At 60.0% G+C, this 57,671-nt stretch carries 37 protein-coding genes and 1 tRNA gene (2 of these 38 running past the window's edge); 12 read left to right on the top strand and 26 right to left on the bottom strand.

All coding sequences use genetic code 11. The annotated features are described in order from the left end of the window. The 4 genes from JS541_RS06480 to JS541_RS06465 form a co-directional block, all read right to left on the bottom strand. Positions 1-3,424: the 5' portion of a glycosyltransferase gene (locus tag JS541_RS06480; protein ID WP_214373633.1), read on the bottom strand. It extends 677 nt beyond the left edge of the window; the window shows 3,424 of its 4,101 coding nt (coding positions 1-3,424); the start codon lies at positions 3,422-3,424; its stop codon lies off the left edge, out of view. A gap of 39 nt (positions 3,425-3,463) precedes the next feature. Next, on the bottom strand, positions 3,464-4,684 hold the full coding sequence (locus JS541_RS06475; protein WP_214373651.1) for an ABC transporter ATP-binding protein: 1,221 nt from the start codon (positions 4,682-4,684) through the stop codon (positions 3,464-3,466). Positions 4,685-4,704: 20 nt separating this feature from the next. Next, on the bottom strand, positions 4,705-5,535 hold the full coding sequence (locus JS541_RS06470; protein ID WP_346428293.1) for an ABC transporter permease: 831 nt from the start codon (positions 5,533-5,535) through the stop codon (positions 4,705-4,707). A 92-nt stretch (positions 5,536-5,627) separates the two neighbouring features. Further along, entirely contained in the window at positions 5,628-7,805 is a 2,178-nt protein-coding gene (locus JS541_RS06465; protein ID WP_240539270.1) for a hypothetical protein, read from the bottom strand. 164 nt (positions 7,806-7,969) lie between these two features. Between JS541_RS06465 and JS541_RS06460 the strand changes: the two genes are divergently transcribed. Then, the gene (locus JS541_RS06460) at positions 7,970-8,920 is read left to right on the top strand and encodes a glycosyltransferase family 2 protein (protein ID WP_214373632.1); all 951 of its coding nucleotides are present in this window, start codon (positions 7,970-7,972) and stop codon (positions 8,918-8,920) included. Here JS541_RS06460 and JS541_RS06455 read toward each other — a convergent pair. The 3 genes from JS541_RS06455 to JS541_RS06445 form a co-directional block, all read right to left on the bottom strand. Beyond that, on the bottom strand, positions 8,879-10,321 hold the full coding sequence (locus JS541_RS06455) for a DUF6020 family protein (protein WP_214373631.1): 1,443 nt from the start codon (positions 10,319-10,321) through the stop codon (positions 8,879-8,881). The genes JS541_RS06460 and JS541_RS06455 overlap by 42 nt on opposite strands. Positions 10,322-10,393: 72 nt before the next feature. Then, positions 10,394-11,110, bottom strand: a complete 717-nt coding sequence (locus JS541_RS06450) for a hypothetical protein (RefSeq protein WP_214373630.1) — start codon at positions 11,108-11,110, stop codon at positions 10,394-10,396. A 70-nt stretch (positions 11,111-11,180) separates the two neighbouring features. Further along, complete coding sequence (locus JS541_RS06445; RefSeq protein ID WP_240539269.1) at positions 11,181-12,152, bottom strand: L,D-transpeptidase family protein; 972 nt, start codon at positions 12,150-12,152, stop codon at positions 11,181-11,183. A gap of 167 nt (positions 12,153-12,319) precedes the next feature. On the opposite strand from JS541_RS06445, the gene JS541_RS14765 reads away from it, so the two are divergent. Further along, on the top strand, positions 12,320-14,005 hold the full coding sequence (locus JS541_RS14765; RefSeq protein WP_240539264.1) for a hypothetical protein: 1,686 nt from the start codon (positions 12,320-12,322) through the stop codon (positions 14,003-14,005). A gap of 74 nt (positions 14,006-14,079) precedes the next feature. Next, a complete protein-coding gene (locus tag JS541_RS06435) occupies positions 14,080-15,444 on the top strand; it encodes a hypothetical protein (RefSeq protein WP_214373629.1) in 1,365 nt (454 codons plus the stop codon). 34 nt (positions 15,445-15,478) lie between these two features. Here the strand turns inward: JS541_RS06435 and JS541_RS06430 are convergent, their stop codons facing one another. Next, a complete protein-coding gene (locus JS541_RS06430; protein WP_346428292.1) occupies positions 15,479-17,152 on the bottom strand; it encodes a glycoside hydrolase family 25 protein in 1,674 nt (557 codons plus the stop codon). A gap of 450 nt (positions 17,153-17,602) precedes the next feature. Here JS541_RS06430 and JS541_RS06425 point away from each other — a divergent pair. Next, a tRNA-Asn gene (locus JS541_RS06425) sits at positions 17,603-17,678 on the top strand. 297 nt (positions 17,679-17,975) lie between these two features. On the opposite strand, the gene JS541_RS06420 is transcribed toward JS541_RS06425, so the two are convergent. The 3 genes from JS541_RS06420 to JS541_RS06410 all read right to left on the bottom strand — a co-directional run bounded on the left by JS541_RS06420 (position 17,976) and on the right by JS541_RS06410 (position 22,608). Further along, positions 17,976-19,286 (bottom strand): DUF4143 domain-containing protein, encoded by a 1,311-nt coding sequence (locus JS541_RS06420; RefSeq protein WP_214373628.1) that lies wholly within the window; start codon positions 19,284-19,286, stop codon positions 17,976-17,978. Positions 19,287-19,807: 521 nt separating this feature from the next. Further along, a complete protein-coding gene (locus JS541_RS06415; protein WP_240539263.1) occupies positions 19,808-21,127 on the bottom strand; it encodes an ATP-binding cassette domain-containing protein in 1,320 nt (439 codons plus the stop codon). Further along, a complete protein-coding gene (locus JS541_RS06410; protein WP_214373627.1) occupies positions 21,124-22,608 on the bottom strand; it encodes an ABC transporter permease in 1,485 nt (494 codons plus the stop codon). The genes JS541_RS06415 and JS541_RS06410 overlap by 4 nt, the downstream gene beginning before the upstream one ends. Positions 22,609-23,007: 399 nt before the next feature. Between JS541_RS06410 and JS541_RS06405 the strand changes: the two genes are divergently transcribed. Next, complete coding sequence (locus tag JS541_RS06405) at positions 23,008-24,402, top strand: LCP family protein (RefSeq protein ID WP_214373626.1); 1,395 nt, start codon at positions 23,008-23,010, stop codon at positions 24,400-24,402. 100 nt (positions 24,403-24,502) lie between these two features. Here JS541_RS06405 and JS541_RS06400 read toward each other — a convergent pair whose 3' ends face one another. Beyond that, positions 24,503-25,438 carry a class C sortase gene (locus tag JS541_RS06400; protein ID WP_346428296.1) on the bottom strand — a complete coding sequence of 312 codons (936 nt, stop codon included), beginning with the start codon at positions 25,436-25,438 and terminating at the stop codon, positions 24,503-24,505. Between the two features lie 482 nt (positions 25,439-25,920). On the opposite strand from JS541_RS06400, the gene JS541_RS06395 reads away from it, so the two are divergent. From JS541_RS06395 to JS541_RS06385, 3 genes are all read left to right on the top strand, one after another. Continuing rightward, positions 25,921-26,481 (top strand): XRE family transcriptional regulator, encoded by a 561-nt coding sequence (locus JS541_RS06395; protein WP_214373624.1) that lies wholly within the window; start codon positions 25,921-25,923, stop codon positions 26,479-26,481. Next, complete coding sequence (locus tag JS541_RS06390) at positions 26,478-26,870, top strand: HepT-like ribonuclease domain-containing protein (protein WP_240539262.1); 393 nt, start codon at positions 26,478-26,480, stop codon at positions 26,868-26,870. Before JS541_RS06395 ends, JS541_RS06390 begins: the two co-directional genes overlap by 4 nt. Positions 26,871-27,011: 141 nt before the next feature. Next, positions 27,012-28,094: a Fic family protein gene (locus JS541_RS06385; protein WP_214373623.1), complete on the top strand. Its 1,083-nt coding sequence runs from the start codon at positions 27,012-27,014 to the stop codon at positions 28,092-28,094. A 172-nt stretch (positions 28,095-28,266) separates the two neighbouring features. Here JS541_RS06385 and JS541_RS06380 read toward each other — a convergent pair whose 3' ends face one another. From JS541_RS06380 to JS541_RS06360, 5 genes are all read right to left on the bottom strand, one after another. Then, entirely contained in the window at positions 28,267-28,941 is a 675-nt protein-coding gene (locus JS541_RS06380) for a DUF3800 domain-containing protein (RefSeq protein WP_214373622.1), read from the bottom strand. Positions 28,942-29,197: 256 nt separating this feature from the next. Further along, positions 29,198-29,881: a hypothetical protein gene (locus JS541_RS06375; protein WP_214373621.1), complete on the bottom strand. Its 684-nt coding sequence runs from the start codon at positions 29,879-29,881 to the stop codon at positions 29,198-29,200. Between the two features lie 79 nt (positions 29,882-29,960). Beyond that, positions 29,961-30,992 carry a hypothetical protein gene (locus JS541_RS06370; protein ID WP_214373620.1) on the bottom strand — a complete coding sequence of 344 codons (1,032 nt, stop codon included), beginning with the start codon at positions 30,990-30,992 and terminating at the stop codon, positions 29,961-29,963. A 489-nt stretch (positions 30,993-31,481) separates the two neighbouring features. After that, the gene (locus tag JS541_RS06365) at positions 31,482-33,512 is read right to left on the bottom strand and encodes an isopeptide-forming domain-containing fimbrial protein (protein WP_214373619.1); all 2,031 of its coding nucleotides are present in this window, start codon (positions 33,510-33,512) and stop codon (positions 31,482-31,484) included. A 211-nt stretch (positions 33,513-33,723) separates the two neighbouring features. Then, the gene (locus JS541_RS06360) at positions 33,724-38,406 is read right to left on the bottom strand and encodes a SpaA isopeptide-forming pilin-related protein (protein WP_240539261.1); all 4,683 of its coding nucleotides are present in this window, start codon (positions 38,404-38,406) and stop codon (positions 33,724-33,726) included. Between the two features lie 1,305 nt (positions 38,407-39,711). Between JS541_RS06360 and malQ the strand changes: the two genes are divergently transcribed. Continuing rightward, positions 39,712-41,958, top strand: coding sequence for a 4-alpha-glucanotransferase (gene malQ / locus JS541_RS06355; protein ID WP_346428291.1), 2,247 nt, complete (start codon positions 39,712-39,714; stop codon positions 41,956-41,958). 94 nt (positions 41,959-42,052) lie between these two features. On the opposite strand, the gene JS541_RS06350 is transcribed toward malQ, so the two are convergent. The 3 genes from JS541_RS06350 to JS541_RS06340 all read right to left on the bottom strand — a co-directional run bounded on the left by JS541_RS06350 (position 42,053) and on the right by JS541_RS06340 (position 43,601). Then, positions 42,053-42,319: a type II toxin-antitoxin system RelE/ParE family toxin gene (locus tag JS541_RS06350; protein ID WP_240539260.1), complete on the bottom strand. Its 267-nt coding sequence runs from the start codon at positions 42,317-42,319 to the stop codon at positions 42,053-42,055. 50 nt (positions 42,320-42,369) lie between these two features. Further along, positions 42,370-42,720 (bottom strand): type II toxin-antitoxin system prevent-host-death family antitoxin, encoded by a 351-nt coding sequence (locus JS541_RS06345; protein ID WP_240539259.1) that lies wholly within the window; start codon positions 42,718-42,720, stop codon positions 42,370-42,372. A gap of 284 nt (positions 42,721-43,004) precedes the next feature. After that, complete coding sequence (locus tag JS541_RS06340; RefSeq protein ID WP_214373616.1) at positions 43,005-43,601, bottom strand: DUF624 domain-containing protein; 597 nt, start codon at positions 43,599-43,601, stop codon at positions 43,005-43,007. A gap of 234 nt (positions 43,602-43,835) precedes the next feature. Here JS541_RS06340 and JS541_RS06335 point away from each other — a divergent pair, with 234 nt between their 5' ends. Then, positions 43,836-45,635, top strand: coding sequence for a glycoside hydrolase family 13 protein (locus JS541_RS06335; protein WP_214373615.1), 1,800 nt, complete (start codon positions 43,836-43,838; stop codon positions 45,633-45,635). Positions 45,636-45,941: 306 nt separating this feature from the next. Here JS541_RS06335 and galE read toward each other — a convergent pair whose 3' ends face one another. Then, positions 45,942-46,964, bottom strand: a complete 1,023-nt coding sequence (galE, locus tag JS541_RS06330; RefSeq protein WP_214373614.1) for a UDP-glucose 4-epimerase GalE — start codon at positions 46,962-46,964, stop codon at positions 45,942-45,944. A gap of 363 nt (positions 46,965-47,327) precedes the next feature. On the opposite strand from galE, the gene JS541_RS06325 reads away from it, so the two are divergent. Then, complete coding sequence (locus tag JS541_RS06325; RefSeq protein ID WP_214373642.1) at positions 47,328-48,938, top strand: U32 family peptidase; 1,611 nt, start codon at positions 47,328-47,330, stop codon at positions 48,936-48,938. A gap of 224 nt (positions 48,939-49,162) precedes the next feature. Here JS541_RS06325 and JS541_RS06320 read toward each other — a convergent pair whose 3' ends face one another. Then, complete coding sequence (locus JS541_RS06320) at positions 49,163-49,843, bottom strand: LysE family transporter (RefSeq protein ID WP_214373613.1); 681 nt, start codon at positions 49,841-49,843, stop codon at positions 49,163-49,165. 318 nt (positions 49,844-50,161) lie between these two features. On the opposite strand from JS541_RS06320, the gene JS541_RS06315 reads away from it, so the two are divergent. Further along, the gene (locus JS541_RS06315) at positions 50,162-51,736 is read left to right on the top strand and encodes a PLP-dependent aminotransferase family protein (protein ID WP_214373612.1); all 1,575 of its coding nucleotides are present in this window, start codon (positions 50,162-50,164) and stop codon (positions 51,734-51,736) included. A 193-nt stretch (positions 51,737-51,929) separates the two neighbouring features. Here JS541_RS06315 and JS541_RS06310 read toward each other — a convergent pair whose 3' ends face one another. The 4 genes from JS541_RS06310 to JS541_RS06295 form a co-directional block, all read right to left on the bottom strand. Further along, the gene (locus tag JS541_RS06310; RefSeq protein WP_214373611.1) at positions 51,930-52,790 is read right to left on the bottom strand and encodes an aldo/keto reductase; all 861 of its coding nucleotides are present in this window, start codon (positions 52,788-52,790) and stop codon (positions 51,930-51,932) included. Positions 52,791-52,912: 122 nt separating this feature from the next. Then, positions 52,913-55,171 carry a DUF2207 domain-containing protein gene (locus JS541_RS06305; protein ID WP_214373610.1) on the bottom strand — a complete coding sequence of 753 codons (2,259 nt, stop codon included), beginning with the start codon at positions 55,169-55,171 and terminating at the stop codon, positions 52,913-52,915. Positions 55,172-55,291: 120 nt separating this feature from the next. Then, on the bottom strand, positions 55,292-55,855 hold the full coding sequence (locus JS541_RS06300) for a LemA family protein (protein WP_214373609.1): 564 nt from the start codon (positions 55,853-55,855) through the stop codon (positions 55,292-55,294). Between the two features lie 140 nt (positions 55,856-55,995). Next, positions 55,996-57,671, bottom strand: partial view of a DUF2264 domain-containing protein gene (locus JS541_RS06295; protein ID WP_214373608.1) — the 3' portion only. 187 nt of this gene lie beyond the right edge of the window; only the last 1,676 of its 1,863 coding nucleotides appear in the window; its start codon lies off the right edge, out of view; it ends in the stop codon at positions 55,996-55,998.

Below are 57,671 nucleotides of genomic sequence, written 5' to 3'. Positions count from 1 at the left end.
GGTACCGCTTGTACAGATTCCACATGTTCGGATTGCTGCTGCCGTTGTCCGCAATGATGATCTCATAGTTACCGTAGTCGGTTTTGTCGATGATCGAGCTGACGCATCGCTCGATATTGTCATACCCGTTCTTGGTGGGAATGATCACCGACACCAGATCACGACTGGCGATGTCGTAATGCACATGGTAGATGCCACCGGCCAACGAAGGAACCACTTGCGCGGCGATGCCACGTCGTTTCACAGCGGAGCGCAGCGCGCGCAGGCCGGCATCGGAAGCGTAGCTCTTCGCCCCACCACTGGAGGCCGTAGACGTCGCCAACGTGCGCCAGTAGTACAGGACCTTGGCGATGTGCCGGATGCGAGACGGATCGGTCTTCTCCACGAAACGAAGCACCAGATCGTAGTCCTGAGAGCCCTCATACCCGGCACGGAAGCCGCCGATCTCGTCGACAATGGATTTCCGATAGACGCCGAAATGGCTGATGTAGTTCGTGCTCAGCAGCAGATCCGGCGAATAGTCGGGCTTGAAATGCGGGTCGGAACGGTGTCCCTCCTCGTCTTCCTTGTCTTCGTCGCTATAGATCAAATCCGTGTCGGGATGCCGGTTCAGCAGTTTGACGACCTCATAGAGGGCCTGAGGTGCAAGCTCGTCGTCATTGTCCAGCAGACCGACGAATTCGCCGGTCGCGATCTCCAGCGCCGAATTCGTCGCCTTGGAGATGTGGCCGTTCTCCTCACGGAACACCACCTTGATGCGCGGATCACGCTTGACATACTGTTCCAGTAACGGGCGAACGTGCGGCTCCGTCGAATGATCGTCGGCCAGACACAACTCCCAGTTCGAATAGTACTGGCCAAGGACGGAATCAACGCACTTCTCCAGCCACCGCGGTTCAACGTTGTAGACGGGCACCAGCAAGGAGATGCAGGGCTTATACGAGAATGCAGCAATGTCACGTTCCACCTGCGCGAGATCATACCGTTCGGTACGCACGATCAGTTTCTGATACATTTGCCGCTGCCGGCGCGGAGCCCAATACTTGTCGATCAGACGCCTGACGGTGCTGCGCGGGTGGCGCATCAGCGCGGCCTTGCGACCAAACGAAGCAAGTGCGGCGAGCACGGGGGAAGCCTGGACCTTGATATCCACCTTTTTGGTATCGGTCGGCGTAGATAACACAAGAGCCGGCTTGGCGTCGACAAGATGCTTTCGTCCCCCGCTGACGGCGATTTCGGCGTGGAAACCGAGAATGGCGTTGGCCGGCACCGGCAAAGCGGAATTCACGTCCGGACGCCCGTATCGTTCAACGTCGGACAACATGGCCCATCGGGAATCGGCCAGCGCGATGCTCACTTCCTCGCCTTCATGCAGATCGGCAGCCCATCCGGTGACCCGGATAATCGAACCGTCCGAAGACACATCAACGCTGTCAATCGAGGACGCGATGCCATTCTGTTCGTGATCACTAGGAGGGAAGCATACGGAGGCGAACGGATCGGCCAGGTTACGGTGCATCTTCAGATATTCGATGCACGATGTCTTGTCAATGGTCAGATGGCTCTTCTTGGCATCGATGAACACCGAGTACGGCTGCCACAACACGGTATGACCGGTCTGCTGGTACATACGCGCGCAATAGTCGATGCCGCGCAGTCCAGGCTTCAGTCGGGTGTCGAGTCCGCCGAGCTCGATGAACTCCTTACGTCGAGCCAGCATGCAGTCCTCGGTGACGGCGAACATGTCACGCGGCAGCAGGTCGCGGAAGTAATATCCGATGCCCTCATCCCATTCACCACGCATCTCGAACGGTTCGCATTGACGCAGTGCCCGCAACGTCACCCCCACGTTCACCACACGCTTTTTGGTATCAAAGATCTTGCCACCGATGACACCGATCAAACCATCAAGAGAATAGTTGACCATGTCATGCAACCAGCTGGAACCATCGGGTTTGAGCCCGTTCAGCAGGACGATCAGGTCTTCCGTGCGGCTTTCCGCGGTCGCGTTGACGGTGTCCGGCGTGACAGGAATCACGGAGAAGGCCGGGTAGTCCGTCATTGCTCTGAGCCGCTTGAGCTGATCCTCCGAATATGACGACGCCAACACGGCCACGGACGGGGCGCCGACGGCATAGTCGATCTTATAGGTGCCGAGATTGTCGAGCATACGAACCGTACCAGTGATGCCTCGGCGCCGGAGAGCGGACTCAAGCGCCTTACGCCCGGCCTCATACGCATACATCTTGCTGCGAGGATCGCCGGCCACGGAGCTCGCGAGCGTTCGCCAATGGTACAGCATCTGCGGGATATGATGCACCCTATGCGCCTGTTCCGTCGCGCGAAGCACAAAATCGTAGTCCTGGCTGCCGTCGTATTCACTGCGCAACGGACCGACCTTGTTCAACAGTTCACGGCCAACCACGACGAAATGGGTGATGTAGTTGTGACCGAGCAACAGGTTCGGAGAATAGTCTGGCTTGAAGAACGGATCGAATCGAGTGCCTTTTTCGTCGATCTTGTCCTCATCGGTGTAGACGAAATCAGTATCGGGATGCTCGTTCAGTGCCCGCACGACTTCGAACAGGGCCTGCGGAGCGAGTTCATCGTCGTTGTCCATGAAGCCGATGTAATCGCCGGTCGCCAGTTCAATGGCCGAGTTCGTGGCCTTCGCGATGCGACCGTTTTCTTCACGGAACACGATCTTGATTCTGTGGTCGCTTTCCGCAAGCTGCTTGAGCAGAGGCCGAACATGCGGTGACGGGGAATGGTCGTCGGCCAAACACAGTTCCCAGTTGTCGTACCACTGGTCGCGCATGGAATCGACGCACTTGCGCAGCCACACCTCATCGACGTTGTACACAGGAGTCACCACAGAGATCAGCGGTTTGTGGGTGAACGACGCCATGATCTTCTCGGCATCCTGTCGGCTCATGGTCTCATGCCGCTTGATCCAGGATTCGTAGAAAGTCTGCTCCTTGACGAATCGGCGTTTCACTGCTCCCATAAATGCCTTCATGCCCTTGGGAGTCCACAAGTGCGTGATGTAATAGAGCATCTGATCCATTCTTCTGAACACGTATTCCTTGCGGAACTGTCCGAAGATCTTCGAGACACTGATGCTTTTTGCGATTGCCCCTCCCGGAGTATTGCACAACAGCTTGAACGTATCGATGCCGTCAGGGACGATGATCTTGAAACCCGCCTGTTCTCCGGCGTCCAGATCGTATATCTTGTCGATGTCGATGCGCGGCTGCCTCGACACGGTGATGCGCCGGTCCTCCACCGCCAATGGCAGCGCGGTCTTGCGCATCTTGTCCACAGACCATCCCGAGATGACCGTCTTGGACTGGTCACCGATCTTCGCGTGCTCGATTGCGTCGATGGTCACCTGGTACGTGCGGTTGTTCAATGGAGTCAGCATGTTCTCTCCCGTTTCTCACTGATGCTTGGCACGTTACGTTTATTCATGTCGGGGCGGATCGATATGCACACGGACGGAGGTATCCGGATTCACCACGGACATCACGGGCGTGGCCGTACCCTTGATGTGGAAGCGGCAGGCGTTCTCCGCCAACAGGATGCGCTCGTTGTCGTTCTGCAACGCCGCATTGATCCGGAAATCCCCGAAGGCCAGAACGTTGTCAACCTCGAACACGGCGGTATGATGTCCGGCCTGCAGCTGCGTGTCATCGTTGCCGAACGACACCGACAGAACCGGCACATTGCGTCCGTCATACACGTCTATGAACAACTGGGACAGCGGAACCGCACGGTCACTGTCGAAATCGACGACGATCGAAAAATCCTCCTGCTCCGAGAGGAATTTCTGCGGCTCGTCGCCAACCAGCGTCTCCACCGTGTTCACGGTTACTGCATTGCGTATTTTCGCCTGCTCCTGCTGTGCCTCAACGACTTCGCGCGGAGGCAGGAACGAATCGGAATACGCGTCGGCGATTTCGTCGGGATCGCCGATCTTGGCAATCCTGCCGTCCTGAATCAGCATGGCCCGGTCACAGTAGCGGCGAACATCCGGCATGGAATGGGTGACGAGAATGACGGTCTTCTTGTTACGCTTCGCTTCGAAGAAATAATTCTGGCATTTCTTCTGGAATGCCTCGTCTCCGACGGCAAGCACTTCGTCAAGCACGAGGATATCACCCTTCGACTTGATAGCTACCGAGAACGCGAGACGCACCTGCATGCCGGATGAATAGTTCTTGAGCTTCTGCTCCATGAAGTCGCCGAGCTCGGCGAAGTCGACGATATCGTCGTACAGTGCGTCGATCTCCTCATTGGAGAAACCCAGCATGGCTCCGTTGAGGTACACGTTCTCGCGACCGGTGAGCTCGGGATTGAAGCCGACTCCCAATTCGATGAACGGCACCAGTTTGCCGTTCACAGTGATGGTGCCCGCATTGGGCTTGTAGATCTGGGAGATCAGCTTCAGCAAGGTCGATTTGCCGGAACCGTTCTTACCGACGATGCCAAAGAATTCGCCTTGCCTGATTTCAAAGGAGATGTCGTTCAGGACTTCCTGGATGCGGTATCCACGAATGCCACGTATCCAGTTGAAGAGCATGTTCTTCAAACTGCCCGCACGTTCGGTCGGCAGTTTGAACCTCTTGGAAACATGCTCCACACGAAGTGCCACGGGACGAGTGTCAATACGCTTATCGATCATGTTCTTTTCCTCAGCCACCATCACACCAATTCCGCGAAGTAATCGGACTTTACAGTGAAATACCACAATCCGCCAATGAAAATGAGCCCCGAAAACACGACCGGCCACGCGGCGATGAACGGATTACTCACCCATTCCCATATGGTCGGGTTCTCGGGAGCGATCATGACGTGCCTGGCATCCTGAACGATCTGTGCCATCGGGTTAAGGATCAGGTCGAGTTTTGCGATGAGAGGGCCATAAGCGCCGGCTTTTGACGCGATCAGGGAAATCGGGTAGATGATCGGCGTCGCGTAGAAGCCCGCCTGCATCAACACCTCCCAGATCGGATTCAAATCACGCAGATTGACGTACACTGCGCTCAGGAAGAAGGCGATGCCCAAAGCGAGCAGATACAGTTCGAGTACAATGGGCAGAATCAGGATCCACGACCACGTCGGATGAACGCCGTTGATCACGGCGAAGATGATCACGACAACGAAATTGATACCGAAATTGATCATGGCGCTCATGGATGAAGCGATGACCACGACATATTTGGAGAAATGTATCTTGCGCAGCAGATCGCCGTGACCGACGATGGACATCATGCCGCCGGTGGTGGTCTCGTTGAAGAAGTTCCACAGGATGATGCCAAGCAGTAGGCCGACGGAGAAATGGGGCACATCAGCGCCGAACTTGAGGAACCGCACGAACACCATGTACATGATGGTGAACAACAGCAACGGTTTCAGGATGGACCAGATATATCCGAGGAAGGACTGCTGGTAGCGAAGTTTGAAATCCGTGCTGACCATGGCCTTGAGCAACAGACGATTCTTCCTCGTGAAAATCTCCAGAATGTTATTCACAGACACAACTCCTCAAACACAGCGAAACCGTATGTTCTATCAGCCAAATATCAACATTACCTGCCGGATTGGAGAATCACCGGCGGCATAGCTTACCGCTTCACGATCCGATAAGGCGTACGTCCATCGATCATCTGACCGACCTGCTCGAACGTATAGCCGTCGAACTGCTGTGCGGTCAAATCCTTGTCTGTCAGAATGTAGGAGACTCCCAGCGATTTCAGCTGAGCGGGGGAAATACGCAGCAGATACATGTCCGGAGAGATCAGCTGGAACGTCTGCTGCGCGTCTTGTTCGAGGTTGACGGAGATATAGGCGTATCGGTTGTACGTCTTTTCTTGGGCACCATCGGGATCGAGCTTACGCCAGGTATCCATATCGGGAGTTACCTCCAGTGCATTCAATGTGCGGATGCCGTTAGCGACCAGCAGATTGGCCAGTATCGCGCTGTCCGTGCCGTCAGTCACCCACATGCCGGGATCATTCTGCTGCACGGAACGTATCTGCGTGATCATCGGCTGTTCGGTGAGCGGCGCAGTTCCATGCTGCACCGGGTTGACCGACATGCCAGATACGAAAAGCACCGCCACGGACACGATCGTCGCCACGAATCGCACGATAGCACCCCTCAGCAACACCGACATCACAAACACAACACAGAACGCGACGCACACCAGGCAAGCCGGCAGATTCATATACGTCGAATACACCCGGCGGGCACCCCATAGGTCGACGGCGGCATAGGCAATGCCGATCAGGACGATCCACGCCACGGGCAAATGCTGTTGCCGCTGCGCCACCGCTCGCACCAGCAGGATGATGTTGGCCACACCGAAGGCGACCATCGCCCGGCCAGATGGCACGGCGGTCAGCATCAGTGCCGAGGAAAGCCACAACGGAAATCCGACGCACATGAACACGGCAAGCACCGCTACAACCACGATCAGCAGAACGCCCAGCACATCCGCCTTGCGGGCCTTCACCATATTGATCACGGACAGCACGATGCCGACCGGGAACAAGTCTACGAATAACGAGATCTCGACCGTGTTCAGGGCCACACCCGGCTTCACCACGAATTCCTTGAACGGCAGCATCAGCGTCGCCGTCGAGGAGAACAGCTGCGGCCATTGGTATCCACCGCCGACCGACTTCCTCGACCCCGGATAGACCGTGTTCATCGTCGACTGAATCGTATCGAACGACAGCATGACGACCGTGGTCATGATCCCGGCAAACACCAGCAGTTCGACCGCGATGACCGCGACGTCAACGGCATGGATACGAATGCGTGACCAGCGACGCACGATTGTGAACAAGATGAGCACCACCAACACATATCCCAGCGTGATCTGCCAGGCTGGATACAGCGACAAAGCGTACATGCCGGCGCATCCGAGGATCACCGCCAGATACGCCGCCCGTCTGCCGGAGCGCGTGTCAAGCAGATACCGATCGAAGCATACGATGGCAGTAAACATGGCAATCAGCATCTCCGGCAGTGAATTGACCGCGAACCACCACTGCGTCAGAGGAGCAAACGTGATCAAGGCCGCGCCGAAACATGCGACTCCCTTGTGCTTTATCTGCTCCGACGGCACACCGTCGATCCTCTCGTTCGTGACGCACAGGAAGAATTCGTACGCCGCCAAGAACAGCACGACCAGGCGGGCCGACCAATAGAACGCCAGCCCCCGGGCGCTGCCGAACACGAGGTATCCCCAGTGGAACGGACGGAAGATCTCCGCCCAAGTGATGACGGGAGCGTCTTTGATGATGAACATGTCGGCGGCCTTGTTACCGAACAGGTCGTTGAAATACCCGTAGCCGTTGTACGCTTGGGAGAACGCAAGCGGCGTGCCGACGATGTATTCATCCGAACGGATGCTACGCGGAGTGCCCCACACGACGCCCTGCGACATGTCATGGCCAAGCCAGTCGTTCCACATGCCCAACGACGATCCACTGACGTTCAGCAACACCGCGGCCGCAATGAACACGACTCCGATGGCCCATCGGTACCGGTGTAGCCATTCGCCGGTGCGACGAGACCCACAGAACAACAGGAAGCACAGCAGCGACACCGGCATCGCAAACCAGAGAAAACGAATGATGACGACCGACCGAGTCATATCGACGCTGTCCAAGTGAAACAGCGAACTCAGGAACCGGGGCGAAATCACGGTCAGACAGGCGGACGCCGCCATCGCCACCAATGTCGCGAGCGCTTCCCTTCCATATATATCAATGGCTTTCCGGAGTCTGCGCATACCCAAGCGACGCCTTTCCTTCAACGACATAACCCTGTGACCTATCCCTGCATCATAGCAAAGCGGCGTTCCCCGCCCACGATGACTTTATGAGGCAAGACAGGAAATGCCGCGTCGCGCGGTATACTGAGCTGCGCAGGTTCGCCGAGAGAAAGATACACGACATGGTTTTCGAACAGTCCCCTGAAGTCGCGGTGCTACTGCCCTGCTATAACGAGGAACAGACCATCGGCAAGGTTGTACGAGACTTCCGTAAGAGCCTGCCTGATGCGACCATTTATGTGTACGACAACAATTCTTCCGACCGGACCGCGCAGATCGCCGCCGCTGAAGGCGCGATTGTGCGCAGGGAGCCTCGTCAGGGCAAGGGCAATGTCATCCGCGCGATGTTCGAGGACATCGACGCCGACGTGTATGTCATGGCCGACGGCGACGACACGTATCCGGCCGATGCCGCCCCGGCCATGATCGCCAAACTGCTCGAAGGCTACGATATGGTCATCGGCGACCGTCTGAGCTCCACGTATTTCAAGGAGAACAAGCGTCCGTTCCACAATTTCGGCAACCGTCTGGTGCGAGGCTCGATCAACAGCCTGTTTCACGCGGATGTGACCGACATTATGACCGGCTATCGCGCGTTCACCTTCACCTTTGCAAAGACATATCCGATACTGTCTCGAGGTTTCGAGCTCGAGACCGAAATGACCATCCATTCGCTGAACAATAACCTGCGTCTATACGAGATGCCCATCCAGTACCGTGATCGTCCCGCCGGCTCCGTCAGCAAACTCGACACAGTCGGCGACGGTATCAAGGTGATCAACACCATCTTCCGTCTGATCCGCGAGTACAAGCCATTACCGTTCTTCGCGGGGAGCGGTTTCATAGTGGGACTGATCGGGTTCGTCCTGTGCTGTTCTGTACTGATCGAATTCTGGCAGACCGGTCTGGTCACTCATTTCCCGACGCTGATCGGCGCGGTCATGCTGGTGATCGCCGGGCTGCTACTCATCGTAACGGGCATCATTCTTGACGTCATAGCCAAGAACAACCGCAAAACGTTCATTCTTGAATCAAACAGATTCGCCTTGCTGCAACGTCTGCGCAACCGGTGACGGTTCGGCCCTACCGACTGCCACACGACGAAGATACAGCAGTATCACCGGCAGCAGATAGTACATCTGCAGCGAATATCGGAACATCGGCACCGGCGCGAAGCACAGCAGCGACAGCAATGTCGCGTACAGGGGTATCGTCACCGTCAGGTAATCATTGGTCGCGCGTCTGCGCGCCGCGATGCACAAACCGACGATCATCGTCCACAATGGTAACGCACGGTTGAAGAACACGAAATTCATCACGTCCGCCACCAGAGGAAGACGCATGCCGGCGATGCGATAGTAGATGCCGGAGAAGAAGCTTTGCGCCCTGGTTTGTCTCGGCGAAAACTGACTCACATACCCGCCACGGCACGCATTCCTGCACGTGCCGATGGTCAGTTCATCATGATTGGAAAAATCGATGCCGATCATGATGTTCCCCGCGTCAGGAGTGAGCTGCCAGAACGGATACATCATGTCAAGATATGCATGGACATAGGATCGGGGGTTGCGGATGCCGATCTCGAACCATGCCTTCGCAAAATCAGGAGTCAATGCCGTGCCGGTTTTGACCGGATCCGCGGTGATGGGATCATAGAGGTTCTTCCAATCCTCACGACTGCGAACCGTGTCGATGATTCCAGCGGCTGACGGCGGAATATCGCCGTCGTCTCGCACGGCCCGAGCTATCTGCTGCGCGGGAACCGACAACATCTCCTGTGAAGGGGACGGCTGGGCATGCAACGCCACGCCGAACAGCAGACTCAGGGTGATGACCGCAGCGGCAATGGCGGCGAACAGGACCACGACCCGAACGCGCACCGCCGTATAACGGATCATGAGTGCAATGAACACAAACACGATGATCAACGCGGCATTCTTACGCAGTTCGAATGCGAGCAACAACAGCAATCCGAACGTCACGATGAACCAGCGGCGTTCCAGCGCCTCGCCGTGCGTCACGGACAATTCGATCAGCATCACCGTAAGTGACAGCAATACATAGGCGAAGATCAGATCGGAACTGTACAGCAGGTTGTACATCAGAAACGTAGGGCACAGCGCGAACAACACCGCCGCGATCACGCACGCTTTTGCAGACAACAGTCCGATCCATTCCAGCCGATACAGAGAGAACGTAACGGCCGCCACGAAACATGCGATCTGCACGAATCCGTAGAAGCCGTACGACGGTGTGAGATACATGAACGGCACGGCAAGATAACCCCACACCAGCGAGTGCCACTGCGAAGGCTCACCCGTGACAATGCCGGTGATGGTGGCCTGATGATCGGCTTGGATGAATCCCGGCCATGCCGCGTAGAGACAGCATAGGTTGGGGATCAACAGGATCGCCGCGATGATGACGTATCGTTCCCAGACACTGTGCACGGCATGAGCCATCTTCGTGATCATCTGAGTCCTTTCATGGCAATAGGGCGGAATCTCACGATTACCGCCCTATTGCTCTGATAATTCAAATCGTCGTCAGTTCGCCGGGTACCAGTGCGGTATCTTGTTACCGTCATGGTAGGCGCAGACATACTGCTCGCCAGTCTTGCTCACACCCTTCTCGCCGGCTTCGGATTTCTTGCACCACGCGCCCGGGGTGATGACTCGGCCCGTCACCGACGGCTTGGACGGTTCCGTGGGCTGGCTGGGCTGGGAGGGGGCAGGAGCCGCGGATCCACCGCCGACGCCGTACCATGCCAGGCCTTCATCGCTCCATCCCGCGTGCACGAGCATGTCGCGCTCGTTAGTGTTCAACGTGTAGTTGTGCGAGCCGACCTTGGCGTTCGGATTGTACTGACGGTACAGCGGGTATGCACGATTCGTATCCGACGAATACCAGCCGATGCCCTCGTACTTCCAGCCCACGCGGACCAGCATGTCGCGCTCGTTGGCGTTCATCGTGTAATGATGGTCGCCGACGTTCGGATTGTACATGCGGTAGACAGGCACACTCGACTTGACCGGGGCCTTCCAGCCGATGCCCTCGTACTTCCAGCCGAGACCGGTCAGATGATCGCGCTCGTTGCTGTCTGCCGTGTAGAAGTGCTCGCCAGAGTTCGGGTTGTACACACGGTACATATCGCGCACGCCTCCGGTATCGGCCATCGCGCTCGACGGCAATGCCACGAACGACACGCACATCATCAGCATCGCGACCATTGCCGCGAACGCACGACGCATGACATTCTTCATGTTCTCTCCTTTCTGTTCTGATCTCTCCGGAGAATCCACGACGATTGCTCCAAAGTCCCATTATAGGCGGTCAGTGAATGTTGACCACCGTGCCACGCGGAACCTGGCCGTAGAACCACTGCGCGTCGGGAATGCTCAGGCGTACGCAACCGTGGGATGCGGGATGTCCGAGCTTGTTGCCTTCGGAAACGATGTAACGGCCAGCGGCATCGGTCGGCACCGAGTGGAACAGGTACATATTCGTTGGTTCGAACGCGACCCAGTAATTGGCTCCCATGCCTTCCGACGGATTATAGAAAGATCCTCCGCGATCACCGATGCGGAACGTGCCGCGCGGCGTCGCGTCGTTCATGCCGGTGGATGCGATCAACGTGTAAACCACGGTCGATCCGCTCTTCACATACACTCGCTGGTCGGCGATGGACACATCAATGCTGAGGTTCGCGATGGTGCCAAGATTCGGGTAGGTTCCACCGGATGGACGTCGGTACTGCGGCTGAGGCGCTGCGACATCTCCCCCGACGCCGTACCAGGCTAGTCCTTCGTCCTTCCATCCGGCCTTGACCAGCATAGTGACCTCGTTGCGGTTCAACGTGTAATTGTGTGCGCCCGATCTGGCGTTCGGATTGTACTGTCGGTACAGCGGATATGCACGGTTCGTATCCGACGAATACCAGCCGACGCCCTCGTACCGCCATCCGGACCGCACGAGCGAATCACGTTCGTAACTGTTCATCGTATAGTGGTGGTCACCGGCATTCGGATTGTACAGACGGTAGACCGGCACGCTCGACTTCATCGGCGCACGCCAGCCGATGCCCTCATACGTCCACCCAACATTCACCAGACTGTTGCGTTCATTGCCGTCGGCGGTATAGAAGTGCTCCCCCGAGTTCGGATTGTACAGACGGTACATGTCGCGCACGCCGCCGGAATCCGCCATCGCGTCGCTTCCGGGCATAACCAGCATGAGTATCGATACCGCGGCGACGACCATTAATCCCAACACACGTATCGCGTGCAACTTCGTCATTTGAAACATCGCCACTGGCTCCCTTCCTTCTTGCCCGTTCACCAGCATAGCCATTATCCGAGCGGATCGCATCGTCCACTTATCCGCGACACCAAACGTTCAATCAGACCCCCTTAACTGCTATAACGGAAGGGTTATACCTGACATGTTCGATGTGCAGTAGGGAGAGAAGTATCATGCGATCGTCACGACGCACGGACCGAGTTCATCGCAGCATTTTGACCACTACCGCCGTACTGTGCGCAACGGCGTTGTTCGCCTGCGCGCCGGCGGCCTGGGCGCAGGAATCCACTCCGACGGATGAGCCCGCCACCAATTCCGGCACGACGTCCGCTCCAGTTCAGCAGTCCGAGACGGACGGCGACAATCAGGCCGAGACCCAAACCGAAGCGCAATCCGACGAGACGGCGACGACCGACGATCAGCAGGATGCCTCCGCAGCCGACGACAACGGCACCACGACGGATCAGACCGCCAATGGCGAGGCCTCGGATGAGTCTGAAACAAGCGATACGGATCAGGAACAGCAAGACGGCCAGTCCGGTACTACCGACGAGCCCGATAAGTCCGATTCCGAATCCGCAACGACCGAAACCGGCGAGCAGTCAGGTGACGCGAACGCCACGGACAAGAAAGATTCCGCCACAACCGGCACGCAATCCGGGAACGTCAACGGCGAAGACAAACAGCAGGCAGACAAACCGCAGGCGTCCACCGACGAGAAGAGCGAGCAGAAGAACGCCGCCACTGACGACAAGCAGTCCGACGAAGCGTCATCGGACGAGAACAAGTCAACCGATGACGAATCTGACGATGAGACCCAGATGAGGATCGGCGGTAACGGCAAAGTCACCGGTAAGGACGCCAACAAGACCGCGAACGAGGCGAAGAAAACCAAGTCCGAAGGCTCTGTCGACATGTACCGCATGTACAACCCGAACTCGGGCGAGCATTTCTACACGATGAACACCAACGAACGGAAGATGCTGCTGGAGAAGGGCTGGAGCTACGAGGGCATCGGCTGGCGTGCACCGGTCAAGTCCACGACCCCCGTCTACCGCATGTACAATCCGAACGCGGGCGACCACCACTACACGATCAACAGCCATGAGAGAGATATGCTGGTTCGCAAGGGCTGGAAGTACGAAGGCATCGGCTGGTACTCCTCCGACGTAGTCCGCGCGTATCCGCTGTACCGCCAGTACAACAAGAACGCCAAGGCTGGCGCGCACAACTACACGTTGAACCGCAACGAGGTCACCATGCTGGTCAAGGCCGGCTGGAAGGACGAAGGACTGGCCTGGTACGGCGTCGGCCCGGCAGGAAAGTCCGAGCAGACCGTGTTTAGCCACAACATCTCCTGGCTGGCCCAAGGCTATAACACCTGCGCCCCCACCTCCGGATACATGATCTTCCGCGCGGCCAACTTCACCCGTTCCGCAAGCGGCACCGCGTTGTCCGTCGATGCACTGGCACGGTACATGAATATGCAGTGGAACGGCGTCATGTTCTACGACATCGCCAAGGGCATGAACAGCTGGGTCGGCAGCGACTCCTTCACCTCATACCCCAGCCCGTCCTACGATACGATCCGCAACGCCGTGCGTCGCTCCTATGACACACGTTACGCCCCCATGCTGGTCGAAGGCGAGCGCCGCGGCGGCCCGCACCTCAACGGTCACCCGAATTCCACGTTCGACCATGCGATCGTGGTGGACGGTTACAACCAGTACACGGGCAACGTCACCATCGTGGATCCGCTGACCCCGATCAGGTCCACGTACAATCTGCGCTGGCTCAACGACACCTTCCTGCAGGTGTCCATGACCGCGGATCATACCGGCATCGTCACCCCGCGCTGAGTAAAGGTCTCGGCACCGATCACCCACCATCCAGACAGGCACCGCTTCGGCCATTTCATGAAAGAAGACGCGACATGGCGAGCAACATTTCAGATAACCATAATGAATCCAAGGCGTCCGCTCGCCGCCGTATCGCGGTCATCGCGAGCGCTGTGGCATGCATCATCGTCATAGCCGCAGCGCTCGGCCTGTATCTGACCCATCGCGGCAACGGATCGGACCAGGCATCCGGCCAACCCGGCAACCAGAGCGCAACCACTCAGAATAACGGCTCCGCGACACCGTCCAACGGCGATTCCGACAATCCAAGCAATGATGTCTCGGCAGAACAGGACAATTCGTCATTGCCGTTCTCATTCAAGGGCGCCGATGCGCCGACCACGGTCATTGACGCCTCCCAACAGGCGACGGACGCCACGCTGTCCGGGGCATGGACGTTCGGAGGAGACTACTCGGTCATCGGTTCCATTCCGATCGACGCAAACACGGCATTCGGTTCGTCCACCAACACCCCCGACGATATCACCTCCTATGTGGCGGCCATGATCTCTGCGGATGGCACGAAACCGCTGGAACAGAAGCAGGCCAGAACATCCGGCGCATACGAACCGCAGGACGGCACCGGCAACGCGCAACGGGTCGTCTGGCGATCCTCCACCATCAACGGAAGCGCACAGACGCTCTATGACAACTGGCGGATCCAGACATGGTCAGCCGATGGCGGAACCGTCACGCTTGCCACCGCAAAGGATCTGAACCAGCGAGAGGACACCCCTACCGTCGACAGCGATATTGTGCCGACGTTCAACGAGGACAACGCCTTCTTCGCATCCAATATCATCAAGGATGGCTCATGGAAGACAAAGATCGTGCAAATGAGGCTCGATGGCAAAAACACCGAAGCTATCGCCGACGGCAGCTATCCTGCAGCTGTGCCGGACGGCGTGCTGTACGCCTCCGACGCGAGAAGCCTTGGCGACGACAAGGTCGCATATCAGTCGTTGAATCAGTACTCGTCTAAAACAGGAAAATCGAACACTGTATTCTCGATCTCGGGTAAAGACCATTCTTGGGGCATCACCGGGGTCTGGGCCAGCTCATCCTATCGCGCGATCGCGATGACCGATCTCCAGACGAACACGGAAAGCTACATCGGCGTGTGGAACTCAGACTTCTCGAAGCCCGTGGCCTGGCTGCATGTGGCCACACCCACCGTTGTCGCCTCTCTCAATGACGACTGGCTGGTATGGGGAGCCGGTTCGCAGGCGGACAATGCCGACATATACGCATTCCGGTTCGATCAGCAGACGGTGAAGAAACTCGGTTCCGCGCCTGGATATTCCCGCCCCGCGATCGCGATGGACAACGATACCGTGATGCTGCCGGTAGTGAAAGACCAGAGCAGTCCTGTATCGTATACGATCGCGCAGTTGCAATAGATTTTTCTGGGCTCTTCGGGAGTCCAGAAGTCCGTTAACGGGACTTCCAGGCCACACCTTCCTGCTTCCAACCGGCCTTGCCTACCGCCTTGTACTCGCCGTATGACGTCGTGTATACGTGCTCGCCGCTGTTCGGATTGTACAGACGGTAGACATTGACGGTGTCGGACGAGGACACGTACCAAGCGATGCCCTCGTCATGCCATCCGAGGCTGACCAAGTGTTTGTGCTCGTTGCTGTTCATCGTCCAGTTGTGGTTGCCGTCGTTGGGATTGTATTCGCGGTATACGGGGATGCCGGAAGTTCCCACCTTGAATGAGGCACCTTCATCGTTCCATCCCAGCGACACCAGCATGCGGGCCTCGTTGCGGTTCATCGTGTAATGGTGCAGCCCGCTGTTGCGGTTGTAGACGCGATATACGGTGATCGCCGGACGTTCCGGAGCGGCCGGCTTGTGGGTGGTCACCGTCTTCACGCCGAAAGCGTTGAGATCGACCGAGCCTTTGATGCCGTTGATCTTGCCCTGCGAGGTGTATTGCCATCCGCGGTCGTTGGTGGAGAACGGGAAGTTCGTCTTCTCGCCGTAGCTGGCGACCCAGCGCGCCTTGGAGCGGATGTTGGTGGTGTTGAGCGCCGTATTCAGATAGTTGGTGTAGGAGTACACGCCGAGGTTCTCGTAACCGGCGGTGTTGAGCTGGCGGTACCAGTTGTTGACTGCCCCGTTCCACGCCTTCGGATCGGTAGGGGCCTTATGGCCGACCCATGTGCCGGTCCAGTTCTCGAGATCGTAGAACATCGGATAGCTCAGGTCGCTCGGGCTGACGCCGATCTGCTTGAGTTTCGCGACGACGTCCTTGCCTTCCTCGGTGCCGTCCGACGCCGATTCGGCGTAGGAATAAATGTACATGCCGAAGGGGATGCCGAGCCGCTTGCATTCGTTCACGTTGCGCTTGGCCTGCGCGTCCAGACGACCGCCGTAGCCGAAGCTCAGACGGATGATCGCGCCCTGCACGCCGGCGGCCTTGACCTTGGACCAGTCGATGGTGCCCTGCCATTCGGAAACGTCGATCACGCCCTTGGCCTGCTGGACGAACAGGGTGCCGTCCGCCTCGAAGAACGCGGCGGATCCGTTGTAGGTGCCCCAGTGGGCGCCGTACTGATTGTTGCCGAGGGATGCGGCGTAGACGCGAGCGGTCTGGTTCGTCTTTCCCGAGATGGCTCCGGAAGCGCCGGATACCGCCGCGTTGTCGCCCTCCGCCGTTGCCGCAGGCGCGTTCGCGTCGCCGCCGTTGGCCGCGACCGCGGCCTTGACATCGCTCGCATCGACCGGGATGAACGATTTACCGTCCGTTTTCGCCAGCGGATCGGCCGGCGCGTCTTGTGTGCCGACGATCGTCTCGTCGGTCACGGTCTGACCGGTCTCCAGATCCTTGACTTCACCTTCGGACGTCACCGCCAGTTCTTCCGAGACGACCGTCGCGTCATCCGGTATGGTCTCGCTGACCTGCTGGGGCAGTTCAGCATCCGGATTATCGGGCATGGCGCCGGATGCGCCGTCTGAGCTCGTCGACTGTTGATCGGCCAGTTTCAGGACCGGCACATCACCGATTGAGGTGTCCTCGACCGCGGTATCCGTCAGCGCCATAGCTGGCATCGTCGTCAACGTTCCGGCCAATACCAATGAGGCGACTGCCATGCTTGCAGCCACCGTTCCACGACCTTTTCCGGATTTCCACCGCATCATCCATGCTCCTCACGAAAACTTCACAACCGGCGATCCGTCATCACATCTTCTTCAACCGCCGCACGCCCTCTCCACCATACCCATATCTCTCGTCCGATAGACTCCGATAGACGATGGACGGTCACATCATCACCACATGCGAACATCACCATCCGCTGTCATGGTCGTCAACGACCAATTCCAAATATGACGGCAGCCCCTCCGCCGACCGGCGACCGGCTTCTTCAGGTGACGGCAACAGCGTACTTGACCGTATCTGCGTCCGGCCTCACGCGGACCGGCTTCTTCAGGTGTGCGCGAAACAGCCTGAGGCCCCACTGCTCGCGACACGCCGAGTTGCACAGGGAGGGGAGCCCGAGTATTCTCTTCTTTCGTTGCACTGAACGGCGCAATTCGTTCAGGGTGAGCAAGCATTCCTGCGTAGCTCAGTTGGCAGAGCATCCGACTGTTAATCGGACGGTCGCTGGTTCAAGCCCAGCCGCAGGAGCCATCGGATGAAGACCCCGGAACCCACGTTCCGGGGTCTTCATCGTTTTGCCGCCCCCTCCGACGCAGTGGTGGTTTCGGGGTTAGTGGTCTTATCCGGGCGTGTCATGGGGCCGTATTCAATCAGTAGCCGGCGTCTTCTAGCGGTAAGCGGACGCTGTTCTGCCTACTGGCGTCCGCTTACCGTTAGCATTTCCCAAATTCTAGCGGAATTCGGACGCAGATGGCCCGTTCAGCGTCCGTTTACTGCTAGAACAACCGCACAGGTAGTCAAAGACCGCCGCTGCCCAGCATCACCATCTCATACACCCAATACGCCCACAGGTATCACGTAAATTCCGTTATCCTGCCGATACGCGAACTCTCCCACACCGACGAGCACAGCGAGAAACTCCGGTTCCTTGACCCTCGCCCCAGGGTTCTTCAGCAGCTTCTCCTTCAATCGCAATAGGCTCGCATTCGCTTCCGGCACCTTATCTTCGCTGGTCTTGATCTCGATGCCACCCCATCGGCCATCAACCAGTTCGACGATCGCATCGCATTCCAGACCGGAATCATCATGGTAGTATCGCACCGGTTCCATGCCGATATCCGGCAGGGCTCGCGCATATACCAGCAGATCACGAACGCACAGGTTCTCGAACAGGAAGCCGAAGGTCTGCCAATCATCGATCAACGCACTCGGATTCATACCCAATGCAGCCGCCGCAATGGAGGGATCGGCGAAATACCGGCGAGGCTTGGTCTGCAATCGTTTCGGATCACGCGCCGGAGGCACCCATCCTCTGACCTGATCGATGACGAACATGTCCTCGAACATCTTCGTATATTCGGAAACGGTACGTTCGGAAACGAAATCATCGAGATTTTCCTCGGCACCATACATGTCCTTCCTCAACGTGCGGAAGGTGACCGGCTGACTGATGTTGCGGGCCAATGATCCCATCAGCCGCTGAGCAATGTCCGGGCTCTTGCCCAGCCGAGCCACGCTCTCGGTCAGCGTCAGACGAAGGTACTCGCGAATCAATATCTGCGCGTCGGCCACTGGCATATCATGCGCTTCCGGCCAGCCGCCGCGACAGACCGCTTCCAACAGTCCACGCGTGTCGACACTGCTACGCGCCGCCTCGAAGCGATGCTCGAACAATCCCCTCAGACTGACCACGCCGGAGGATATTCCCGATTCGACCAAGCTCATCGGGCTCATTCTGATACGCCCGATCCGTCCCGCACCGCTATGCTGCGGCCCCTGCGCGCCTTGAGGTGTGGACGAGCCGGTCAACAACCATTGCCCCTTTGCCCCATGGTCGTCATCGACCCGATGCCGCACCTCGTCCCAGATCGCGGGGACCAACTGCCATTCATCAATGACATGGGGGCGTTCACCGAGCAGCATCAGCGATGGATCAGCTTTGGCCGCAGATAGATTGTTGTTCCGGTCCACATAGGTGATGCTGGCCGCGTGGGCGCGGGCCGACCACGTTTTGCCGCACCACTTTGTTCCGGCGATTTCGATCGCGCCGAAGATCCGCTGATATCGGGCTATCTGTTCGTCGACAATACGTGGACGGTAACCGTCCGGCGTCATATCGCTCGTGATTCTCCCGCTCATGCCGCATATCCTTTCCACAGACCACCATCATCGACTGCACGAATCCGAATATCCCAACGACGAAAATCCGAATATCCCAACAGCATTAATCCGAGTATATCAACTACCAAAATCCGAATATCCCGACGACGAAAATCCGAATACGAGACCGATGAGCGGTATAAAGCCATGAAAATAGCGGGAAGCGGTCGCTGAGACAGTGCTCAGAGACCGCTTCCGGGCATACGGCCGGTTCGGGGCACAGAAACGGGCGTAAGCCCGGGAAGGAATCCGCAAACCAACAACCCTCCCGGGCATACGGCCGGATACCGCATCCAAAACGGCCGTATGCCCGGATGGGCATACCGAAGCGGACCGCACTCCCCGGGCATACGGCCGGTTCGGGACGCGGAAACGGCCGTAAGCCCGGGAGGGATACCCAGCGGACCCGGGAGGGGATGTCCAGCGGACCTGGAAGGGATACCCGGCGGACCCGGGAAGGGATGTCCAGAGAACCCGGACGGCACGCCCGGTAGAACCGTTCAGTCGCTTAGGTAGGTGACGCGTTCGGCGACCTCGGCCACCTCGTCGTCGCCGGTGACCACGATCACGCAGCGCTTCGGATCGCCGTGGGTCAGGCCGATCAGGGTCTTGAGTACGGCGACGCTCTCGTCCGCGTCGAGTCCGCCGGTCGGCTCGTCGGCGATGATCACCTCCGCATCGCACGAAATCGCACGCGCGATCGCCACCAGACGCTGCTGCACGAGCGGCAGTTTGCCGACGGCCGTGTTCGGTGTCTCGCTGTCGAACCCGACGCGCTGCAGCAGTTCGCGCGCGATCACCGGCTTGGGCTTCAGGAACGTGCGACCGGACGCGTTCATCGCGTACAGCACGTTCTGCTCGGCGTTCAGGTCGGCGCGCACCGCGTACCGCTGCGGGATGATGCCGAGACGATGGCCGCGCAGTTCGCCCGGCTCGATCTCGAGCACGTTGAGGCTCTTGTTCATGACCGCGCCGTCGTTCGGACGCGTCATGCCGGTCATCACGCTCAGCAGCGCGACGCGCTCGTCGTCGGATTCGACCTTGACCGCGTAGATGTGGCCGGCGTAGAAGTCGGCGCTCACCCTATCGAGGGTGTTGTGGCCGGTCTTGCCGTCGGTGACGGTCACCTTGTTGAGCGCGAGCGACGGGTACGACTTGAGCAGCACCTTGTCGGCCGCGTTGCCGCCGAGCTCCTTGTCGAGTCGCTCGGACAGGCGCAGCGCGGCGGGGGCTTTGACTGCCGCCTTGACATCGTTTGCAGTGCCCGAAGCCGCAGCGCTCGCCTTCTTGCCGAGCGACAACGTCTGCGCGACCTTCGCAGCGTTTTCGGCCGCCACGCTGTCGTGGCTGGCGACGGTCGCGGCGCCTTCCGCGGCGACGCCGTCATCCTCGTCTTCGCCCGCGCCGGCTCCGTCGGCAGAATCGGCGACGGCCGAGCCGGCAGCCGGGACCGCGGATGCACCGGCGACCGTGGCATCGGCCACGCCGTCGGCCGCAACGCTTACGTCCGCAAGATCCGCGACGTCGTCGTGCTCGTCGTCGTCATCGAACACGATGCTGAACTGCACCTGTTCGGCCGGATTCGCCGGCTCGGCGGCGACATCCGTCGCGGCGTCATCCGCAGCAGTAGACTGATCGGAGGTCGGCTCGGCGGCCTGGCCGTCCGTCGCGGCGTCCACGGCATCCGCGGTCGTGTCGTCCTCGTGTTCCTTCGATTCGGTATCGGTCATCGTTGGTTCCTCTCCGGTGGTTGCGTCGGTCATGTCGATCTCGTGATCCTCGGTCACGTTGCCGTTGTCGATATCGTCGGTCGCGCTCATGCCGTCGCCTCCGCGGACTCAGCCGAACCGGACTCAGCCGAACCGGACTCAGCCGAACCGGACTCAGACAATTCACTATCAGCCGATTCAGGCTCGTCTCCAACGGAACCGGACTCGGCGGCCCCATCAGACCCGTCAGCGGCGGCCGCATCCGTCACACCCCAGCCGTCACGCGCCGCGAACAGCGTCGAGGTCTTGAAGCACGCCGCACGCAGCCCGGCCACGATCATCAGCACGACCAGCACACCCAGCGCCGTCCAGACCGCACGCCACACGAGCGCGCTCGTCACCGGCGTCGCATAGCCGCCCGCCAGCGCCGCACCCAGCGCCTTGGAACCGAATCCGGCGGCCAGCAGACCGACGAACAGGCCGAGGAACACCGGGAAGAACGCCTCGAGCATGAACTGCCATGCCATGCGGCCGCGGGTCACGCCGGAGGCCAGCGCGGTGCCCAGCTCGGCCGACCGCCGGGCTACGCCGAGCAGCACGAGCACCAGCAGCAGCACGCCGCCCACGACCGGCACGGCCACGTTGGCCACGCCCATGCGCGAGGCGAGCGCCGTCAGCGGCTCGGTCTTCTTCTCGTACGCTTCGATGGTCGGCGAGGCCAGCTCGTGCTTCTTGTCGATCTTCGACGCGATCTTCTTCGCGTACTTGTTGTAGTCGGACAGGCTGGAGAATTCGAACACGTAGCTCAGGTTCGGCTTGCTCCAGTCGGTCGCGCTTTCGTTGCCCCAGTTGAGGTTGTACATGGTCGAATAGGAGACGTAGATCGCGTTGTCGCGGTTGTCCTTCGACAGCTTCGCGTCGGAGCCGTGACCGGCGGGCGCGGTCGAATCGTTGTACTCGTAGATGCCGCGCACGGTGAACGTCGTCGTCTTGGATGCGTCGGCCGGGGATGCGACGGTGATCTCGTCGCCGACCTTGAGGTTGTTCTTGTCGGCGAGCGCCTTGGAGATGAGCGCGCCCTTGGGGGCCTTGCCCGAGTAGCTCAGGTGCTTGCCTTGGATGACGGTGTAGCGGCCGAGGTCGTTGTCGCGTGCGGTTTCGACGGAGGTGAAGGACTTGAGCGTGAGTTCGCCGCCGGTTTTGCTGGCGTCCTGGTCGTCGGTGCCGGCGATGGCCTGTACGGAGTTCTTGGTCTGGCGTACGGGGAATGACGACGACGCGTTGATGTTGGCCAGCGTGATCGAGTTCGAGGTGACGACGGAATAGTAGTTGTTGTAGTCCTCGGTGGACAGGTAGTTTTTGACCCAGGTCTTGTCGGCGCCGTTGTACTTGGCCTGCTGCGCGTCGGTGAGGCGTACGATCGCGCCGGGGGTGAGCGCTTCGCGGTCGGTGGTGGTGGCCGTAGTGTTCGCCTGCTGCACCGACCAGCCGAACAACGTGCCGAAAGCGGCGAGCAATGCGACGAGCAGGGTCAGCAGCGTGCGCAGTTTGTGGCGCATCAGTTCTGCCCAGGCGTTCTTCAGAACGAACATACGGCTTCTCCAGTCCTCTGTGGTTCGTGCAGCCATGTCTCCCGCGAACGGCGCGGCAGGCGCGGCGCGACCGGTTGGGCCGCGGGCGATCGTCGTCGAGCTGTCCGCAAGCGGCACGGCTGCATGGTGAGCGTTGGCCGGGATGCCGCCCAGCGAGGCCGCCCGCAGGCGTAAGGCATCCCGTGGCAACACTATGACCGTGCTATGTGGATGTTTTCTTGTCGGATTCTACTGTAGTCCTGCAATAACCCTGAAAGAAACCTGAAAACGTGGCCGTTTGGGCGCCTTGCCGCCCCGATGTTCCGTTCCTTGCTTCTGTTACACTGGCGAACGATGCGCGTACACTGGCGATTATTACGCGATTGACGCGGTTCCAGGATCCCAACAGGAAGGCAGTATATGACCAGGCGACCTGAACATGTGGAACACCTGCCCAACTTCGGATGGCATCGCTCTGGCATGCCGCAGCATTCGTTGGGATATCAGGCGACCCACAAGGTCTTCACTGGCGTGGCGCTGGCGATCGTGGCGGTGCTGGCGTTCGTCGGCACGTTCGCCGCGGCGACGTACTCCGATATCAATTCCACGATCAGCGACAACAAGATCCATGCGATCGCACAGGACGGCAAGTCCGACACCGAAGACAAGCTGATCGACCCGTACGCGAACACGCCGATCGATATTCTGCTGATCGGTCAGGATACGCGTGACGGCAGCGACAATACGGCGATCGGCGGCGATGCGGACGATACGAAGAACCTGCACAATTCCGACACGACGATGATCATGCAGATTTCAGCCGATCGTAAGACGATCAATCTCGTTTCGCTGCCGCGCGATCTCATGATCGACGCGCCGAGCTGCCAGACTTCGAACGGTGAGATTCCGGCGCAGTACACGGTGCAGTTCAATTCGATCTTCGCGAACGCGTATTCGCAGGGCGGCGACGTCGCGTCGGCGGCCAGCTGCACGCTCAAGACGGTCAATTCGCTGGGCGGTCTGGACATCAGGAACTTCATGGTGATCGATTTCGGCGGTCTGGTGAAGATGGTGAACGCGATCGGCGGCGTGGATATCTGTGTGCCGACCGACATGTCCGACGTGTACACCGGACTCGATCTCAAGCGCGGCCTGGTGCACATGGACGGCACCACCGCCACGCAGTACGCGCGAACCCGTCACGCGACCGGCACCGACGGCTCGGACACGATGCGTACCACGCGCCAGCAGTATCTCATCAAGAAGATCATCAGCACTGCGCTGTCGAAGAACTATTTCACGCAGACCAGCGAACTGTACCAGCTTGCCAAGGCGGGTCTCGAATCCGTGCAGATGAGCGCGAGCCTGGCCGATGCGATGACGCTCGCGGGCCTGGGCATGAGCCTCAAGGACTTTGATATCACGCACCTGTATTCGCAGACGATTCCGGTCGAACCGTGGGTGCAGGACGCGAACCGCAGCCAGTTCGCGGAAGGCGCGGAGGCCGTGTGGACGAAGCTGCGCAACCATGAGCCGCTGGTCGACGCGTCGACCGAGGGTACGACGGACAATACGGACACGACGACCGACGGTACGACGGATGGTACGACGACCGATGGTACGACGACCGATGATGGTTCGACGTATGACGAGAAGACCGGTGTGATCACGCAGGCCGACGGCACGCTGATCGACGCCGAGACGGGCGGCATCATCGATCCGGAGACGGGTGCGATCCGCGATGCGACGACCGGCCAGTTCGTCGGACTCGCCAACCGCTACATCGAAGTCACGTACTGCGGCCTCACGAACTGATCCGGGACGGCCGAGACAGAATGCCCTGTCGGGGAGATGAACCTCATCTCCCCGGCAGGGCATTCTGTCTGGCTGTCAGACGGGCTTACCGGCGGATGCCCTAGGCGCGGCGGCGGGTGGAGTGGCGTTGCGGACGCCACTGTTCGCGGTTGCGGCGGGCGCGCGAGGCGAGCACCGCCCACGAGACGATCAACAGGAACGAAATCAGCAATCCCGCCAACGCCAACGCCGTCGTGTTCACGGATTGGATCTCATCAGGCTCGGGGATCTCGTTCGGGATCTCCGCACGCACCGCCGACACCAGCAGACGATGCGAGTTCACGCCATACGGCGTGCATGTCATCAACGTGACCCGATCCTCGCCCGGGGTGATGCGCAGCTTGCTCGAATCATCCGGCGTGATCACACTGATCCGATCCACCTTATAGCCCAGCGTCTCGCCCATCACATCGATATAGAACGAATCCCCCACCTTCAACTCGTCCAACCTGGTGAACAGCAGCGAGTTCGGCAGACCACGATGGCCTGTGATCACCGCATGCGTCGACGTGCCGCCTACCGGCAGACTCGTGCCGTACAAGTGGCCCGCACCCACCGCCAGCACGTCGTCGCTCGTGCCGTGGTAGATCGGCAGGTTCACGTCGATCTTCGGGATACGGATCGACCCCATCACGCCCTGCCCGGTATCCAACAGGCTTTGGTATTCCTTGTCCTGCGCGGCCAGCGAATCATCCGCGCCCGACGCCGACGACTGGCCCGCGTTGCTCGAGAACGGGTCATGCACCTCGCCGATCGTCGTCTGCCCGGACTGCGCGAGCTTCTCGTTGTACGCGCGCGCGGCTTTCAGCATGTTCTCCGCCTGCGGATACGGCCAGCCGGCCACCTCGCTTTGCGTCTGCGACACCTGCGAGTTCTGCTCGTACTCGTTGATCGCACGCATGACGAACGGCGTCGCGATAATCGCAAACCCAATGATCAGGAATATCACCGAGAGCACGCCAAACACACGCGAGCTCCGACTGCGTTTCTCAGGTATCTCGGCTCCCTCGGCTGATGGGCCGAACCGTGAAGAAAACTCCGGAGGAGTTTTTAGGCGAGGGCGAGGCGACAGCCGAGATGACAAAACGGCCGAAGGCTCCGTAATTGCAGGACCTGTCAGCGTAGCTGACTGAGGGAGCGTCACACCTTCGGAACGTCCAACAGCCCTCTCACCATCCCCCGCACGCACCGTCCGCACCCCGCGGTCACGCATCACGCACCTCCGTCGTCGTCACGCATACTTGCCCTAACCCAAGCGGACAACTCCAGATCCACCGCTTCGTGCGCCGCCACGCCACGCGTCTCCTGCAGGCGAATCTCCCTTTCGCCCGCCGCGCGGCGCAACCGCTCGTTACTGCCTACCAACATACCCGACTCCCCCGCCCACGGCAACATCGCCCGCCGCGTGACGCCGCGTGTTCGCGTCAACATCTGCCAGGCCTCATTTCTGCGATATATCACATATGCTATACTCGCCTTATGAAGACGATCGCAGAGCTGCGCAGCATCCGCATTCACGCCGGCATCAGCCAACATACGGTGGCGTCGGCGATGGGCACCACCCAATCCGCGTTGTCGCGCGCAGAACGCGAGGGAAACCCGACGCAGGATTTTCTGCAACGATACGAACGCGCGCTGGCCGGCATACTCCATTCCGCAGGCACAGCCGCAAACATGGCCACCGGTCTTGGCCATTCGGATTCGTTCGACGACTCGTCCAGCGTTCTCGAGATCGTCACCATCCGTTTCATCGTGTCGACACTCATTGAAAAGTACGGTATCGCCGACATGTACGTGTTCGGCTCGGCCGCCCGTGGCGATGCGCAGCCGGATTCCGACGTTGATCTGCTGTATCGGCTGCGGCCGGACGCCTCGCATTCGCTGATGACGATGCAGGGACTGCGCGACGATCTGGAATCGGCACTCGGCCGTCCAGTGTCGTTGACCTCGTACGATTCGCTGTTACGCAGCGCCCAGCGCAGCCGGGCCAGCAAACGGTTCCTCGACCACATCGCGCGCGACATGGTGAAGGTGGCATGATGACTCGCACACGTTCGCACCGACCCCGGCACGACCACGCCGACCAAACGTTCCGAGACCAAACCACGCTGATCCGGCTGCTGGAGCACTTGGACCACGCCATCGAAGATGCCGGCGCCGCCACATCCGCCGACGAGCTGTTCGCCGATCGAATGCGCTTCAATTCCGTGGCGATGGAGATGACGCAGGTGCAGGAGTGCGCACGTTCGCTGTCCGACGGTTACCGCGAGACGATGCCGGACCTGCCGTGGAACGAACTGCGTGCGCTGCGCAATGTGCTGGTACACGAATATGACGAGATCGACGCGGAATCGCTGTACGACACCGTCACGCACGATGCCCCACAGCTGGCCGCGCGATTACGCCCGGCCGTCGACGCGATTGCGTGAGCCAATGCAATGCGGTGGCAGCAGACGGCACAGACGCAATCGGTCCGTCATCTTCTGCATCACCGTCATGTTTTCTGCCTCATTTGATAGTATAATGATGCAGAAAACATGACGGTGATGCAGAAGGGGACTTCGCGGGCAATGCGGCAGTTCGATTACGTGAAAACGGCAAAGACATTACTGACCCCGCGCACGACCGGTCTGCTCACAGCCGTCCATGAGGCCAAGGGCCGGCAGGACGTTCAGACGTCGCTGCGGCCGGACGTGCTGACCACGTTGACCGCGGTGGCTCGGGTGCAGAGCATCGATACGTCCAACCGCATCGAGGGCATTTCGACCAGCGACAAGCGGCTCGGCGCACTCGTCGCCGAGAAGGTCGCGCCGCGCAACCGGGCGGAGGAGGAGATCGCCGGATACCGCGACGTGCTCGCGACCATCCATGAGAGCCACGACTACATCCCGCCCACGCCGAACGTCATCCTTCAACTGCATCACGATCTGTTCCGTCACACTTCCCTGGCGTTCGGCGGACGGTTCAAGGACAGCGACAACGTCATCATCGAACGCGACGCCACCGGAGAGCAACGCGTACGGTTCGCGCCGCCGCCTGCTCTGGCGACCCCGGAGCTGGTCGCGCGCATCTGCGACGCGTACGCCGAAGCCCTGCAGGACGGGCACACCGACCCGCTGCTCACCATCGCCATGTTCATCCTCGACTTCACCTGCATCCACCCGTTCAACGACGGCAACGGCCGCATGAGCCGTTTGCTGACTTTGCTCCTGCTCTACCGCAACGGCTATCAGGTCGGAAAATACATCAGCATCGAGCACCTCATCGAACGCAGCAAGGACACGTACTACGAAGCGTTGGCCGCCAGCACCACGGGCTGGAACGAGGGAGCGAACGACTACGCGCCGTTTACGAACTACCTGCTCGGCGTGATCCTGGCTGCATACCGCGAGTTCGACGACCGCATCAGCGCACTGACCGGACATGCCGGCGCGGATAGCATCGTTGCGACCGGACGGCGTGCAACCAAGGCGCAGCGCATCGCCATGCTGTTCGACAATTCGCCGTCGCCGCTGTCCAAGGCTGATATCCTCCTGAAACTTCCCGATATCAGCATGACGACCGTCGAACGCACCCTCAAAGCCCTGCAGGACGACGGCACCATCACAAAACTCGGCACCAGCCGCAACACCCGCTACGTCAAACACCGCTGATCACAGAAAATGTGACGAGTTGATTCGCGTTCCGCGCAACAAAGCTGAGGAAGATAATGCCATTCCATGCAATAAATCGAAGGAGTGAGCAATCGGAGAATGGCACATGGATTCCAGATAATTAGCTACCAACCGCCCAAGAAATGTTCGGCCGATATCTCGACACCAGCTCTCATTTCATTTTGAGACGACGAATCTTGCTCAGATAGTTCTTTCTGAACTGCTTTCTCGATTGGAAAAAGCGAAGATCCGTAGCAGTAGCTTCATTCATATCGAATTTAATCGAGGTCAGTTCCATGCCGCATATGAAATCCGCCGCTTGTTCCAGTCGGTAATCCTGTGGGGAACTTTTACGATACAAAACGGCATCTTTGAACAGCACAAATTCGATAGCACCGTGAATGGCACGGCTCACTATCGCCTGACCGGAGTCATAATAGACTTTAACCTGATCATAGTTGCGAAAAGTCGATAGATTGTCGAGAAGAAATCGCGTGATATCGCGTCCCATACGGACGCGTAGCGCCTCGGTTGATGCAAAGTCCCGCTTGCGATACGCGAATGTGGTATAGGTGATTGGCAAACGTTGCAGCATCACCAGAAACGCGATCAACAACTGTTTCCTATCCCCGACTGGCAACCCGGCATAATCATCATGACCGTTCAGTAACGGGGAGAGATGCAACGGAATATCTGGCAAGGAACGACTGCGAATTGCGTCATCGTATTGACTGAGAGGAACTTGGATGTCATTGCTTTGATCATGAAAAACCAGCGTCAGCAAGTAGTAGGCCGATTGCATACCCTGTTCGCCGGATTCGTCCAGAAAGACACTGATTTCCTTCAAGAATGATGCCTTTCCAACCGCGAAGCAATGAAGCGCCGGGGGGATAACCCCCCGGCAAAAACGGAACTCCGCATTAGCAGAGTGAAATCATGTTACCCCTTGGCATCGACGCCGACACCGTGCGAAACCGCTGCGATGCGGAGAACACACTATTCCGCAACAGCGGGATGATTTGCCTACAGATAGCGAGAGCCTGCAAGGAGAGGACTTAGGCAGTGCCACATGACTGATCTCGCACCAGTCACAAGTGCGACAATCACTCCTCACACCATCTGCAGATATCGGAGCCGTTAAGGAACTCGTTCTCGTTGCGCTCCAGAAAGCACTGCGGGCACATACGCGTGCGCGCCGGCACGCACCAGCAATGTCCCTTGGGGCAACGCAGATGACCGCACTTCTTGCAATACGTGTCCCCGACCACGTAATGCACACCGCCACATTTCTTGCACGTCAGTTCCCACATGGTTCCGGGACGATGCGCGCCGGAACCGCGTTGCGCCGGAGAGTCGCCGCGCATCCACGGCGCATGATCGGTCAGCGCAAGCACCACGAGCAGGTCACTGTTCGCGACGACCGCCTGCGCATACAATCGCTGCGAATAACTGCCCGTGGAGTATTTGACCTGCACATCGTCGCGCATGATAGTCCGCACATTATGCCGGTTATTCCGAGCCGCATGATAGATACTCATCTCGCTCTGATTACTGTTTCGTTTGGGCGGCGCGAATCCGAGCAACGGTACGGCACGATCAACCGACCCGTTCGCATCCATCAGGACGAATACTCCTTGTGCAGGCGCATACGGAGCAAGTCGACGACACGCATATTCCACCGACCACCCGGTGATTTTGCATAGTTTTTCCACCGCGAGCACCGTAAACCCAAACTCGCTCAACGCCCGCTTGACCGCATCATCATTGACAGTGGCACCGTTCATCATTGATCCTTTGCCCGGTTGGATTGATATGTTGACTATAGATCAACGTTTTCCGTCATTAGATCTTATTCCAAGTTACGCCTCATTTTTTCTTTCTTTTCCGCTTCGGCTTAGCCTTCTTATACAAATTAACCTTCCGTTCGGAAATCGTTTTTATTCCCGTAGACTTCTTCACTTTTCTCGTACTTGATACATTTTGCAAACGACTAGCCCCTTGAGAAAGGACGGTCTTTTCGCTTTCCGCAATTAACCCCGCTTTCTTCCAACGAATTACATCATCATCCGTTTCAGCAATCCTACCCCATCGATCCGAATTTGCCCGATACAATAGAGCATTAACACTCGTCAAAATAGTTATAATGGTAAGCATGTAAACCGGTATCTGACACCACCGAGTCATAAGATGCGCCACTACATCGGGCACCATAAGAAATGTGGAATTCTTATAAAGAGGCAAATTACCAAGGAATTTATAAAATAAAACAACATAATCAAAACGATCAAGCATATAGCTATTTAGCAACGACAAAAATAAAGACAATACCCCACCCAGCGGGAAATATTTGATTATTTGTAGAATAAATATAGGAAACTGGGGAGTCGCAAACAGTATAAACAACGCGGAAAGAAGCGGCACATACTTCACAAACAATAAAAAAATACTCACAGATATCAATAGAATCAACAATATAATTCCCAGAAGAAAGCGGCATACCAACCAGATAAAATTACCATCACTAGGTAAAGTAAAATACAAGATAATTGTTGACAGACTACTCACATGCAAAGACGGTAGAGACTCCACCAATACGACGTTTGAAATAAATACAGAGCAAGCCGAAAGCGCCAAGACACCAAGATACAAGGATAGAAGCTGAAATCTGTCCTTATCAAGATTTTTACGAAACTTTTGAACAGAAAGATATAGTTTAAAAGATTCACAGAAATGACATATAACCCAGGGGATTTTCCTTATGTTGTGAAAGAAAAATTTTATCTCTTCCCAAAAACTCACACCCCATACAATATAAGATCGAACAGCTAAACGTAACGAATAAGCAACATTGCTCAGTATTTCGTTAAAAGATGGAGAGTTAAAAGACGGAAAATACATGAATTCTCCTACACCATTGTTCACATTCTTGAATTGGCGCAAGCTACAGAAAAACCTCCGGCCGCGGAGTTTGGGAGATAGCGGCCGGAGGCGGGGTTGATGCGCGCGGGAACGAGCGGAGTGGAGAGATGGAGTTGTGCGCGTTTCTGTGGCATCAAGTGTTGGCTATGAGGGCCGGCGAGGCCTCGGCTCCCTCGGCTGAGGGAGCTGTCGAGCGTTAGCGAGACTGAGGGAGCGTCTGCGGCGTAAGCCGCTGTGTAACGGCATCGGCAGAAGGCCGATACTGTGCTATGGCGGCACTGACGTGCCGTGACGCTCCCTCACCCGGCTTCGCCGGGAGCGTCCTGCAATTAAGGGCAGCCTTACGGCTGACTTTCTTGCTGGCTCGCCTGTCGGCTCGTACATTGCCTACAAACAGCTCTGCTGTTTGCTTAACGGCAATGTCCTAGCCGAGGGTGCCGAGGCTCCGCATCAGTCCCTGACTCGGGGTCAGGAGCGGCGGGCGCGCAGACCGAAGATGCCGGCCGCGGCGATGAACAGGCCACCGACAACCACGATCAGAGCCAGACCAGCGCCACCGGTCTTCGGCAGCTCGGTGATGTTCTTCGCGTTCTTAACGGTGATGAGGTTGCCGTTCTGATCGATACGGCTGTCACCGCCAGCCTTGGTGAAGGTCAGCTCTGTCAGGTAGTGATCGCCCCAAGTGCTCGTGCCGGTCGGCCGGGTGGAGTTATCCGCGGTGAACGTATCGCCGATGGTCACAGTGAACGAAGGCAGACCGATGTTGGTGTAGCCGGTCGGAGCCTTGGTCTCCTTCACGGTGTACTCGCCAGCGTCGAGACCGACCAGGTTGTTGATCGTGTAATTATCGCCCGGCTTGAACACCATGCCGTCCTTTTCCGCATCAGCATATTCCCAGCCGCCCACGGTGATGTTGCCCTCGTTGTCCTTCGTCTCGGTGTAGGACTTGAGCCACTTGCCGTTCGGAGCCTTGACCTTGAACTCGGCGTCCTTCAGGTTCGCGTCGGTCGTGTTGCCTTGCATGTCGGTCTTCTTGACCTTGAACTTGAAGGTGTAGACGCGCACTTCGCCGCCGGGGACGTTCTTGGCGTCGGAGACGTTGTCGAACTTGTTGGAGTAGTCCAGGCTGACCTTGTTCGGGTTGCCGCCGTTATTGCTGGTATCGTTGCTCTCGGAGACAACCGCCTTGGTGTTGAGCTTCGCGTGGACGATCACAGTGACCTTGTGGTTGTAGTACTTCGCGAGGTCAGTGACGTTGTTGACGAACTTGCCAAGGTCGACGACGGTCTTAGTGGCGTCGGCCGGGTTGGTTGCAGTTACTTCTTTGCCGTCGTAAGTGACCTTGTCCGATTTCGCGGTGTAATCCGTGTTTTTGACCAAGGTCTTATCGTTCTGATCACCATCAGCCTTGGCCACGGTGACGCTCTTCACTTCCTGAATGGTCAGACCCTTGGACGCGGTATCAGTAAGCTTCAGCACGCGGCAGGTGTTCTCGGCCTTGACGTGCTCAGTATCCCAGTTCTCGCAGTACTGGTAAGAGGTGAAGTCCGGGATGGTGGTGGTCAGCTCGTAGTAGACATCGTCGCCGAACGCGTAATCCGGAGATGTCACCGAGTCGCCCTTCGAATCTACGAGCTGCTTGGTAACCTGCGGGGCGGTGGACTTCAGCGTAACTTGGCCGAGATCATTGCTCTGAGCATCATTACCGAGCGTCGTATCCGCTGGGATGGTGGACGCAACGAGGATCGGGATGGACTGGGTCGACTTGGCCTTGGACGGGTCATCCTTCGGAGCCACATCGCCAGCATCGGAGGACGCATCGTTATACGTGTCGAGCAGCAGGTAGTAGCCCTGCTCGACATTGTTGGAGTAACCATTAGTGGCATCGCCGGACTTCAGCGCGTTATCGCCACTGTATGTAGCTGCCTTGTTGTATGTCGCATCAGTGTCCTTAAACGCAGTCTTCAGCGCATTGGCGAACTGACGCAGCTCGGAGCTGTCCTGCTTGGACCAATTCGCCAGCTGATCAATGTCGCGAGTACCGCCATCAGCTTTGTCACCGATGTTCGCAGCGATCCAGCCCATCGGGTTGGACTCATCGGCGCGATCACTTGCGGAAGCGACGGACTGACCATTCGCTTCCTTGTAATATTCAGAAGTCTTATATGTATCGAACAGCGACTTCTTCTCAGTCTCGCTGGAAGCAGACTGATCCGTGACCTTCTTCATCGCAGCCTCGATCGCGGCGACATAATTGTCGTTCGTATCGAGCTGGTAGTTGAACGAGTCACCATTGGTCTTCACGCCGTAGAATTCGGCGAGCTTGTAGCCATCCAACGAATGTGCGGTAGTGTCACCGTTCGGGTTCTTAATGGTAATGGTGGCTTGGTTCGCGGCATCTCCCTCCGCATAGGCGGAGGCGGCGCCGAGGGCGAGGCCGCTGGCGGCGATGCCTAAGGCGGCGACGCCGGCAAGCGCCTGCTTGATGATCTTGTTCATTTCTCTTCCTTTCCTTGGATTAAGGAGTTGGACAATTTTGGGAAAATCTTTGGGGTTGTGTGGTTGCTCTTGGGGTTGACCTTTGAGCTATGGGTGGCGGGGTGTGACGCTCCCCCACCCGGCTTCGCCGGGAGCCCCCTCAACCGAGGGGGCCGAGGTGCCGCCTTAGCGACATGGGAGGAGTCACCCGCCACGTGCTGGTGATGGTGATTTAGGCAGATACGGCCTCCCGTCGTTTGGCGAACTGGTATCCGCCGGCAATCAACATGCCAGCAAGGATGAATCCGGCACCCGCGAGCAGCACCATCCGACCGGTCCAATCCGTACCCGTCGACGGCAACCCCGTCAGCACCTTCGTATTCACGAACGTCGTCTCCGCGGTCAGGTTCGCATGCGCGCTGGTGCCCGCGTCACCGGGATTCTGGTTCTCGGCACGCACCGCACTGCTCGACTTGCTGCTTCCGCCGATCGAGTCGTACCAACCCGTCGCAGCCGACCCGTTCAGCGCAGTACCGTCGTCGTTCTTGGTCTGCGTCACCTTGTACGCGACCTTCAGACCCTGGTACTTGCCGTCCGACTTGTCGCGGCTCACGGTCACCTTGACCTCCCACTCGGCCTTCGAATACCGCAGGTTCTCCACGGCGCCGCTCGTCGGCGCGACCTCGGTGATCACGTACGTGTACGTCTTCGCGTAGTCGTTGTCCGACTTGTCGCCAAGCTGATCGTCGGTGAACTTGATCATGCCGAAGTACTTGGTGACGTTCTGCAAGTCGGTCGCACCGGATTCCGGCGCAAGGTCGATCGTGCACGGCAGCTTGCCGTCCGCGCCGTTGCAGTCGGCCGGGATCGGCGTATCGTCCGGGCTTGATTCAGCCTTCGTGATCTGGAACGTGAACTTGACGAAGCTATCGTCAGCAGCCTTCGGCCAGTCGGTGTACTTCAGGGTCTTCTTGACCGGGATCTGGATGTCGACCGGCTTGGACGAGTTGGCGATGGCCGAGTCGGTCAGCGCGGAACCGTTCGACTTGGTGATAGTCGATGTGCCTTCCGCGACGACCTTCAGCTTGTACGTGACGTTCTCCGGCAGCTGATAGCCGTTCGGAGCCTTGGTTTCGGTGAGCGCGTACTCGCCGACCGGAAGACCCTTGACGGTGATCGTGCCGGATTCGGTGGCCGCGGAATCCGACAGCTTGGTGCCGTCACAGCTCTCGAACGTCGTGTCAGCAGGAGTGGTCACGACATTGCCGTTCGCGTCGGTCGAGACCGTCACGTTATCGGCCACGCAGTAGGTCTTCTGCGCGGTGTTAGCAGTGCCGTCCGCATTCTTCGGACCGACGATCTTCCACTGCGAGCCATCCAGCTTGCCGCCCTTCGCGTCGACCTTGTTCCAGGTCACCTCGGTCGGCTTGTCGGAGATTGCGTAACCAGACTCCTGAGTCGGAGCCAGTCCCGGGGTCAGCGTGGATGACGTCTGTCCGTCGACCCACTCATAGCCGCCGTCCCACGTCACCGTGCCGTCATCCGCAATCGTGAACTGATACACGGTCTTGTTCAGCGTGTACCCGTCCGGCGCGGTCAACTCGTGAATCAGATACGTGCCCGCATCCAGGCCGTCGACCTTGAACTGACCGGCGACCGTGTCGATATCGCACTTCACGCCGGGGTTCGTGCCGTCGCCATCCTTCGCAACGCAAGCCACAGCCTTCGCGTCACCCGACTGACCGTCGGCCGACTCATCAGCCGTCGTCGAATCAGCTACAGCAACCGACGTATCTTCAACATCGGCCGCATTGTCAGACTGCGCCGCCACGCTCTCGTCAGCCGCAGCCGACGCCGCCACGCATCCGGACGGAGCCGCCGAACCCTGGAAGTTGTTATACGCTTCCACCACCTGCACCGCGTTACCGGTGAAAGTGAAGTCCGAGCCGCCGTTACCCTTGAACCAGCCGTCGCTGCCGTCCGTGCTGTTGCGGTCGCGCAGCAGGAAATGCTTGCCATTGGTCGTCTGCGGGATCGTCACGGCCACGTAGTCGCCGCACGTGCGATCCATCTTCGCGAACTTCCACGAGCCACCAGTGCCGTCGTCGTAGTACAGGTAGTAGTTCGACCAGCCCACCAGCGACTTCTTGAAGTACACGGTGGTGCTCGGCGTCGCGACCGTGAACGAGACGGTCTTGTTGCCGGCCTTCGCGGTGATCGTGGCCGAACCGAGAGCGTGCATGGTCACGGTTGCCTTCGCGCCGTTGGACTGCGTGGAGACCGTGGCGACGGATTCGTTGCTGGAGGACCATGTGATCGGGACGGACGGGGTCACGGCCGCGGTGAAGTCGAGCGAACCGTTCTGTGCGACGGTGAACGACGCGTTGTTCTGCACCGTATTGTTGCCGTTATCTTTGACCGTGAAGCTGGTCACGTTTGCGGCCTTGACGGTGATCGTGACGACGCTGCTGCACACGTCCGGATTCGAGACCGAGCATGCCTTGACGTGCACGGTCGCGTCCTTGTCGCTGGTACCGATGACGTCGGCGCGCAGGTCGCTGGTTTGGCTCAGGACTGCGGCGGATTCATCGGTCTTCGGAGTGCCGTTAGCATAGGTGAACGTCCAGTCGACTTCCTGCATGGCCTCAGCGGGATTCACCGTGGCGGTCAATTCCGTCTTATAGCCGTTGGTCGAGTCGAGCGTAGTTGATTCGGGAGCAACCGTGACCGACGTAGCCGCGTTCACGTTGTCTTCGACGTTCCAGACCTTCGTCTTGTCGGTGCTGTCCTTCGCAGCTATCTGCCACGCTGAGCCAGCAAGCGGCTTGTACGTGCTGTCGCCTTCCGCGGTCTTCTTCCAAGAGACTTCATGACCAGCAGACTTGTTGATGATCGACTTCTTCGTGTTGTCAGTCTGATCGGTGTAGATGTCAGCGTCGCCGAACACCAGATTGCCACTCGCATCCTTCGTTACCGACTGGGTCACCTTGACTGCCGTATCCGACGCGTCACCAGTGGCAGCGTAGTAGATGTTCGTGTTTAACTGATACGAATTGTCGCCTGTTGCGACTTCCTTGATGAAGTAAGTCGCGTTCGGCTTGAGACCTTCGATCTTGAACGCGCCACCGGCCTGGTCCTTATCGGCAAAGTCATTATCCTTCACCGCGGTATATAAAGCATTCGTACCCGCCACGGCGTCCTCGTACTTGCCATAGACCGCCCATGTCGTACCGGAGAGCGCGTTACCGTTCTCATCCGACTTGTTCCATGCGATCGCGGAGCAAGCCTCGGTGTACGAGCCGTTCCACGGGAAGTTGTGGCGCTCCTGGTCCATGTCGATCACGGAGGAGGACCAGCTATTGTCACCGTGATCGGTGCCACCCTGATTACTGCCGTCACCATAGAAGTAGCCGGCCTTGTACGGGTTGTACATCGAGAAGTCTCCACCCGTGTACACGCGGCCGTTCGTGCTCACGTGAGACTCGAAATTACCATCGACGATGATGCTGCCCAGCATCGCCGCGGACGGATCATCCTCGGTGTAACGGGTACCGTCGTTCTGATTGTTGCCGTCATTGTTCTTGCCGGCCTCGTTCGCGACGCCACCGTAAATGGTGACATTATCGGCCTCATAGAAGTTCCACAGAATCTTCTGCGCGGCGGTCGCGTACGCCTTCTGCACCTCAGTAGACGCCTTGCCGGAATAGCCGTTGGAGATATCCGTAGTAGTACCGTTGCCGTTGATGTCCCACAGGAACTGCCAGCCAGTATGGAACTTCACGTCCGTGCCGGACACGTTGATGACGATCGACGCGTTCTTGTTGATGTTCTTGAACTCGAACGCCACGCCACGGTACATCTTGCCGTCATACATGTTGCTCAACATGCTGCTGTCGATAGTGAACACTTCCAGCGACGGGTTGTTCGTGCCAGTGAACGTGATCAGCTTTTCGCGGTTCACATACTGAGTGCCGTTATCAATGCCCTCACCGACGCCGGTCTTCGTGCTGTCATCGTACTTAAACGTCCACCGAGTCTTATCAGTGTCGTATTTATCCGCATTGTACTTATTGCGAGTCAAGGTACTGGTAGTCGACTCGGAAACTTCAGCCTTACCCGTCGCGGTCTGCTTCGAAAGCGGCGTAGCGATATCCTCGACCACGTAATCCTCGTAGAACTTTTCCTCGGAGAAGTTCTTGGTGGTAGTAGAAGCGTCATCCTTTGTATTAACCTTGACGTTCTCCAGAGGATCGCTTACGTTCCAATTAACTACCGCACTGTTGTTGTTCTCCTTATACAGAGAATCAACCGAGTTCTGTCCCCACCGCTTGGAGACATCCCCTGCAATAGACGCAATATGGCTGTAGTCACGCAGGAAGCCCGAGTGAGTCCATGCCTGAACATTCGTCCACGTCGGTAACGCGGTATCAGACGTATTACCACCGACAGCAAGAGCAGTACTGCCATTCGCCGGACGGAACTGCGTACCAAAACCAGCAACGCCGAAACGGAAGCCAGCACCGCTCCACGAATTCTTGAGCGGATTCATCATCAGCTTGCCGTTCACCACGGTCAAGCCCTCAGCCTCTACCGCATACGAACCATCCGGACCATTGGCGTCCACCCATGTGGACGGCTTCTTACCGACATACATGTTGCCGCCAACCCACGTGGCAGCACCGGTATCACGATCTTTAGTCGCATCAAGGTCAGTACCCATCGACTGCTCAGTCGGCGTGCAGAGAGCGCCATCAGACAAGGTGGAGGAACCGTTTTCGGCATAGGCGGCGTAGGGAGCGGTGATGGCTCCGGCGACGGCGGTGCCTACGAGCATGGTGACGGCAAGGAAAGCGGCGGCCAGGTCCTTGGCCTTCGCCACTCTCCGGTCACGTACGTGCGCCGGTCGTGTGTTCATAGTTCTCTCCCCTTTGAGCCACAAACAGAACTGCCATCGTTCGCAAGAGGTGCGCCATCTGTGCAACCACGTATGTTCTGCACACGTTGTCACGCCGATGCGTATAGCTTGCGCCAGGCTGTTCGTCGCGGTTCTCAGCTCCGCCTATGGTTGTGTTATGCGAGATGAGCCGATGCCTCCATGCACTCGTCCCGCCGTACTGCGCGTTGTTACCTCATTCGCCGGCCACCGCGACGCCTCGCGGTCACCGGTTATGCACCGCCGCTTGTATCACGACATCCCAATCGCCAACCGGATCGCGCATGCTATCATCGCATATGCTGGCCAGCCGTCGACATCCTTGATACTTCGCGGTTATTGTTTACAGCAGATAGCTAAAAGTGATATCACTTCCGCCCGAGCCGTCGTTACTCAGTTCGTACGGAACCTCCGTCGCCGTCGACGCGAATCGTCGTTACTCAACTCGCATCGCGCGCCCGGAAATCACATTCGGCCACCTGCCGCATTCAGTTCTCCGAAGAGTCCGCGCATATGTTCACCGGTCTTGTGGACCGTTTCATTGACCAGATCCGTCGGTCGCTCTCCGCTTCCCAACGGCTCTGTCATATGTACTTTCTCTCACCGGTTTCTGATTGTAGCATCATTTGTTGCAAACGATGGCAAACAGAAGCCCCCCCCCCGATAGTTCCCGGAACATCCCGACTGCAAAGGTATGCAGCAAACGTAAGCATCGCAACGCCTCCCGCGATCTCGAAAATCAATGACCATATTCCGGACATCGATCGCCACACTGGAATCCCGGGCGTGTCGTTAACGTAACCATCAGGGACGTCCGAGGATGCGACGCCGTTAGCCTCCGCCACTTTTCCAGAGGCCCCACCTCCCGACTCAAGGCCCTACCCTCCGACTCAAGGCCCCACCTCCCAACCCGCGACCCCGCCTCCCGGGCATACGGTCCTGTCGCCCAAGCATACGGCCGTTTCCGCACCTAAAACGGCCGTATGCCCGGGCACCCGGGCGCGTTATGCCCGTTAATAGAAAACGGACCGCATAAGCGCATGAACAGCAGGGAACGCACAAGGAAATGACAAGGTTATTCATTCGGTTTTTTAGTGAAATATCAAGCTTTTCACGGCACAAAACACCGCATATATTGCAAACGATGTCATCATGCAGTATGGTAGTTGATAACGATACTTGCACACCGGGCGCAGCCGGGCCACGCAGTCGAGGCACGGCGGGCATAGCCGCCGCCGCGTCCGAACGTGCCGGGAACGCCACAACCGAATGCTAAGGAGCACCCACATGGCCACACCTTCCAAGCCGCGCACCGAAAGTCCCGAGCGGCTTGCCCGACCGCTGATCCGCCTCGCCAAGGCGGGCGGCGTCTCCACCTCATACATCGACCAGCTCGGCACCTACGTCGAGATCGAAGACGACGTACTCGTCAACGTGCTCGCCGCGCTCGGCATCGACGCCTCCAGCGACGCCGCGATCAAGCAGTCCCTCACCGCGATCGAAGCCGCCAAGAGCGAACGTTTGCTGCCTGAGCCGACCATTGTCATCACCGAAGGCAAATCCGTCACGATCACCCTGCACTGCGGCGACAATAACGCAACCGTTGGCAATCCCGGCAGCATCGACGACGAACCGAATGCGACGATCCTCTTCGAGGACGGCCACGAATCGCACGCCGACCAGGCCGATATCCTACCCAGCATCGATTCGGGCGACCGCTTCCTCATCCTGCCCGACGACCTGCCGATCGGCTACCACACGCTGCGCGTGACGTACGGCGAACGTCACGAGGAGGCGACGCTGATCGTCGCGCCGGCGAGCATCCCCGTGCCGGCCGCCGTGGCCGAACGCCCGCGTTGGGGTTGGATGGACCAGCTGTACACCACGCGTTCCGCCGAATCGTGGGGCGTGGGCGACTACGGCGACCTGCGTCGTCTCGCCGCCGACGCGGGCGCCAAATCCGGCGCCGACTTCCTGCTCATCAACCCGATTCACGCGTGCGCGCCGATTCCGCCGCTCGAGCCGTCGCCGTACCTGCCGGAATCGCGGCGCTTCCTCAACGTCACGTACATCCGGCCGCAGGACATCCCCGAATACGCGACGCTGCCGGCCTCCGAACGAGCGCGCGTCGACGCGCTGCATGACTCAGTCGCCGCCCGCAACGACGATCCGCAGCCGATCGACATCAACGCGTCGTGGGATGCGAAGCGTACAGCGCTGCGCATCATCTTCGACCATGCTGCTGCACAAGCCAACGATGGCATCGCCAACGATCGCAAGGCCGCGTTCGAGCGGTTCAAGGAACAGGCCGGCCCCGATCTGGACGCGTTCGCCACATGGTGCGTCGCGTTCGAGGTGTGGGGCGCGCCGTGGGAACCGGATTCGTGGCACGACAAGTATGATCGAGACTCGCCCGAGGTGGCCGAGCTGGTGGCCGAGCACCGCGATCTGTTCGAGTTCAACCGCTGGCTGCAGTGGATCGCGGACGAGCAAGTGGCCGCCGCGCAGACCGCCGCGAAGGAGTCGGGCATGGCGCTCGGCCTGATGCAGGACATGGCCGTGGGCGTGCACATGCTCGGCGTGGACGCGTGGTGGAATCCGGAGCGTTTCGCGCTGGGCGGCGTGACGGTCGGCTGCCCGCCGGACTTTTACAACCAGCAAGGTCAGGATTGGGGGCAACCGCCGTTCAACCCGCATCATCTGGAGGAGACCGGCTACCGCGTGTACCGCGAGATGGTGCACGCCATGTTCGCGCATGCCGGCGCGGTGCGCATCGACCATGTGCTCGGCCTGTTCCGCCTGTGGTGGATTCCGCAGGGCAAGGGCGCGAAGGGCGGCGCGTACGTGACATACAACCATGAGGCGATGCTCGCCGTGCTGGCCATCGAGGCAACACGCGCGAACGGCATGGTGATCGGCGAGGATCTGGGCACGGTGCCTGACTACGTTCGCGACGTGCTCGCAGCGCATGGCGTGTTCGGCACGGATGTGGAATGGTTCTCGCGCGTGGACAATTCGCCGAACGCGGGCGACCCGTATTCGCCGCCGAGCGACTACCGCAGGCAGGCGATGGCGTCGGTCACCACGCATGACCTGCCGCCGACCGCGGGATATCTCGAGTTCGAGCATGTGAAGCTGCGCAAGGAGCTGGGGCTGCTGTCGTCGTCGGTCGAAGAGTTCCAAGCGTCGGCCGAGGCTGAGCGGCGTGCGATGATCGAACTACTGACCGATGGCGGATGGCTTGCTGCCGATGTTGCGAACGATGTCGCCGCCGACAACGTCGAGGCGCATATCCAGGACATCGTCGAGGCGATGCACCGCATGCTGCTGGACACGCCATCGCTGCTGCGTCAGGCCACGCTGATGGACGGCGTCGGGCAACGCCAGTCGGTCAACCAGCCGGGCACGTCGAGCGAATACCCGAACTGGCGCATCCCGCTGACCGATTCGGACGGCCACGTCGTCCACACCGACGAGGTCTTCGCCGACCCGCGCGTGCTCTCCCTGTCTGCCGTCATGCGCGGCGAGAAGTAACCAGTCCTCAGTATTTCAGCGTATATGACGGTATGGGTGGCTGCTCGGCACACGCTGCGCAACCACCCACGAATATATGTTCATGTGCCGGCACTCATCCAAGCCGACGCACGGCCTCCTTGTATACTGCGGCTTCGTCGCGCACCGAGACGATGATGACGCGCATCACCGATTCGGCTCGCTCCAACCGGTAGATCACGCGGATGCCGTCGCCTTTGAGTTTGATTTTGAAACATCCGGTGAGATTATCCCCACGCTTGTTGCCTAATGGTTTGCCGTAGCCGCCTTCAGTGAACGGCAACGGATTACGCGACACCTTGTCCAACGCGAGATACACATGGCTTTTTGTGGGCTCGCGCAATTTCCCGGTGTCCTTACATGCATCTTTGGTGAATTCCACAGTCCAATCGCTCATTCGAATTCCACCTCATACCCATCATCGATTGGCTGGTAATTCTTGCCGAAGACGTCTTCGCGACTCAGCCGCGTACCGTCGTCGTGCTTTTCGCGTTCCATCGCCTCGAGGTACAGCGCGAAGTCCTCTTCGGCCTCGGTGAACCGCTTGTAGTCGTCCATGCTGATGATGACGGCGGCCGGCTGGTTGTTCTTCAGCACCACGACCGGCTTGTCGTTGCCGACTTTTGCGAACGCCTTGCTCGCACCGCCGTGGTTGAACACGCTGATGGGAACCAGATTGTCGATCAGATCAACCGCCTTCATTTTTTCCTCCGATTCATACAGCAGATTTGAATACAAATCCATAGTACATCGCCTTTCCGGCAGTCAAGAAACCGCCAATCGCTCGTCCATACGGCACACGCGGCATCCGTGCCGCCCCGGCTTCCCCCGTGAAGCCAAGTAGGGTAAGCATAGACGATTGCGGCCGCTCACCAGCGATTTTTCGACCCATGTGGTCGAACGGTCAATTTCCGCAGAATACCGCCTTTCTTGTACCGCAAAACCGATGTGGATAACTCATACGGCAATCCACATCACCGGCGCCGCCATCATGCCCGTTCACCGGGGATCCATCCAACAGGCTGTGATCACCGGTATCGGCGCAGGGCGTGTTCGAGGATGGGGATGTGGATCATGAGCATGGAACCGTAGCCGAGCAGGATCAGCAGCGGGGCGGCACCGGGAAGGTAGATCACGCTGGCTACAAGTACCGCAGCGAACACCAGATCGATCGCGATCATCGCGAGAGTGTATCCGATGCTGCTCACGCCGATTACGTATGCATTCGCAAACGTTCTCATCACCGGGTTCTCGAACCGCGCCTGCAGAGCGAACACCCACTCGAATCCGATCAGCCACAGGATCGTGAACGCGAACTTCGGCACCAGCAGCGGCGTGATCTGCAGCACCACCCACGCATATGCCAGCCCGCATCCGACCGCCAGGAACGGCAGCCACAGCAGCGTCGCCCTGCCGAAGTTCGAACGGAACGCACGGAAATAATTCGCGGTCACGTGTCCCTCGCCCTCCAGCGAGCGCCGCGCGGCGTCGGTGCCGGCGGTCACCGCCGCCCCGATCGTGATGATCGGCAGTCCGGCGATCACCATCAGGATATTGATCCAGATCGCGTCGACCATGTCCGAAAGCCCCCGCATGAATCCGGAATCCGGCGAAAGAAAGCCCACGTCATCGTCCTTTCTGCACCGACTGCATACGTCGTCACACATGTCACGCACCGCAATCGTTCGCGATCGCAACCGACCGCGGTGTTCGTCGTTACGGCACGGCGCGACGCCGGCACCGCAACGCAGCCGTGCGCCACGTAATGATATCGTTGTCATCAATACTAGCCGAACAGCCCCGCGCACAACGCACAACGCTCAACGCGCAACCCACGCAGGAAAGGAACGGATCGGCCCATGACAGCGAACAATCTTCGCGACGACTGGTGGAAGCAGGCCGTCGTCTATCAGGTGTACCCGCGCAGTTTCAAGGACGTGAACGGCGACGGACTCGGCGACATCGCCGGCGTCACCGAAAAAATGCCGTATCTCAAGGAACTCGGTGTGGACGCGATCTGGCTCAGCCCGTTCTACCCGTCCGACCTGGCGGACGGCGGCTACGACGTGATCGACTACCGCGACGTCGACCCGCGCCTCGGCACGATGGCCGACTTCGACGCGATGGCCGCCGCCGCGCACGAGGCCGGCATCAAGATCATCGTCGACATCGTGCCGAACCACACGTCGAACAAGCACGAGCTGTTCCAGGCCGCCCTCGCCGCCGCGCCCGGTTCCCCCGAGCGCGACCGTTACATCTTCCGCGAAGGCCGCGGCCCGAACGGCGAACTGCCGCCGAACGACTGGCAGGCCATGTTCGGCGGCCCCGCGTGGGAGCGTGTGCCGGACGGCCAGTGGTACCTGCACATATTCACCAAGGAGCAGCCGGACGTCAACTGGAACAACCCCGACATCCACGCGGAGTTCATCAAGACGCTGCGGTTCTGGTCCGACCACGGCACCGACGGTTTCCGCATCGACGTGGCGCACGGCCTCGCCAAGGATCTCGAGTCCACGCCGCTCGCGGACATGCCGGCCAACACCGTGCAGGACGCGCTGTGCCACGACGGCACCAGCCCGCTGTGGGACCGGCCGGAGGTGCACGACATCTACCATGAGTGGCGCGAGGTGTTCAACGAGTACGATCCACCACGGTTCGCGGTCGGCGAGGCATGGGTCGTGCCCGAACACCAGCACCTGTACGCGAGCACCAGCGAACTGGGCCAGGTGTTCAACTTCGAGTTCGCGAAGGCCAACTGGGAGGCCGGCGAGTTCCGTGCGGCCATCGCGGAAGGGTTGGCGTCGGCGGCCGAAACCAACGGTTCGACGACCACGTGGGTGATGAACAATCACGACGTGCCGCGCAGCGTATCGCGCTACGGCTTGCCGCAGGTCGCGCGAGCGCCGTATCACCAGATCGCGCACGACTGGCTGCTGCGCAACGGCTGCTCGTATGAGGAGGACCGTGCGCTGGGCGAGCGCCGCGCCCGCGCCGCCATAATGATGGAGATGGGCCTGCCCGGTTCGGTGTATGTCTACCAGGGCGAGGAGCTTGGTCTGCCGGAGGTCGCGGACATTCCGTGGGATCGGCTGGAGGACCCGACGCCGTTCAACACGCTGCGCAACTTCACCGACAAGGGCCGCGACGGTTGCCGCGTGCCGCTACCGTGGTCGGCCGCGGACATGCCGGCAGTGGCATCGTGGTCGACGGGGCTGCCGCACGAGTTCGGTACGGGGGCATCGTTCGGCTTCTCGCCGTCCGTGCAGACCGGTGCCGGCACGACGGTGAGCGGCGAGGCCGCAGCCGATCCGCACCTGCCGCAGCCGTTGTGGTTCAAGGATTACGCGGCCGACGTCGAGGCCGCGGACGACGGGTCGATGCTGAACCTGTACCGCCGCGTGATGGCGTTGCGCGCGCAGCTGCTGACCGCGACCGGTGACGCCGATTCGTTCGACTGGCTCGATCTTGGCGACGACGTGATCGCCTATTCGCGTCCGTCCGCCGACGATGACGCGCGTACATTCGTGTCCGTCACCAACTTCGGTTCCGATCCGGTGGTGTTGGCCGAGGCCGTGGCCGGCGGCGAGGTGATCCTCTCCTCTGTCGAGCTGCCGGACGGCATGCTGCCCGCGGATGCGACCGCCTGGCTGCTCCGGTAGCTCACGGCAGTCACCGGAGCCGAACCGGCGGCATATCGCCGGAATGCGGGAAGTCCGCACGCCCGGGACGTTGGAAATCCGCACGACCACGGCATTCCAACGTCCTATCCTTCGGTTCCCGACGCGTAACCGATACATATGAATATGACAGTGGCTCTTGCGTGAACGATCTCACGCAAGAGCCACTGTCATATGGTCGTCGATCAGCCGGCAGGTCAGTCGACCGGTTCACCGACCGTCGTCATTGTCGACCGCAATCGATCACTTTCGATCATCCGGCCTGCCGATCCGCCGCAGCGGACCGACTCACTCGGCGTCGCGGTAGCCGTTCGGGTTCTTGGTCTGCCAGTTCATCGAGGACGCGGCCATGTCGTCGATGCCCAGCTCGGCCTTCCAGCCCAGCTCGCGCTCGGCCTTGGACGAGTCGGCGTAGCACGCGGCGATGTCGCCGGGGCGGCGCGGCACGATCACGTACGGGATCTCGTGGCCGGCGGCCTTCTCGTACGCCTTGATGACCTGCAGCACGGAGTAGCCGTGGCCGGTGCCGAGGTTGTAGGTGAACACGCCCGGCTTGTCGATCTTGCCGATGACCGCGACGTGGCCCTTGGCGAGGTCGACGACGTGGATGTAGTCGCGCACGCCGGTGCCGTCGGGGGTGTCGTAGTCGTCGCCCATGACCTGCACGGCCTTGAGCTCGCCGATGGCGACCTTGGCGACGTACGGGGTGAGGTTGGCCGGGATGCCCTTCGGGTCCTCGCCGATGAGTCCGGACGGATGCGCGCCGACCGGGTTGAAGTAGCGCAGGATGACGACGGTCCACGAATCGTCGGCCACATGCACGTCGCGCAGGATCTGCTCCTCGAACAGCTTGGTGGTGCCGTACGGGTTGGTGGTGCCGCCGGTCGGGGTCTCCTCGGTGATCGGCAGCTCCTTCGGGGTGCCGTACACGGTGGCGGACGAGGAGAAGATGATCTTCTTCACGTCGTGCTTGCGCATGACCTTGAGCAGCACGATGGTGCTGTTGAGGTTGTTGTCGTAGTACTCGATCGGCTTGGCGACGGACTCGCCGACCGACTTGAGGGATGCGAAGTGGATGACCCAGTCGATGTGGTTCTCGGCGAAGACCTTGTCCATAAAGGCCTCGTCGCGCACGTCGCCCTCGTATGCCTTGACCTTCTTGCCGGTGATCTCCTCGACGCGCTCGAGCGACTTCGGGGAGGAGTTGCAGTAGTTGTCGACGCAGACGACGTCGTAGCCCTGCTCAAGCAGTTCGACGTCGGTGTGCGAACCGATGTATCCGGCACCGCCGGTGACCAGAATGGTCGTCATGATAGTCTCCTTGTATCCATGTCGGGACTCGCGGAATGTCCTGCGACGGCACGTCACAGCACCGTTTTCACGGCGTCGCCGCATCGTCCCAGCTCCGTCATCCAGTATATCACGACGGAACATTTTCAACCACGTTCTACCAAAAACGCACAAAAAATATCGCGAGATCGAACGCGCGGCATGCGACCGGCATACGCCGCCATCGCGGCCGTCCGCCGCCATCCGCGACCGCCCACAACCATCCGCCGCCATCCCATCGCCGCAGATCGGACCGTACCGGTTCCCGTCTACACTGGTCTGGTGCTTATTGACGAATCGACTGCTTCCCTGACCCCTGCGACCGGCCCGACCGGCACGCCCCGGCTGCCGCGCCGCCACAAGCCCGAAGTGCTCGCGCCCGCCGGCAACCTGCGCGGACTGAAGACCGCGGTGGACTTCGGCGCGGACGCCGTCTACTGCGGCGGCAAGGCGTTCGGTATGCGCTCCGCCCCGAAGAACCTGAGCTTGGCGGACTTCGAAGAGGGCGCGCGCTACGCCCACGAACGCGGGGCGCGCGTATACGTGACGCTCAACGTGCTGCCGCGCAACGCCGAGGTCGAGGCGATGCGCGAATACATCGGCCAGCTCAAGGACACCGGCATCGACGCGATGATCGTCACCGACATCGGCGTGATGATGATGGCGCACCAGATCGCGCCCGACGTGGAATTACACGTCTCCACGCAGGCCGGCGTGACCAACTACGGCGCGGCGCAGGCGCTCTACGAGTTCGGCGCGCGCCGCGTCGTACTCGCCCGCGAGATGGATCTGCAGGCCGTGCGCGACATCCGCGCGCGCATCCCCGACGACATGGACATCGAATGCTTCGTGCACGGCGCGATGTGCATGGCGTTCTCCGGCCGTTGCCTGTTCTCCAACTACCTGACCGGCCGCGACGGCAACCACGGCGAATGCGCGCAGCCGTGCCGCTGGAAGTATTCGATCGTCGAGGAGAAGCGGCCCGGGCAGTACTTCCCGATCGAGCAGACCTCGGAAGGCGCGTACCTGTTCAATTCACAGGACATGTGCATGCTCGACCACATCGATGACCTGATCGATTCGGGCGCGACGAGCCTGAAGATCGAGGGCCGGTCGAAGTCGGCGTATTACATCGCGGCGATGACGAACGCATACAAAATTGCGGTGAACGAGTACATGGTGCAGCGCGGGTTCGAGGATGCCTCCGGCGCGGTGTTGAAGCCGTTCCGCGACCGCGTGGTACGGCCGGACGACCCGGATTTCACAGAGGTCGCGGACGATGCGATCGAGCGCAATGCGGATAAGGCGTTCGCGGGCATGCCGGGCGGTGACATGGGACTCGAATTCGGCGGAAATGCGGATGAAGCGGGCGAGAACGCGAATAACGCGCCGGCAGTTGAGGACGCGGCGGCTCGAGCGGCCGGCGGCTCGCAGCTTGACGACCTGAGCTATCGCGCCCGCAGCGCGCGTCGCAAGTCGAACACGGCCGAAGAGGTGCTGCCCGAGGGCTGGCATCACGCGCGGGTGCGCCCGGCCGAACCGGTCAAGCTGCCCGACTGGCTGCTCGAGGAGCCCGACAAGGTCGCGCACCGCGACTATTCGACCGGCTTCTACTATCCGGAGCACAAGGTGAGCCAGAACACCGACCGTTCCGCGTATTTCCGCGCGTGGATGGTGGTGGGCGAGGTACTCGACTGGACACCGGACGAGGGCGGCCGAGTGACGCTGATGAGCCGCAACAAGATCGAGGCCGGCCAGGAGATCGAATTCCTGCTGCCGGGCGAGCGCCCGTTCGCCTACACCGTGCCGGCGGGCGGGTTCCGTGACGCGGACGGCCATTGGGTCGAATCGATCAACAATCCGGCTCACGTGTTCTCGATGCCGTGCCCGCATCCGGTGCCGCACAACGCCGCGATCCGTTCCCGCACCAAGAAGCCGACGCTCAAGGCGGAGTAAGCAGTACCGCACCCGCCCGAACCCTTCCGACGAACGGTCCCCAGATCACGCGATCGGCACAAACGTACACCGGCATCGTCTCCGTGTACGTTTGTGCCGGAACCTTCTGCACAAACGTACGGCAACGGCATTTATATGTACGTTCGTGCAGATGGTTTCGGCACGAACGTACACCGAGGGACCATTCCTGTACGTTTGTGCCGTCGGGGTTGCAGGCGCCCCCCTCAGAGCACGGAAAGAGCGAAGTCGGCGAGGAGCTTGACGCCGTACAGGGCGATGACGCCGCCGCACACGCGGTTGAGCACGGCGATGATCTTCGGGCTGAACCTGTGCGCGAAGGCGTTGATGACGAGAGTGAGGGTCAGGAACCACAGCACGGACGCGGTTTCCACGCCGGTGATGAACGGGGTGGATTCCTGCGCGCTCAAGGTGGCGCTGAATGCGCCGAGCATCAACGTGCCGTCGATGATGGCCTGCGGGTTAAACCACGTGACCGCGCACGCGGTACCGATCGTGTCAAGCAATCCACGCACGCCAAGGTGCCTGGCCGGCGCTACGGAAGCTCCCGCAACGCCATGGGCGGACGACGCCGACGCAGATGCCGACGCGGGCGACTCGACGGCCGCCTTCTTCGGAAACACCAGTCCGAGCCCGATCTTCACCACAACCAGTCCCCCGACACCGAGCACAACGGTCTGCAACGCCGGATGCGCCTGCATGAGCGCGCCCACACCGAAGAAGCAGGACAGCGACAACGCCATATCGAAGCAGATGACGATGAGTGCGGTGATAAGCGCATTGCGACGCGTGCGGGTGAGCGCCGAATTGATGACGAACAGGTTCTGCATGCCGATCGGCGCGATGTACGCCAATCCCATCGTCAGCCCTTGCAGATAGAACCCCATGCCCGTCGCTCCTTGCATTCGTCACGCATGCCGCACGCAGTCAGCCAATCCGGTTTGGCTGGCTCATATACACCCAGCCAAATCAACCAAACCGGATCAGCAAAACCACTGATTTCATAACAGCCACCCTGTATTCTACGAACGCGACTACAATCGGCAACCAGCCAAACATTCATCGCCAACACCAACCAAACCACGCGTGCGGCCTATCGGCCGAGCACCGGCGTCACCATTGCGAGACGCACAGGGCCGGCACGGAAGGATGCGACCGGCGAACGGCCAACATCACATAGGCACCCCGCAGAATCGAGCCAACCCATGCCCCGTACCGCACCACTCGTCATCGACTGGCAACCCGACCGCACCTCACCAACGCCCGTCACCGAGCAGATCGTGGACTACATGTGCCGCCGAATTTCCAGCGGCGCATGGCCGATCGGATCGCGGCTGCCGTCGCAGCGAACGTTGGCGGAACAGTTCCACGTGAACCGCTCCACCGTGATCGCCGCGATCAACGAACTGGCCGACTACGGCATCGTCGAGGGACTGCACGGCGCGGGCACGCGCATCGTGAGCAACACGTGGTCGCTGATGCTGCCCGGTGCGCCCGATTGGGCCGACTACGTGTCGTCCGGCTTCTTCAAGGCGAACAACGCGACGATCCAGACCATCAACCGCATGGAGTTCGCGCCCGGCATCACGCGCCTCGGCACGGGCGAGCTCGATCCTCGCCTGTTCCCGCGCGACATGTGGCGGCGCGTGGCCGGCGAAGCCGCGGACGAGATCGATTCGATCGGCTACCCCGCGCCGGAAGGCATGCCCGTACTGCGCGAGGCGATCGCCGCGCATATGCGCGCGACCGGTATCGATTGCGATGCCGAGCAGATTCTCGTGACTTCGGGCGCGTTGCAGGCGTTGCAAATGATTTCAGTGAGCCTGTTATCAGCCGGATCGACGGTGATCGCGGAGGCACCGAGCTACATCAAGTCGTTGCAGGTGTTCCAGTCGGCGGGAATGCGGCTGGCCGGCGTTCCGATGGACGACGACGGACTGGACGTCGCAGCGTTGCGCGGGATGCTGAACGATACGACGACCGCGCATGAAGTCGACGGGACCGTTCCGACGGCCGTGTTGACGCCGCGCTTCGGCCGGAAGGACGTGCGACCCGGCAATGCGGTGCTGTATACGATCCCGACGAACCATAATCCGACCGGCATCACGATGAGCGAGGTGCGGCGGCGCGAGCTGATCGACTGCTGCGTGGCGAACCGGTTGCCGATCATCGAGGACGGCGCGTATCAGGATCTGTATTTTGGCGACGGCGACGGCCATAGCGACGCGAACAACGCCGCGGGCGCCCCCACGCCGCTCAAATCGTTGGACAAGACCGGCATGGTGATCACGTTGGGCAGCGCGTCGAAGACGCTCGCGCCGGGGTTGCGCATCGGCTGGATCGTGGCCGACCGTTCGATCGTGCACCGTCTGGCGGATGTGAAGATGCAGATGGATTACGGCGCGAGCGTGCTCAGCCAGTGGGTGTACGCGAGGTTTCTGACGAGCGGATTGTATGACGAATATTTGGACGGGCTGAAGCGCGAGCTGCGGCGGCGGCGCGATGCGGCGGTCGAGACGCTGGATCGGCTGTTCGGCGGACGCGCGCATTGGACGGTGCCGCAGGGAGGATTTTATATATGGCTGACGTTCGATCAGCCGGTGAAGATCGGCCGACTGTTCCAGCTGGCGTTGGATCGTGGGGTGCTGCTTAATCCGGGCGATATCTATGACTTCGAGGGCGACAATTCGCTGCGCCTGAGTTATTCGTACACCACACCCGAGGAGTTCGCGCGGGCGGCGGCGACGTTGGCCGCCACCGCCCGCGAAGTAGGGGCGTGATCAGCCGCTCAATCTCTCGGGATGTTGTCGGTTTTGACGCTCCCCCAGTCGGCTTCGCCGACAAGACCTGCAATTACGGAGCCTTCGGCCGTTTTGCCGACTCGACTGTCGTCTCGCCCTCGCCTACAAACGTCTCCGACGTTTGCTTCACGGCTCGGCCCCTCAGCCGAGGGGGACCAAGAAAGAGTACGGCTCAGCCAAGCTTGGCGAAGTCTTCGTCGTCGAGCTGAAGGTCGCTGGCCTTGAGGCTGTCAAGGATGGTTTCGGGGCGGTGCGCGCCGGGGATCACGAACATGTGGTCGCCCTTGGCGAGCTCCCATGCGAGCACGACCTGCTGGTAGCTCACGCCGTGCTTGGCCGCGACCTCGCGGAACGGGTCGAACTTGGACTCGTCGTAGGGATGGCGGTAGCCGCCGAGCGGGCTCCAGCACACGAACGCGAGGCCGAGCTTGGCGCAGTAGTCGAGCGTGTCCTGCGTGTCGAGGTGGATCGGCGAATACTGGTTCTGCACGGCGATGAGCTTGTCGCCGAGGATGCCGCGGGCGATGTCGAGCTGTTCGATGGTCACGTTGGAGACGCCCGCGTACTGCGCGACGCCTTCGTCCACGAGCTGCTTCAACGCTTCGATGGACTCGTTGTACGGCACTTCCGGATCGTGGCGGTGCATGTACAGCAGGTCGATCGTGTCGACGCCGAGCGCCATCGCGGATTCCTTGCCGTAGCGCAGCAGGTGTTCCGGCTTGCCGTCGCGCGGCCAGACCGGCTTGCCGTCCTCCCACGCGCGACGCAGACCGATCTTGGTGGCGACGAGCACTTCGTCCTTCGGGCCGTTCCATGTGTCGAGGGCTTCGCGGACGAGCTTTTCGCCGGTCTGCTCCTCCTCGCCGGGCGTGTAGTAGGCCCACGCGGTGTCGATGTGGCGGCAGCCCGCGTCGAGCGAGGCGTGCAGCGTTTCGATGCCGACATCATGACCGCGGTTGTTTTCGATGGTCAGCGGCATTTCGCCGTGACCGATGGCGGTGGTGTCGAACGGGCCGAGATTACGGTGCAGCATGACGATGCTCCTTTGAGATTTGAGATATATGCCGGCGGATAGGTTCCGCCTTCCAGCGTAGGGACGCGGCTGGATTTGCCCGGAATCGCGCGGAACAAGATGCCGAGCAGCAGGAACGGGCGCTAGCGACCGCCGAAGGAACCGCCGCCCGAGCCGCCGCCGGAACCGCCGAATCCGCCACCACCCGAGAAGGAACCACCAGAGCCGCTCGAGGATGACGGCGCGGCGGCTTCGATCGTGGAGCGGATGTCGGCGAATCCGGCGTCGAGCTGCGCGCCGATGTCGCCGATGTTCGCGCTGAACGACGACGGGTCGAATCCACTGCCGGAGAACGGACCGGTCTGTACGCCGGCACCGTAACCGTGACGCCATCCGTACGGCCGGTAATGCCAGTACAGCAGCGAATCGGAGGCGTTACTGTCCAACCACGACGGGTCGGTCACCTGCGGATAGGCCTTGGCCAGTTCCTTCAGCACGCGTTCGGAGATGCCGAATGCCGCAGCGTAGACGAGGTACCGGTCCCACAGCACCAGATCTGCCGCGCCGCGATCGGAGAAATCGGAGAAGTCGACCAGATATCGGTACAGGCCGCGTACCTGGCCGGCGATCAGTTGCCCGGCCTTCGTCAGCGCGGTGTGCTTCGCGCAGGCCAGCGCGAACATGCTGAAGAACATGATCGGCGCGGCCACGCACAGCAGGAGCGCCGCATTGCTCCATGCGAGGAAGAGCGCCGTGGCGAAGATCGAGACGGCCATGCCGAATCCGCCGGCCACGGTTGCGCCGACGCCGCAGGACCGGGTCGCGCCGAGCATCGCGAACTCGTTCGAGCATGCGGTCTCATACTTTTCGAGTTCCTGGTATCCGGTCTTCCAGTTCGTGCACACGGATTTCATGCGTTCGAGGTCGAACACCGGGCCGCCCACGCGTTTGCCGATCGTTTCGAACAATCGCAGCGTGGCGTCTTCGGATTGGCTGAGCTGCAGCCCCTCACGGGCCTGGCGGTCGAAGCACACCGGCATCAGGACGAGCGTGCTGGTGCTCGACGCGACGTTCAGGTCGGCGGCGTTCGAGCCGATCATCATGGCCATGTCGGAGGCGTTCGCCGTACTGAGATCGACGCCGCGGTAGATCGACATCGGTCCGGGATAGATCGCGATCGCCTTCTTCGAGGCGAGCGAGAGCACATTGGCGGTCATCTGCCGCGAACTGATCGACCCCTGAGATTCGAGTCCGAGCACGTCGGTCATGCGCGCCGCCGATGACGGGCTGATGTCCGGCGGTTCGCGCCAGTATTCGATGTCGCCGCGATATTGGGCGCCGCGGTGGCTGCGCAATGCGGAGACGACCGCGATCAGGCATAGCGCCAGCCCGACGATCGCAAAGCCGAATCCTACGGCCAGACGATTGCGCGCATGGGTTCGCTGCTGGTCACGCCACACGGTTTCCTGACGTGTTTCGTCCTGCTTGAGCCAGTCGAGATAGTCGCCGCTGCCACGCCGTATCCAGTTTCCGGATCGGCTGCCGACGTTGTCGGTTCCCTTCCACCATGACGGTTCCTTGACCACGTTCGCATCCCAGGCGGCCACCACGTCGAGGTACTCCCCCGCACGCACGTCGTAGGCGGTGAATCTGAGCGAACCGCCGTCGCCGCGCGCCGTTTCGGATGTGCCGCTGTAGTGCAGCCACGCCCACGAGTTGTCGGCCGTGATGCCGTTCGGGAAGCGCACGGTGCCGGTGACCTTGCCGATCGGCGTCTGGTTCGACGCACCGAACGGCTCCCACTTGAACGTGGCGATGTCGTCGTAGAGCGTGGTCGCGCCGACCAGTGTGAACGTCACGTCGAATTTGAGGCTGTCTGCTTTGGTGGTGTAGGGGATGTTCCAACCGATTTCGATGGTCTTGTATCCCCCGTGCCCGCTGCCGATCGGATAGCCGTCTTTGATTGGCTCGTATGGCTTCAGCGAAACGCCGGTCGCGTCGGCGATGTACCAGCGGTTCGCGTAGTCGCTGTTCCATTCACGTTCGCTGACGCCGTCCGGCAAATGCGGTTCGGTTTGCGCATACGTTTGCCCGGTGGTCACGTTGCGCACGCTGATGTCGGTGATGTCGGACAGGTTCGTGCCGTTGAGCTCGTAGCGCTGGTATAGCTGTTTCCAAGGACGCACGTTGTCGTCATCGTCGGTACGTTTGCGCAGGCGCATATCAATGTGCTGCGTGACTGTGAGACTGCCATCTGCCTGCACGTCCATCTCGTAGTCGAGCGTGCGGTAGCTCAGGTCGGCACCGCCGTCGAGCACCGACGCGAGGAATATGCCTCCGAAGACCAGTACGACGACGAGCGCCGCGATGACGGCGGATTTGACGATTCGTTTGACGTCCATGCGGTTTCCCCTTTCCGCTTCACGCAGCCGCATCGGCTACCGTGGCCGCATGCGTTTACGACGCATCGACAGCACCATTACCGGATGACGGTGCCGGCAGCACCCATCTTCCGGTGGCCGTCAGAACTTGACCTGAGGCGCTTGACGCGACGGCTCGTCGACTTGGAAGTAGTCCGCCTGCTCGAAGCGGAACAGGCCCGCGACGATGTTGGTCGGCACGGTTTCGGTGGCCGTGTTGTACTTGAGGACGATGTCGTTGTAGAACTGACGCGCGTAAGCGATCTTCGATTCGAGCTGCTTGAGCTGGCCTTGCAGATCCATGAAGTTCTGGTTGGCCTGCAGCTGCGGATATGCCTCGACCGTGGCCTGCAGGTTGAACAGTGCCCGGGAGAGCTCGTTCTCCGCGTTCATGCGCTTGACCACGTCGCCGCTGGACGCGGCGGCGACCACGCCGGCGCGGGCGGCGGTCACCTGCGTGAGCACCGACGATTCATGGCCGGCATACCCCTTGACCGTTTCCACGAGATTCGGGATGAGATCGGCGCGCTGCTTGAGCTGCACGTCGATCTGCGCCCATCCGTTTTTGACGCGGTTGCGCAACGTAACCAGCCCGTTGTATGCGCTGACGCCCCACAGCGCCAGCACCACGAGAATAACCAGAACGGCGATGATGATCAACCCCATCGTCGGCCCCCTTTGCCTGTGTCCAATATCGTCACCGGCTATTCTTCCAGACCGTGCGGATGAAACGACGCCTTCCGCCATGCCGGGCCGGATCATTCCGGATCGAACATGGCGGAAGGCGATCAATAATGAGCGTTACGTTACGCCAGTTCGGCGAGTGTGACGGTCTTGTGACCGACGGTCAGCACGTTGCCGTCAAGCGAGAACTCCGGCACGACGAGCTTGCCGTCGGCGCCGAAGGCCTCGCCTTCCGCATCTCCCAGGTACAGAGAGACGAACACGTACTTGCCGGGCTCGATCACGCGGGTCTGCATCGGGATGCGCGTCTTCGGATACAGAATATTCACATTCGGTTCCGGCGTGGACAGTTCCACGTCGAAGCCTTCCGCGCCGACGAGACCGATCGTTCCTTGTTCGGTACGGTAGAACACGGAGTTCGGCACGTCCGTCTCGATCGTCTCCCCATAGTCCGGCAGCGAGAAGCCGCCTTCCGCGAGGTGCAGTTCACGCGCCGAGTCGATCACGTGGACGCGCACGTGCCACGGCATGTCCGGCACGACGAAGTTCTTGATGTCGACGTCCTTCCACGGCTTCCACTCGGAGTACACGTACTCGTTGTGGATCGCATAATCTTCATAACCGTACGCGGTCTGCCAGTAATGATCACTTTCGCTCACGGCCAGCGTGCTGTCGTACGCGCCCTGCTTGAGGAGCACGGCGGCCTTCGGCACGGAGAACGCGAAGGTGGTGGAGTACACATACTTCTCGTACTTGGCGTTGGCGTGCGCGTGCTCATGGCTGTGCTGGCCGGCGGTAAACGCCTGCACCTCGCGGCCGGTGGCGCTGTGGGCGACGAGCATGCGCGGCTCGGGCTGCAGCTTGAGCGGCTCGAACTTGAAGTCCTCGGCCTCGCGCACCTGCCAGAACGGGTCGTCGTCGGGGATGCACAGGAAGATGAACGTCTTGAGCGCCCAATAGGCGGAGGCCGGGCCGTTGTAACCCTCGGCCATGTTCATGTTCGGGTAGGCGTAGCCGATCGGGATCAGGCCGTCGGACTGGAAGATGTTCTGCGAGAACCACCAGCGCAGGTTGTTCAGCAGCAGGTGCTTGAAATCGGCGATCGACCAACCTTCCGGAGGTTCGACGCCGGCGAACGAGGCGGCAGCCCAGAACGCGGCCTGCGCGAAGCGGTAGTCGAGGCTACGGCCGTACGGCAGACATGCGCCGCCGGCGGTGAACCAGTTCGCATAGCTCGGCACGAACGCGGTCGCGCGTTCCTTGAGCAGCTGTTCCTGCTTGCCGTTCTTCTTGGTCAGGCCGACGAGCACGAGTGTGAAGAATTGGTATGCAAACGGGATGTAGTTGTCGATTTGGTTGACATAGCCGTCGTACGACCAGCCGTGGCCGAGATAATGCGAGTTGGTGATGTCGAAGTCGTCCTGCACGAGCTTGGCGTGATCCTCGTGGCCGTTGTCGGCGAACCAGCTGTTGACGAGCGTGCGGAACAGCAGCCAGTTGGTCTTCGGCAGGACCTTATGGTTGACCTGCTCGAGCCAGTCGAAGATGTTGTTCTGCTGCTTGGTGGTCAGGTGATCCCAGAACTCGGACTTGGTCTCGTACAGGAACGCGGTGATCGCGCCCATTTCGACGAACAGCTGGTCATAGTCGGTCAGGTCGCCGCCCCAGTAGTCGGGATGGGTCGGATCGGTGCAGTTGATGAGGCTTTCGCAGGTGAACTGCCACCAGTGGCCGAAGCGGCGGATGTTGTCGCGGTTGTGGAACAGCGGGCCTAGGCCCCACAGCAGACGGGCGAAGC

This window comes from Bifidobacterium sp. SO1 (assembly GCF_018555335.1).
In the GTDB taxonomy this organism is placed as follows: domain Bacteria; phylum Actinomycetota; class Actinomycetes; order Actinomycetales; family Bifidobacteriaceae; genus Bifidobacterium; species Bifidobacterium simiiventris.
Note: the sequence above shows the minus strand (reverse complement) of the source record. Positions and strands in the feature narration are given on the sequence as shown.

What these genes read in the sequence shown, in the direction of transcription:
- JS541_RS06475 (WP_214373651.1), bottom strand. Translation starts at nt 4,684, where the DNA reads ATGATCGATAAGCGTATTGACACTCGTCCCGTGGCACTTCGTGTGGAG.
- JS541_RS06465 (WP_240539270.1), bottom strand. Translation starts at nt 7,805, where the DNA reads ATGCGCAGACTCCGGAAAGCCATTGATATATATGGAAGGGAAGCGCTC.
- JS541_RS06460 (WP_214373632.1), top strand. Translation starts at nt 7,970, where the DNA reads ATGGTTTTCGAACAGTCCCCTGAAGTCGCGGTGCTACTGCCCTGCTAT.
- JS541_RS06455 (WP_214373631.1), bottom strand. Translation starts at nt 10,321, where the DNA reads ATGATCACGAAGATGGCTCATGCCGTGCACAGTGTCTGGGAACGATAC.
- JS541_RS06450 (WP_214373630.1), bottom strand. Translation starts at nt 11,110, where the DNA reads ATGAAGAATGTCATGCGTCGTGCGTTCGCGGCAATGGTCGCGATGCTG.
- JS541_RS06445 (WP_240539269.1), bottom strand. Translation starts at nt 12,152, where the DNA reads ATGTTTCAAATGACGAAGTTGCACGCGATACGTGTGTTGGGATTAATG.
- JS541_RS14765 (WP_240539264.1), top strand. Translation starts at nt 12,320, where the DNA reads ATGCGATCGTCACGACGCACGGACCGAGTTCATCGCAGCATTTTGACC.
- JS541_RS06435 (WP_214373629.1), top strand. Translation starts at nt 14,080, where the DNA reads ATGGCGAGCAACATTTCAGATAACCATAATGAATCCAAGGCGTCCGCT.
- JS541_RS06420 (WP_214373628.1), bottom strand. Translation starts at nt 19,286, where the DNA reads ATGAGCGGGAGAATCACGAGCGATATGACGCCGGACGGTTACCGTCCA.
- JS541_RS06415 (WP_240539263.1), bottom strand. Translation starts at nt 21,127, where the DNA reads ATGAGCGCGACCGACGATATCGACAACGGCAACGTGACCGAGGATCAC.
- JS541_RS06410 (WP_214373627.1), bottom strand. Translation starts at nt 22,608, where the DNA reads ATGTTCGTTCTGAAGAACGCCTGGGCAGAACTGATGCGCCACAAACTG.
- JS541_RS06405 (WP_214373626.1), top strand. Translation starts at nt 23,008, where the DNA reads ATGACCAGGCGACCTGAACATGTGGAACACCTGCCCAACTTCGGATGG.
- JS541_RS06395 (WP_214373624.1), top strand. Translation starts at nt 25,921, where the DNA reads ATGAAGACGATCGCAGAGCTGCGCAGCATCCGCATTCACGCCGGCATC.
- JS541_RS06390 (WP_240539262.1), top strand. Translation starts at nt 26,478, where the DNA reads ATGATGACTCGCACACGTTCGCACCGACCCCGGCACGACCACGCCGAC.
- JS541_RS06385 (WP_214373623.1), top strand. Translation starts at nt 27,012, where the DNA reads ATGCGGCAGTTCGATTACGTGAAAACGGCAAAGACATTACTGACCCCG.
- JS541_RS06375 (WP_214373621.1), bottom strand. Translation starts at nt 29,881, where the DNA reads ATGATGAACGGTGCCACTGTCAATGATGATGCGGTCAAGCGGGCGTTG.
- JS541_RS06370 (WP_214373620.1), bottom strand. Translation starts at nt 30,992, where the DNA reads ATGTATTTTCCGTCTTTTAACTCTCCATCTTTTAACGAAATACTGAGC.
- JS541_RS06365 (WP_214373619.1), bottom strand. Translation starts at nt 33,512, where the DNA reads ATGAACAAGATCATCAAGCAGGCGCTTGCCGGCGTCGCCGCCTTAGGC.
- JS541_RS06360 (WP_240539261.1), bottom strand. Translation starts at nt 38,406, where the DNA reads ATGAACACACGACCGGCGCACGTACGTGACCGGAGAGTGGCGAAGGCC.
- malQ (WP_346428291.1), top strand. Translation starts at nt 39,712, where the DNA reads ATGGCCACACCTTCCAAGCCGCGCACCGAAAGTCCCGAGCGGCTTGCC.
- JS541_RS06345 (WP_240539259.1), bottom strand. Translation starts at nt 42,720, where the DNA reads ATGGATTTGTATTCAAATCTGCTGTATGAATCGGAGGAAAAAATGAAG.
- JS541_RS06335 (WP_214373615.1), top strand. Translation starts at nt 43,836, where the DNA reads ATGACAGCGAACAATCTTCGCGACGACTGGTGGAAGCAGGCCGTCGTC.
- galE (WP_214373614.1), bottom strand. Translation starts at nt 46,964, where the DNA reads ATGACGACCATTCTGGTCACCGGCGGTGCCGGATACATCGGTTCGCAC.
- JS541_RS06320 (WP_214373613.1), bottom strand. Translation starts at nt 49,843, where the DNA reads ATGGGGTTCTATCTGCAAGGGCTGACGATGGGATTGGCGTACATCGCG.
- JS541_RS06315 (WP_214373612.1), top strand. Translation starts at nt 50,162, where the DNA reads ATGCCCCGTACCGCACCACTCGTCATCGACTGGCAACCCGACCGCACC.
- JS541_RS06310 (WP_214373611.1), bottom strand. Translation starts at nt 52,790, where the DNA reads ATGCTGCACCGTAATCTCGGCCCGTTCGACACCACCGCCATCGGTCAC.
- JS541_RS06305 (WP_214373610.1), bottom strand. Translation starts at nt 55,171, where the DNA reads ATGGACGTCAAACGAATCGTCAAATCCGCCGTCATCGCGGCGCTCGTC.
- JS541_RS06300 (WP_214373609.1), bottom strand. Translation starts at nt 55,855, where the DNA reads ATGGGGTTGATCATCATCGCCGTTCTGGTTATTCTCGTGGTGCTGGCG.